34 protein-coding genes and 2 tRNA genes (1 of these 36 only partly in view) are annotated in these 57,671 nt (G+C 30.9%); 21 read left to right on the top strand and 15 right to left on the bottom strand.

The window, feature by feature from the left end; all coding sequences use genetic code 11:
* Nucleotides 1–222 precede the first annotated feature (222 nt).
* The 8 genes from GGR97_RS09195 to recJ all read left to right on the top strand — a co-directional run bounded on the left by GGR97_RS09195 (nt 223) and on the right by recJ (nt 9,567).
* Nucleotides 223–822, top strand: coding sequence for a DUF4956 domain-containing protein (locus tag GGR97_RS09195; protein WP_167898221.1), 600 nt, complete (start codon nt 223–225; stop codon nt 820–822).
* Nucleotides 764–1,507, top strand: coding sequence for a DUF2490 domain-containing protein (locus tag GGR97_RS09190; RefSeq protein WP_167898220.1), 744 nt, complete (start codon nt 764–766; stop codon nt 1,505–1,507). Before GGR97_RS09195 ends, GGR97_RS09190 begins: the two co-directional genes overlap by 59 nt.
* A 6-nt stretch (nt 1,508–1,513) precedes the next feature.
* Nucleotides 1,514–2,884 carry a CotH kinase family protein gene (locus GGR97_RS09185; RefSeq protein WP_167898219.1) on the top strand — a complete coding sequence of 457 codons (1,371 nt, stop codon included), beginning with the start codon at nt 1,514–1,516 and terminating at the stop codon, nt 2,882–2,884.
* Between the two features lie 16 nt (nt 2,885–2,900).
* Nucleotides 2,901–4,829: a leucine-rich repeat domain-containing protein gene (locus GGR97_RS09180; protein WP_167898218.1), complete on the top strand. Its 1,929-nt coding sequence runs from the start codon at nt 2,901–2,903 to the stop codon at nt 4,827–4,829.
* Between the two features lie 212 nt (nt 4,830–5,041).
* On the top strand, nt 5,042–5,641 hold the full coding sequence (locus GGR97_RS09175) for a DUF4956 domain-containing protein (protein ID WP_167898217.1): 600 nt from the start codon (nt 5,042–5,044) through the stop codon (nt 5,639–5,641).
* Between the two features lie 7 nt (nt 5,642–5,648).
* Nucleotides 5,649–6,326, top strand: coding sequence for a DUF2490 domain-containing protein (locus tag GGR97_RS09170; protein WP_167898216.1), 678 nt, complete (start codon nt 5,649–5,651; stop codon nt 6,324–6,326).
* Nucleotides 6,327–6,332: 6 nt separating this feature from the next.
* A complete protein-coding gene (locus GGR97_RS09165) occupies nt 6,333–7,709 on the top strand; it encodes a CotH kinase family protein (protein WP_167898215.1) in 1,377 nt (458 codons plus the stop codon).
* A gap of 139 nt (nt 7,710–7,848) precedes the next feature.
* On the top strand, nt 7,849–9,567 hold the full coding sequence (gene recJ / locus GGR97_RS09160) for a single-stranded-DNA-specific exonuclease RecJ (protein ID WP_167898214.1): 1,719 nt from the start codon (nt 7,849–7,851) through the stop codon (nt 9,565–9,567).
* A 36-nt stretch (nt 9,568–9,603) separates the two neighbouring features.
* Here the strand turns inward: recJ and GGR97_RS09155 are convergent, their stop codons facing one another.
* Complete coding sequence (locus tag GGR97_RS09155; RefSeq protein WP_167898213.1) at nt 9,604–13,266, bottom strand: metallophosphoesterase; 3,663 nt, start codon at nt 13,264–13,266, stop codon at nt 9,604–9,606.
* Nucleotides 13,267–13,337: 71 nt separating this feature from the next.
* On the opposite strand from GGR97_RS09155, the gene GGR97_RS09150 reads away from it, so the two are divergent.
* Nucleotides 13,338–14,555 carry a Pycsar system effector family protein gene (locus GGR97_RS09150; RefSeq protein WP_167898212.1) on the top strand — a complete coding sequence of 406 codons (1,218 nt, stop codon included), beginning with the start codon at nt 13,338–13,340 and terminating at the stop codon, nt 14,553–14,555.
* Here GGR97_RS09150 and GGR97_RS09145 read toward each other — a convergent pair.
* The 8 genes from GGR97_RS09145 to GGR97_RS09110 all read right to left on the bottom strand — a co-directional run bounded on the left by GGR97_RS09145 (nt 14,552) and on the right by GGR97_RS09110 (nt 24,954).
* Nucleotides 14,552–16,858, bottom strand: coding sequence for a GAF domain-containing protein (locus GGR97_RS09145; RefSeq protein WP_167898211.1), 2,307 nt, complete (start codon nt 16,856–16,858; stop codon nt 14,552–14,554). The two genes, GGR97_RS09150 and GGR97_RS09145, sit on opposite strands and share 4 nt — an antisense overlap.
* Before the next feature lie 146 nt (nt 16,859–17,004).
* On the bottom strand, nt 17,005–18,321 hold the full coding sequence (gene der / locus GGR97_RS09140) for a ribosome biogenesis GTPase Der (protein WP_167898210.1): 1,317 nt from the start codon (nt 18,319–18,321) through the stop codon (nt 17,005–17,007).
* 67 nt (nt 18,322–18,388) lie between these two features.
* On the bottom strand, nt 18,389–18,967 hold the full coding sequence (locus tag GGR97_RS09135) for a Crp/Fnr family transcriptional regulator (protein WP_167898209.1): 579 nt from the start codon (nt 18,965–18,967) through the stop codon (nt 18,389–18,391).
* A gap of 116 nt (nt 18,968–19,083) precedes the next feature.
* Nucleotides 19,084–19,668, bottom strand: coding sequence for a Crp/Fnr family transcriptional regulator (locus GGR97_RS09130; protein WP_167898208.1), 585 nt, complete (start codon nt 19,666–19,668; stop codon nt 19,084–19,086).
* Nucleotides 19,669–19,785: 117 nt separating this feature from the next.
* A complete protein-coding gene (locus GGR97_RS09125) occupies nt 19,786–21,036 on the bottom strand; it encodes a glutamate-5-semialdehyde dehydrogenase (protein ID WP_167898207.1) in 1,251 nt (416 codons plus the stop codon).
* A gap of 2 nt (nt 21,037–21,038) precedes the next feature.
* Nucleotides 21,039–22,118: a glutamate 5-kinase gene (gene proB, locus GGR97_RS09120; RefSeq protein WP_167898206.1), complete on the bottom strand. Its 1,080-nt coding sequence runs from the start codon at nt 22,116–22,118 to the stop codon at nt 21,039–21,041.
* Between the two features lie 259 nt (nt 22,119–22,377).
* A complete protein-coding gene (locus tag GGR97_RS09115; RefSeq protein WP_167898205.1) occupies nt 22,378–23,571 on the bottom strand; it encodes a DUF1501 domain-containing protein in 1,194 nt (397 codons plus the stop codon).
* A 12-nt stretch (nt 23,572–23,583) separates the two neighbouring features.
* Nucleotides 23,584–24,954 (bottom strand): DUF1800 domain-containing protein, encoded by a 1,371-nt coding sequence (locus tag GGR97_RS09110; protein ID WP_167898204.1) that lies wholly within the window; start codon nt 24,952–24,954, stop codon nt 23,584–23,586.
* A gap of 275 nt (nt 24,955–25,229) precedes the next feature.
* Here GGR97_RS09110 and GGR97_RS09105 point away from each other — a divergent pair.
* The 4 genes from GGR97_RS09105 to GGR97_RS09090 all read left to right on the top strand — a co-directional run bounded on the left by GGR97_RS09105 (nt 25,230) and on the right by GGR97_RS09090 (nt 32,274).
* Nucleotides 25,230–25,302 (top strand) — tRNA-Met (locus GGR97_RS09105).
* A 325-nt stretch (nt 25,303–25,627) separates the two neighbouring features.
* Nucleotides 25,628–28,717, top strand: a complete 3,090-nt coding sequence (locus GGR97_RS09100) for a SusC/RagA family TonB-linked outer membrane protein (protein ID WP_167184696.1) — start codon at nt 25,628–25,630, stop codon at nt 28,715–28,717.
* A 30-nt stretch (nt 28,718–28,747) separates the two neighbouring features.
* Nucleotides 28,748–30,580 carry a RagB/SusD family nutrient uptake outer membrane protein gene (locus GGR97_RS09095; protein WP_167898203.1) on the top strand — a complete coding sequence of 611 codons (1,833 nt, stop codon included), beginning with the start codon at nt 28,748–28,750 and terminating at the stop codon, nt 30,578–30,580.
* 41 nt (nt 30,581–30,621) lie between these two features.
* The gene (locus GGR97_RS09090; RefSeq protein WP_167898202.1) at nt 30,622–32,274 is read left to right on the top strand and encodes a hypothetical protein; all 1,653 of its coding nucleotides are present in this window, start codon (nt 30,622–30,624) and stop codon (nt 32,272–32,274) included.
* A gap of 493 nt (nt 32,275–32,767) precedes the next feature.
* Here GGR97_RS09090 and GGR97_RS09085 read toward each other — a convergent pair whose 3' ends face one another.
* Nucleotides 32,768–36,991: a hybrid sensor histidine kinase/response regulator transcription factor gene (locus GGR97_RS09085; protein ID WP_167898201.1), complete on the bottom strand. Its 4,224-nt coding sequence runs from the start codon at nt 36,989–36,991 to the stop codon at nt 32,768–32,770.
* A 200-nt stretch (nt 36,992–37,191) separates the two neighbouring features.
* Between GGR97_RS09085 and nrdG the strand changes: the two genes are divergently transcribed.
* Nucleotides 37,192–37,641: an anaerobic ribonucleoside-triphosphate reductase activating protein gene (gene nrdG, locus GGR97_RS09080; RefSeq protein ID WP_167898200.1), complete on the top strand. Its 450-nt coding sequence runs from the start codon at nt 37,192–37,194 to the stop codon at nt 37,639–37,641.
* 4 nt (nt 37,642–37,645) lie between these two features.
* On the top strand, nt 37,646–39,427 hold the full coding sequence (gene nrdD / locus GGR97_RS09075) for an anaerobic ribonucleoside-triphosphate reductase (RefSeq protein WP_167898199.1): 1,782 nt from the start codon (nt 37,646–37,648) through the stop codon (nt 39,425–39,427).
* Between the two features lie 70 nt (nt 39,428–39,497).
* Here nrdD and GGR97_RS09070 read toward each other — a convergent pair whose 3' ends face one another.
* Nucleotides 39,498–39,944, bottom strand: a complete 447-nt coding sequence (locus tag GGR97_RS09070; protein WP_167898198.1) for an RrF2 family transcriptional regulator — start codon at nt 39,942–39,944, stop codon at nt 39,498–39,500.
* Nucleotides 39,945–40,074: 130 nt separating this feature from the next.
* On the opposite strand from GGR97_RS09070, the gene GGR97_RS09065 reads away from it, so the two are divergent.
* Nucleotides 40,075–40,147: transfer RNA gene (locus GGR97_RS09065), tRNA-Met, on the top strand.
* 56 nt (nt 40,148–40,203) lie between these two features.
* On the opposite strand, the gene GGR97_RS09060 is transcribed toward GGR97_RS09065, so the two are convergent.
* The 3 genes from GGR97_RS09060 to GGR97_RS09050 are packed head-to-tail and all read right to left on the bottom strand — an operon-like array spanning nt 40,204 to nt 44,430.
* Entirely contained in the window at nt 40,204–42,876 is a 2,673-nt protein-coding gene (locus tag GGR97_RS09060) for a TonB-dependent receptor (RefSeq protein WP_167898197.1), read from the bottom strand.
* A gap of 48 nt (nt 42,877–42,924) precedes the next feature.
* A complete protein-coding gene (locus GGR97_RS09055; protein ID WP_167898196.1) occupies nt 42,925–43,890 on the bottom strand; it encodes a MauE/DoxX family redox-associated membrane protein in 966 nt (321 codons plus the stop codon).
* Nucleotides 43,891–43,893: 3 nt separating this feature from the next.
* Nucleotides 43,894–44,430, bottom strand: a complete 537-nt coding sequence (locus tag GGR97_RS09050; protein ID WP_167898195.1) for a DUF1599 domain-containing protein — start codon at nt 44,428–44,430, stop codon at nt 43,894–43,896.
* 91 nt (nt 44,431–44,521) lie between these two features.
* Here GGR97_RS09050 and folP point away from each other — a divergent pair, with 91 nt between their 5' ends.
* Nucleotides 44,522–45,358 (top strand): dihydropteroate synthase, encoded by an 837-nt coding sequence (folP, locus tag GGR97_RS09045; RefSeq protein WP_245229483.1) that lies wholly within the window; start codon nt 44,522–44,524, stop codon nt 45,356–45,358.
* On the opposite strand, the gene GGR97_RS09040 is transcribed toward folP, so the two are convergent.
* Entirely contained in the window at nt 45,355–46,920 is a 1,566-nt protein-coding gene (locus GGR97_RS09040; protein WP_167898194.1) for a helix-turn-helix transcriptional regulator, read from the bottom strand. The genes folP and GGR97_RS09040 overlap by 4 nt on opposite strands.
* A 178-nt stretch (nt 46,921–47,098) precedes the next feature.
* Between GGR97_RS09040 and GGR97_RS09035 the strand changes: the two genes are divergently transcribed.
* The 4 genes from GGR97_RS09035 to GGR97_RS09020 form a co-directional block, all read left to right on the top strand.
* Nucleotides 47,099–49,141, top strand: a complete 2,043-nt coding sequence (locus tag GGR97_RS09035) for a glycoside hydrolase family 127 protein (RefSeq protein ID WP_167898193.1) — start codon at nt 47,099–47,101, stop codon at nt 49,139–49,141.
* Between the two features lie 35 nt (nt 49,142–49,176).
* Nucleotides 49,177–52,251, top strand: coding sequence for a T9SS type A sorting domain-containing protein (locus tag GGR97_RS09030; RefSeq protein ID WP_167898192.1), 3,075 nt, complete (start codon nt 49,177–49,179; stop codon nt 52,249–52,251).
* Nucleotides 52,244–55,069 (top strand): PQQ-binding-like beta-propeller repeat protein, encoded by a 2,826-nt coding sequence (locus GGR97_RS09025; RefSeq protein ID WP_167898191.1) that lies wholly within the window; start codon nt 52,244–52,246, stop codon nt 55,067–55,069. The genes GGR97_RS09030 and GGR97_RS09025 overlap by 8 nt, the downstream gene beginning before the upstream one ends.
* Nucleotides 55,070–55,389: 320 nt before the next feature.
* Nucleotides 55,390–57,671: the 5' portion of an ATP-dependent helicase gene (locus GGR97_RS09020; RefSeq protein WP_167898190.1), read on the top strand. The gene runs 58 nt beyond the window's last position; only the first 2,282 of its 2,340 coding nucleotides appear in the window; the start codon lies at nt 55,390–55,392; its stop codon lies beyond the right edge, outside the window.

The following is a 57,671-nucleotide window of genomic DNA, read 5'->3' as shown; positions in this document are numbered from 1 at the left end:
AACAAGACATTTCTATGTAGAAATGTCTTGTTTGTTTTATAGAGGGGTCTTTGTAAACTATAGAAAAATAACAAACCTAACTAGCTGTAATAGGTTTGTAGCTATGGTGTTAGGTAGCGTTAAGTTTAATCTACTGCGTTTTTATAGTAAAATTCCATTTTTTTTTCCTCATTTTTGCATAAAATATAGAAACACACCTATTTACATACCTGAATAAATAATATGGAAATATATAACATGCCTATTTTTGATGATGATTTTTACAAAATGCTTTTTAAATTTTGTATCAATATCAGTTTTCTAACTATTATTATTAGGGGACTTTACTATAAAAAAGCCAAAAACAAAGAATATTTTTTTACCTATTACATGATTAGTGTAATTGTATTCTTTTTGTGTTTTACTCTTAAAAAGTTTGAATTAGACCTAGGTATGGCTCTAGGGCTGTTTGCTATTTTTGGAATTATACGATATAGAACCAACTCTATTGATATTAAGGAAATGACCTATTTATTTGTAGTAATTGGGGTTTCTGTAATTAATTCTTTGGCAAATAAAAAAATGAGTTATCTGGAATTGTTTATGGCTAACTTACTGATTATTTTAGTTTTATGGTTGACGGAGTGGTTTTGGAGTTTAAAACATCAAGTATCTAGAAAAATTACTTACGAAGTTTTAGAAAATTTAAAACCAGAAAATTATCAACTATTAAAGGACGATTTAGAGGAAAAAACAGGTCTAAGTATTGAGAAAATAAAAATTCATGAAGTTAACTTTAGAAGAAAATTTGCAAACATTACCATTTACTACGAAAATAAATAAGGCAATGCTAAACAAGTTTTTATTGATAGGAATGTTTTTAATATCTGTGGTAACCTATGGTCAAGACACACTAGTTGTTAGAGATCTAGAAACATGGTCAAGTATAAATTTAAAATACAAAATCAACAAAAAGTGGTCTGTAGCTTTACAGGGGCAATTAAGGTTAGATACTAATAGTTCAGAGGTAAATCAATACTTTGGACAGTTTGATGTAGAGTATAGCTTTTCTAAACATTTTGAAGTTTCGGGAGCATTACGTTATATAAAAAAGAATGATCATACAGGTAAAATTCAAGGATACGAAGATTACTTAAGATATCATATAGACGGAACCTACAAGCACAAACTAAATAATTTAGATTTAAAATATAGAGTTCGTTATCAAACTAGAAACGAATTAGAGGTTGAAGATGAATCAAAACAAACAATCCGTTTTAAAACAGAAGCTGTTTATAACATAAAAAAATGGAAGTTTGATCCCGAGTTGTCAGGAGAACTATTTCGTTCTGCAGGAGCCAATGTAAATCATCAATTAGAAAGTTATAGAATTACTTTTGGTACTACTTTTAAAGTACACAAGTCTGCTAAAATGAAACTTTTTTATAGATACGATCAGGAAGTAAATACAGATTACCCATTAACAACAAATATTGTTGGGGTTAAATATACTTACAGTCTTAAATAAACAATTATGAATATAAGAATTAAAAATACTCAACCTGTATTATTGGTTTTAATCATAGTACTGTTAGTAGTATCGTGTAGAGAAGTAGAAATTGTTCCTAATAAAGATATTAAGGAGTGGACTATGGAAACTCATACAGATTTAGAGGGAGTTAATTATGATGTTATTTTTCCTGAAAATAAAGTAAATAGAGTTGATATTGTTTTTTCTAAAGAAGAGTATAAAAATATGAGGTCTAATTTGGCAAGTTTAATTACTGCTGCAGAAGGACCCGATGTTTTTTCGGATGAGAAACCTATTTATGCTCCTTGCGATTTTTATTTTAACGGTCATCAATGGTACCATGTAGGAATTAGATATAAAGGAAATTCAAGCTTGTTTGGTGCTTATAATAATGGGAATGGTAAGTTACCTTTAAGACTTAAGTTTGATGTTTTTGAAGATGAATTCTCTGAAATTAAAAACCAACGATTTTATGGTTTTCAAGATTTGTCTTTAGGAAGTAATTACAACGATGCTTCTTATATGAGAGAGAAAACAGCAACAGAATTGTTTAGAGATTTTGGTGTACCCGCAGTACAAACAGCTTTTTATGAAGTATATGTAGATCAGGGTACAGGAGACCCTGTGTATTATGGATTGTATACTTTAGATGAGGTGGTGTTTGATACCATGTTGTCGTCTGTTTTTGGTAGTAATACAGGAAATTGTTACAAACCAGAAGGAAGAGGTTCTATGTTTTCTGCCAATGAATTTAATTTGGAAGATTTTGAGAAAAAAACAAATGAAGAACTAGCCGATTGGTCAGATATTCAAGAATTATACAATGTATTACATTCTCCTTTAAGAACTACCGATGTTGAAACTTGGAAAACCAATTTAGAGAGTGTTTTTGATGTACAAGGTTTTTTAAAATATTTAGCTGTAAACAATACTATACAAAACTGGGATACGTACGGAAATATGAGACATAATTATTTTCTGTATAACGATCCTGCAGATGGATTGATCAAATGGATTGTTTGGGATAATAACGAAGCTTTTTTAAGTGGTTCTGCTCAATTACAAGCTTTGTCTTTAGGTATGGATGAAGTAAGTGATGATTGGGCATTGATTTCGTTTTTAATGGATGTAGATGCTTATGAGGCGGATTACAAAACCTATTTAAAAGATTTTGTAGATAATTATTACAACCCAACAAGAATGAATTCCATATTCGACAATTATTACAATTTAATTTTACCTAGCGTATCGTCAGAAAGTTCAGAATATACAAGTTTGTTTGTGGGTTCTGATGATTTTGATACAGCTATCCAAACCATGAAAAACTTTTGTGTTTCTAGGAATGAAGCTGTAACGTCGTATTTAACTAATTAATAACTAAGCGTAAATTATGAAAATAAAACTACTATTAGTATTGAGTTTATTACTTAATAGTTACCTGTCAAACGCTCAAATATTTACAGTAAATAATATTCAGTATGGTGTTATTAGTACTGGAGAAGTAGAAGTTAGAGATTATGAGGGAAGCGATACAACAATAGAGATTCCTAACACGGTAAATAATGAGGATGATACGTATCAGGTTACAAAAATTAAGAATGGAGCTTTTTATGAAAATTCTTTAATAAGTGTAAGTATTCCAGGTACAGTTAATTTAATAGAATCTGGAGCATTTTCTAGCAATCAACTAACATCATTAACAATTTCAAATGGAGTTCTTAGAATAGAATCCGATGCCTTTTCTAATAATTCTTTAACCAATGTAGCCCTTCCAGAAAGTGTTACGTTTATTGGAAAATCAGCGTTTGCAAATAATTCTTTAACCAGTGTAACAATACCAGATAATGTAATAACTATAGGGGACTATGCTTTTATTAGTAACTCTCTAGAAACACTTGTTTTGGGAGCTAATTTAGAAGATATAGGAGAAGCTGCTTTTAACAACAATTCCATCACTCAAGTAGTTATTCCTAACAAGGTAGTAAGCATAGCAAAAAATGCGTTTTCTAGTAATAATATAGAAAGTGTTACTCTGGGTTCTAGTGTATCTTTTATTGGAGAGGGAGTTTTTTTATACAACTCTATTGTTAATGTAAACTCGTTAAGTACAAGCCCGGCTACTTTGCCATCAGACACATTTGACAACAATTTTGATATCAATTTAACAATACCAGATAATACTTTAGACACCTATACAAATGCAGGTTGGATAGATTTTGGTACAATAAATGGAAAGCCAATTGAACTAGAAGCCTTTGTGGTTGATAATATTGAATACTCTATTGTAAATGTGAGTGATAGATATGTTAAAATAGAAAAATACTTTGGAAACAGTACAGATCTAGTTCTTCCTAATGAAATAATTCACGATGAAATTACATATACGGTAACCGAAATAGGGGCATCTGTATTTAAAAACAAAAATCTATCAAGTGTAGTGTTACCAAGCGGTTTAAATTTAATAGGTTACGATTCTTTTTCTGACAATAATTTAATCAGTATAAATATTCCAGACAACGTTTACACAATAGATTCTTATGCTTTTAAAGGGAATAATTTAACGAATGTTGATATGTCTTTTAAAGTTAATTATATAGGAAACGAAGCTTTTTCGGACAATGCTTTAACAAGTATTGTAATTCCAGATAATGTAGAAGTTATTGCCAATGCAGCTTTTTATAATAATAGCTTAGAAAATGTAACAATTGGGAATGCTGTAGAAACTATTGGTTCTTATGCTTTTCACAGTAACAACCTAACAAATATTGTTATACCTAATAGTGTAACTACCATTTCTAACCTTGCTTTTTACAATAACAATATTCAAACATTAACAATTGGTAGTGCTGTAGAAACTATTGGTATTTCTGCATTTAACAGTAATAATTTAACCAATATTACCATTCCAGAAAATGTAAAAAATATTGACTATTTAGCATTTAACAACAACCCTATAACCACTGTTGTTTCAGAAAGCTCTAATCCTTTTGAATACAATGATTTATTTACAAATAAAAACGAGATAGATTTAAATATACCTGTTGATACTTTTTATGCCTACAATCAATCTTATTGGCAAGGCTTTAAAACAATAACAGAAGGAAGCAAGTTAATAGATACTACAAGTAATCAAATACCAGGTTTGTTGCTAAATTCTAATAACGGATCAATAACAAACAATCTAGAAAAATATGTATCTCTTAGTATATATAATACCAAAGGACAACAGGTTTCTAATCAAAATTTAGATGGAATTTATATTGTAATAGCCAAAGATAATTTAGGGAATACAGTTTTAACAAAAATGTATGTTGAATAAATTATAGATTTTACACATACAATACTTCTTGTTCATCTTTTTTTATGAGCAAATTGATAAACATGTTTTGTTTGTTAATTTGCTCATTTCTTGTTTAATAGGGTGTTTCTGCAAAGTTGTAGTTAATTTATTGTAAAATTTTACTAGGGTATTTAAAGGGTTGTTTGTTTAATATATAGAACAAGTTGCACACAACTAACAAAAGAACCTTAATGGAAATTTACGGAATCCCAATTTTTGATGATGATTTTTACAAAATGCTTTTTAGGTTTTGTATCAACATTAGCTTTTTAACAATTATCATAAGATGCTTGTACTACAAAAGAGCAAGAAATAAAGAGTATTTTTTTACTTATTACATGATTAGTGTAATTGTTTTCTTTTTATGCTTTACCCTAAAGAAGTTTGAACTAGACTTAGGAATGGCTTTAGGGTTATTTGCCATTTTTGGAATTATAAGATACAGAACCAATTCTATAGATATTAAAGAAATGACCTATCTATTTGTGGTTATTGGAGTGTCTGTAATAAACTCGTTAGCGAATAAAAAAATGAGTTATGTAGAAGTGTTTTCTGCAAATTTATTAATCATCCTAGTATTATCACTTACCGAATGGTTTTGGGGCTTAAAACATCAGATATCTAGAAAAATAGTATATGATATACTAGAAAATTTAAAACCTGAAAACGATTTCCTTTTAAAGGCCGACTTAAAAAATAAAACAGGATTTAATATAGATAAAGTAAAAATAGAAGAGGTAGACTACAAAAGAAAACGTGCCAACATGATTATATACTATGAAAATAAATAAAACAACAATGAGGATATTTTTTGCAACAATAATGTTATTAACTTCTGTATGGAGTTATGGACAAGAAACTCTGGTAACTAGAGATTTGGAAACGTGGTCTAGTTTAAATTTAAAATATAAAATCAATAAAAAATGGACTGTGGCATTACAAGGGCAGTTGAGGTTAGAAAATAACAGCTCAGAAGTAAATCAATATTTTGGTCAGTTAGATTTAGAATATTCTCCATTTAAACATTTTGAATTTGGTGGAGCCATCCGTTACATAAAGAATAATGATAATACAGGAAATGTACAAGGTTATGAAAATCATTTTAGATATCACTTAGACGGACAATACAAGCACAAGCTTAGCGATTTTAGTTTTAAATATAGAGTTCGTTATCAAAACAAAAATGAACTCAATATTAACAATGAGGCAAAACAATATTTCCGATTTAAAGCAGCCGTAGATTATAATATTAAAAAATGGAAGCTAGATCCAGAATTATCAGGAGAATTATTCCGTTCTGTTGGAGCAGAATCAGAGAATCAGCTTGATGGGTATAGACTAACATTAGGAACATCTTTTAAAGTGCATAAATCTGCAAAAATGGGAGTTTACTATAGGTTTGATAAAGAGTTAAACACAACGTATCCAAAGGCAACTAACATTATAGGAGTAAAATATACATACAACTTAAACTAAAATTTCATGAAAATAAGACACATAAATATCATCACTCTTGCTATCCTAATTCTAGCAATGGTATCTTGTAGAGAAACTATTGAAATAGAAGAGGTAATTGTAAATCAAGGAGAGGGATTAACAGATTGGAGTTTAGAAACACATACAGATGAATCTGGAATAGACTATTCTGTGGTTTTTCCTCAAGATCAGGTTAATAGAATAGACATTGTTTTAAGTTCTAGTGAATATTCTAGCATGCGATCTAATTTAGCATCATTAGCTTCTCAAAATAGAGGGAATGATTTTACAACAGAAACTCCAGAATACGTTGCTTGCGATTTTTATTTTAATGGAACACAGTGGTACGAAGTAGGAGTAAGATATAAAGGAAATTCTAGCTTGTATTCTGCTTACAATAGTGGGAATGGGAAATTACCTTTGCGATTAAAGTTTGATAAATTTGAAGATGAATATCCCGAAATTAAAGATCAAAGATTTTATGGATTTAAAGATTTGTCGTTAGGGAGTAATTATAATGATAACTCTTTTATGAGAGAAAAATCGGCAACAGATTTGTTTACTGCTTTTGGGGTGCCTGCTGTACAAACTGCGTTTTATGAAGTATATGTAGATCAGGGAACGGGAACTCCTGTTTATTATGGATTGTACACCTTAGATGAAGTGGTTTTTGATACCATGTTAACTTCTGTATTTGGGAGCAATACAGGTAATTGTTACAAACCCGATGGTGATGGAGCACAGTTTGCTTCAAGCGGATTTAGTTTAAGTAATTTTGAGAAAAAAACAAATGAAGCAGCAGCAGATTGGTCTGATATTCAGGAGTTGTATAATGTTTTACATTCTTCTTTACGAACTACCGATGAGGCAACGTGGAAAAGCAACTTAGAAAGTGTTTTTGATGTACAAGGATTCTTAAAATATTTAGCAGTAAATAACACCATTCAAAATTGGGATACATATGGAAATATGAGTCATAACTATTATTTGTATCACGATCCAGCAGATGATTTAATCAAATGGATTGTTTGGGATAATAACGAAGCTTTTAGTAGTGGACAAGGAAATAGAGGAGCCGTTTCTTTGGCTATGAGTGAAGTAAGTTCTAGTTGGCCTTTAATTTCTTATTTAATTAATGTAGATTCTTATAAAGAAGATTATAAAGCCTATTTAAAAGATTTTAACGATAATTATTACATTCCAGCAAGTATGAGTGCTACTTATACTACGTACCAGAATTTAATCTATTCATCTGCAACTAGTGAAAATTCTAATTATACAAGTTTAAGTGGAGGTACAAGCGGATTTACATCCGAAGTAGAAGAACTTAAAGATTTTTGTTCAACAAGAAATTCAGCAGTAAGTTCTTATGTAGCAGATTAATGTAACTTGTTGGTTTAGGAGCAATGGTATTTATTGTTATTTGTAATTAAAGCCCTTAAATAATTTTTATATATGTTGCCCAATTGCACTGTTTTCTATTAAGTTTGTTTTATATCTCTAAATTAGAAACCTAAAAGCTATGCGTTGGATTTCCAAACCCAAACCCAATCAAGAAACTGTTCAAAGTTTATCAAATTCCTTAGGAATAGATAAGGTTTTAGCTGCGTTGTTGATACAACGTGGGGTAGATACTTTTGAAAAAGCAAAGAGTTTTTTTAGACCCAATTTGTTAGAGCTACACAATCCTTTTTTAATGAAAGGGATGGAGCAAGCTGTAACTAGAGTTTTTAAAGCCATAGAAGCAGAAGAAACCATTATGGTTTTTGGAGATTATGATGTAGATGGAACTACAGCCGTAGCGTTAATGTCTTCTTATTTATTAACTTTATATCCAAATGTGGTTACCTATATTCCCGATAGATATGCAGAAGGATATGGAATTTCCTACAAGGGAATTGACTTTGCCGAAGACAACAATATTACTTTAATTATTGCTTTAGACTGTGGAATTAAAGCCATTGATAAAGTTGCTTATGCCAAAGAAAAAAACATAGATTTTATTATTTGCGATCACCACAGACCAGGAGCTACTGTTCCAGATGCTGTAGCGGTTTTAGACCCTAAACAAGTAGATTGTTTTTATCCTTTTGATGAATTGTCTGGGTGTGGAGTAGGATTTAAATTAATTCAGGCCATTGCAGAAACTATAGATCAACCTTTTGAGGAACTAATGCCTTATTTAGATTTATTGGCAGTAAGTATAGCTGCAGATATAGTTCCTATGGATGGAGAAAATAGAATTTTAGCTTATCACGGATTAAAAGTCATCAACACAAATCCTAGGTCTGGAATTAAAGCTATTTTGGAACAAATTCAGAAAACAGAATTAACCATTACCGATGTGGTTTTTACCATTGCTCCAAGAATTAATGCAGCGGGTAGAATGAAACAAGGAATTCATGCTGTAGAGTTAATGACAGAGCAAGATATGGCTTTGGCTAAAAAGTTTGCTAAAGAAATAGATCAATACAATGCCGATAGAAAAGAATTAGACAAAAAAATAACAGATGAAGCTTTACAACAAATTAGAGAAAATAATGAAGAGCAAAACAGCACGAGCGTTGTTTTTTGTGAAACTTGGCATAAAGGTGTTATTGGTATTGTGGCTTCAAGACTCATAGAGAATTACTACAAACCTACATTGGTGTTTACCAAAAGCGGAAATAAATTAGCCGCATCGGCACGTTCTGTTAAAGGTTTTGATGTGTACAATGCTTTAGAAGCTTGCTCAGAACATATAGAGCAATTTGGAGGACATAAATATGCTGCCGGATTAACTTTGTTGCCAGAGAACTATAACGCTTTTAAAAACGCTTTTGAGCAAGTGGTTAAAGAAACCTTGTTAGAAGAACAAAAGCATCCTGAAATTACCATTGATGCTGAGGTAGATTTGGTAGATTTAACTCCTAAGTTTTATAGAATATTATCACAATTTGCTCCTTTTGGTCCAGCCAATATGAAACCTGTTTTTAAAGCTAGCGGTTTACGAGATAATGGTTACGGTAAAAGAATTGGTAAAGTAGAAAACGAAAATGATTTACCTGAACATTTACGTTTAAATATTATTTACGGTGCCGATGAAAAAACATACAATGCCATTGGTTTTGGTATGGGGAATCAATTAGAAAAAATTCAAGAAGCCGAAACTTTTGAAGCTACCTTTACTTTGGAAGAAAATAATTGGAACGGTTATACTTCTCTACAATTGATGTTGAAAGATATTAGAGTTAATGACTAGTTGTGTTTTTTAAAAACTACTTAATTATTAGTGTAATTACCAATTTACCCCAACACCAAACGTAAATCTTGGACCTTCTATACTATTAAATAAGTTAAAATTTAACATTGCCAAAGGTGCGCTAAACCATAAAGTAGTTCCGTAAGAAGTATGCCATCTGTCAGATTCTTCGTTAGGGAACCAAACTCTACCATAATCATATCCTAAACTAAGTCCGTAAGTAACAGGTAGAATAGGAGTTTTAACTTGGCTAATGGTATACCTAATGTTTGAGTTTTGTGTAAAAGCACTTTTTCCTGCAAAACGTTCGTTTCTAAAACCTCTTAATCCGTTGTTACCTCCAATAAACGCAGATTGATACAATTGAAAATCTTCCCCAAAATTAAATTGTGAGCGAATTTTACTTGCAACTACCCATTTGTGATTTAAAGAAATAGGTAATACCATTCCTAAATTAGTTTTAAGGTAAGCTAAAGAAGATTCTTTAGAAATATTATAATCCCATCCGGTAGCTATATTAAAATCAAAACCAAAGGTTGTTAGTGCTTTACTGTCGTAATTAGAGTAATTAAAGCTAGTTTTAATTCCTGCAAAATTTTGCTCATCAAATTCAATAGGAAGTGTGTTTAAATATCTTCCTTCCGTTTCTTCAAGTTCATAAACGGTTAGTGGAATACTAATGTTAAAATTAGCTCCTCTTAAATTATTCCATGTAATTCCTGGTTCTATACTTTTTATTTCAGATTTTACTCTGTTGTAGTCTAATCCAAAACTATCATCATTATTAACTGTGGTGTTCCCAAAATTAAAAAAGTTATTGCTAAAATTAGAACTAGTTAATCTTGTTTCTACAAATAAATTCCAATAGTTAGAATAAGTGGCAAATTCACTTTTGTGCTTAAAATCAAAACCAGTAGTTGCTGTAAAGTATTTAAGACTAAAGTGATGTTGATTGGTAAAAGGTTGTCTATTGAATCCGTAACGAGCATAGGTAATGCTTGGTCCAAAATTAAAGCCATCATCGGGGTTATAACCAATAAGTGGTAATACGGTTAAGGTATTGTCTTTTACTTTTCTATATTCATAAGTATTCTTGTCGTACTGATCCACTAAATGTTTTTTAAAACGACCTTCAAAAGTATTCTTAAGCGTTTTAAAATCGTGAACAGTAATGTTTTTTGCATTAGTAACGTTATATGTATCATGATTTTGCCCACCAATTAAACGAATTTTAGGACTCTTTTTGTGAACGTTTTTTACTTGGTAATAATCATCGTCATCTAAACCATATACCCAAATTTCTTTGGTGTTTTTGTTCTTAAACTCTTTAACAAAATGTAAATCTTCTTTTTCTCCATTACTAATGTTAAAAACTTTAATGGTTGTTTTTTCTTTGTTGGCAGTTATTTCAAACCAATCGTCTTTATCACTTCCTTTTACAATGGCAAATTTTTCTAAAATTTTTCTATACTCAGTAGCAATTTCAACTACATGATTTCTTCTGTATTTTAGAACTTCTTTAATTCTATCAACATTTTTGTTTTGAACAGCATTTGGCAATTGATCAAAGGCTTTGTTGATGATTTCATCGGTCAAGTTTTGTTTGATGTATTTGGCCTGTTCTTCCCAAATTTGATATGTGCTTTCTTGTAAAAGAGAAACATCAATAGGGTAGGGTTCATCGTTAAATTTAAATAAATTACGAATGTCTTTGTTATACGTTTGCATCAACTTAATAGGATCTACAAGCGTGGTTAAAGTGGTTAATAAAGCTCCATCATAATTAGAAAAAGCCTGATCTCTATCTCTAGGAATAGGTCTAAAAGTTTTGTGTTTTCCGTTTTTAAAAACTGCCCATCTCCATTGGTCTACGTGTCTATCCCAATCCCCTAAAATCATATCAAACAAACGAGCTGTTACATAATTATGCTCATCAAGTTTGTTGTTTTTGTTATCTCTAAGTTCTGCAAATAAATCATCAGTACTAATAATATCATCAGGAGTACCAAAAGAAGCCAGATTGGTATGTCCATCTTCGGGTCTTTCTTCAATCATGTATAAGGCATCTCCAAACTCATCGTCAAAAGGAATTAACCTTTTTTGTTTGGGAACATAAAATAATTTTGGATTGGTGTGGTATACTTGAACTGCATCGGACAAATCACCAATAATAAATGGAGTGTATGGATGTGCTGATGTATAAAAATCAAATAAAATATTTTCGGTATAGGTATCTTTTAATTGGTTGGTGATATAGTCATTTTTAAAAGCAACCGTTTGTAAAAAACGAACGGCACTCTTTTTTAAGGCACGCATTACATATTGTTTTCCTTGCGGATTTACCAAACGTAAAGATTTAGATTGATGTCCTCCTCCTTTTTTAACCACTTTTAACCCACCATACAAAGTGTCTAACAAAACAGTTTTGGCTTTTATAGGTGTACTGTATTCATTTCTGTAATGATGTCCCCAAACAGCTTTGTAAGTTTTGCTTTTGTCTGTAAGTTCTTTACTATAAATAGCAGCAGTTTTATATGGGGCAATGTTTAGGTTGTCGTAAGGACTTTCTTTTTTTTCTTGTTTGGCTTTAAAAATGGTAGTTTCAAAAAGGGTAGTGTCGTTGTTTTTAAAAGTAACAGAAACTTGTTTTTTAGGATAAATACTAAGTTTTGCATATCCGTTTTTTCCATAGCTAAAGCCTGGTTCCTTACCTAAGTAAGTAGGCGATGTTTTAGAACCTGCTCCACTAACAATTTGTGGAATTCCATCTTTTAACAAGTATTGTAAATTATGATCGTGTCCCGATACAAAAATAAGATTAGGGTGTTCTTTAGCCAACGTAGTAACTCTTTCTGTTAGTTGATGATATCTGTAGGCATTTAAATCTTGTGGACTTAAACCACTAGTTTTTCTAACAGCCTGAAAAACGCTTCCTAAACCAGGTAAAGGAATATTAACAGGTAATGGAAAAATGTGTTCTTTAAAAGAATTTTGACCTCCATGAGTACCTCTACTTGCCATAGGGTGATGAATGGCTAGCAAAGTAATTTTTTTTTGACTTTTATTGATGAGCCCTTCTAATTCTACAAAAAACTTTTCACGAGTTTTAATTTCGTCACATTTGTCGTTCATTTCAGGATGCTTGTTCCAATCGGTAATAAACCATTGGGAGTCTATTACAATAATATCTACATCTTTGTTTAAATGAACCACTTCTAACGGACAACCGTTTTCTGGTAAAAATGTGTTTTTTCCTAAAGCTTCTTCTATTAATTTTTCTTGTTTTTTAAGACCATCAAGTCCATAATACCAATCGTGATTTCCAGGGATAAAAAAAGTTTTTCCTTTGTAATCTTTTATGATGTCTAATTGTGCATTTAATCTAGAAATTCCGTCTTGTTGTTTTTTTCCATCTTTAGGAGAAATTCCTTTAGGGTATACGTTGTCTCCTAAAAAAATAAGGCTACTATTACTAGATTCTTTAGCAAGTTCTTTTGCTAAACCTTGTAAGGTTTTATTACTGTTGGGACTATTACCTGCATCGCCTATTAAATAAATATTACTTAACTCTTTTGATGATGTTTTGTTGGCATTCCAATCTTTAAATTGTTCAGATATTTGTTTCTCATAAGTGGCACAACTCATCAAAAATAAAAGAGAAAGGAAGGGATAGAATTTTTTAAAAGAAATTAATTTCATTTTATTTGATGTAATGGTAAACTAAAAGTAAACTTATTTTTAATAAATTTGGTAAAAAGCAATCAAAAAACATGGACTCATCTATTATAGAATCTGCAGAATTATATGTTGTTAGTTATTTAAAACACAATTTACCTACAGGCACTATATATCATAGCATATCGCATACACAAGATGTCGTAGATGCGGTTAAAACCTTAACAAAAGAAGAACAAATTTCTGACGAAGATAGTGAATGTGTATTGATTGCAGCATGGTTTCACGATGTTGGTTATACTCGCGGTGGTGAAAATCATGAAGAAGCTAGTATAAATGAGGTAATTCCTTTTTTAAAAGATCACAATTTTCCTCAAGAAAAAATTGAGAAAGTTGTGAATTGCATTTTGGCTACAAAAATGCCTCAAGAACCTAAAAACGATATTGAAAGAATAATATGTGATGCAGATTTGTTTCATGTAGCAACTACTTCTTTTGAGACTGATAGTAAATTATTAAGAGCAGAGTGGGAGTTGTTGGAGGGAAAAACAATGACCGATGTAGAATGGTATCAATGCAACTCGGAGTTTTTAAGAGCTCATAAATTTTATACAGACTTTGCTTTTAGAAATTGGAGTGCCATGAAAGCATCTAATTTAGCCGCAAATGAAAAGAAATTAAAAAATGCCATTCAGAAAGAAGATGAGGCTTTGTTAAAGAGAGAAAAAAAGAAAGCTAAATCTGTAGAAAAAGAAAATAAACCTAGTACAAAGGCTGATAAAACCATTGAAACCATGTACAGGGTTACGCTTAGGAACCATATTAAACTGAGTGATATTGCAGATGCAAAAGCCAATATTTTATTAAGTGTAAATGCTATTATTTTGTCTTTAGCCCTGTCTAATTTATTTCCAAAATTAGATAAAGCAGACAATCATTACTTAATAGTTCCTACGTTAATATTTTTGTTAACTGCTGTAACTTCTATGATTTTTGCTATAATTTCTACAAGACCCAAAGTAACATCTGGAACATTTACACAAGAAGATATTGATAATAAAAAAGTGAATTTGTTATTCTTTGGAAACTTTTACAAAATGCCCTTAGAGGTTTTTGATAAAGGAATTTTTACTTTAATGGATGATAGAGAATATTTGTACAAATCCCTAAATAAAGATTTGTACTTTTTAGGGATTGTGTTGGCTAGAAAATATAGATTGTTAAGAGTAACATATACTATTTTTATGGTTGGTATTATAGCTTCTGTTATTGCTTTTGGAATTGCTTTTTACAATTTAGAGTTAGGAATTTAGTGACTGCTAATTTTAGCAATCTCCATTAACTTCTGAAAAGATAATTCATCTTTATTTTTCTTATTGTAATTAATAGTAATTCTTAAGGCTTTTAAACCAGATACTCCTTGTAAATCTTCAACGTCTAAAAACTCAGTATTTCCGGTAAAGTATTCTTGCTCTTTTAAGTATGCTATATATTTTAAATATTCGGCTAAATCGTGCTCGTGTGTATACACAATGGCAATTTTACCAGGCTGTGTTAAGCGTTCTTTAGTTCCTTTTATGTATGATTTATCAATTCTTTTTTTGATAATTTCATATCGCATATTGTAAGCTCCGTCTACATCAAATTTTTTCTCATCCATTCTAAACTTAATGTCTAACGGTACGGAGTGTACTAAAATAAGAGATGTAACTTGTAAACTAATATCGCTGTGCTGAATATCTATTTCTTTAGCAATGTATTCCAATTCACATTGTTGCTGTAACTGCCAAAGTCTTAAGTTTTGTATGTAAATAGAATGAAACTCTTTAGTATTAGTAATAGCTTCTCCTATGTACATGTTGTAATCTAGTCCATCGGTTTTAAAACGCTCATAATAATGAGGGAAAAATGCCTGTGCTTCTTTTTGAGCCTTATCTAAATGTTTGGCAAGATTAGTATTTAAATGAGTAATAAAATCTTCGTAGGCTTTACGTTTCTTATAAACAATCTTTAAATTAGGATCTATATCATTTTCATAACTTGTGATGATATCAATAAATTCAGGATTTGTTTTTTTAAGATGTTCTAAGATTGGATAAATATCGTTTTTTAACAGTGCTGTAACTTGTAATTCGTCTGTAGTTTTAATTCCATCTGTAATGGAGTTTAACGTTTTGTTTAAACGATAGATAATCTCTTTGTAAATACTAAGTTTTTCTTTTTCATATACCTTTCCAAATAACACAATTGTTTTATCCAATTGGTAAGATAAATCTTCTTGAATAGCATTGTTTCTTGCTTCAGAAGAACCTTTAACATCACACTGCCCATATAGTGGATACACATTTTTAAAAGAAATGTTTTTTAACTTAGAGTTTGGTGTATTGTTATAAATATACTCATCTGCAGCATTGTAAAATTTCCATTTTACACTTGGATGAATAGTGGTGTAGTTTTCTTGAATTACAGATTCTAATAAATTATGACGTTCATCAACAGATCTTTCTAAAGCAGTACTCAATACGGGTAAAATGTCTTTTAATTTATTAGCGTTTATAGAGTTTAGCTCATACTTGTTAGGGGATGCTAGTTCTAAAATGGCTAAAAAGTCACTATTTACCTCTATAGGTACTAAAATAATACTTTGCAGATTATGTTCTGATACTGTTTTATAAAAACCATTATCTGTAGCTGTTCCTTCTTTAAAATAAGCTTCTAAATCTGGAATTGCTGTAATTAAAGACGAATTAAATACTCTATTTATAATACCATTACAGAAATGATTTTCTGGGCTACAGCAAATGTCTTTAGTAATTAAACTATGCTCTTTGTTGTGTTTTATATAGTTTATATGGCTTTCTTTCTTTTTGCTATAAATAGAAATACCTAGTTTTAAATTAGGGAGATTAAATAGTTTTTTTATTTGATCTTCTAATTCAACAATACTATCAATGTTTCTTTTTATAAAGGTGTTTTTTATTTTAGAAATGGTTTCGTCTTGAGTAACATCAAAAAGATTGATCATTCCAAAACCTTTAAAAATATATGAGTTAGGAGGGAATTTCTCTTTCCAAACGTCAATGTTTTCAAAGTTGTTTAATAAATGATGTATATCTTCTTCTGATAATTCAGGAGCAGTATCTGTTTTAATAATAGAAGCAAAATCAGCATTGTACAAAGCTCTGTAACTTTTTACAGTGTTGGTTTTTGTATCTGGAATGTCGTAAAAAAATGGACGTTTAAAATCTATATGACGATTGTAATGAAAAGCTAAAATATAGATACATGTCATAATGTACATGTTTTCGTTATCAAAGTTTCTGATATCAAAAACAAAATTATCACCAGCATTATCTATAATAGACTTAAATCTTTTAGACAGCATAAAAGAAGTCATGTCAAAAGGAATAGAAGCTGCTTTTATTTCATTGCTTTGTAGTAAATCCGGAAACAAAATAGAAAGTAATTTTTGTATTTGTTTCTCATAGGTATGTAATAAAGAAAAGTCCGTAAAGCCCTCTCTTAACACAGGGTATTCATTCATTTCTTGTAACAACTTGTTGGCTGTGTCAAAAAATATATGATCTGCGTTAGTGGTTATTTCTTCAAGATACATATAAATTTTTTCAAAACTTATATGTATCTTGATAGGTAACTCTTTATTGCTTATTGGACTTTTTAATATGTACATAGTTTAACTTGTATAATCCATTGCGAAGATACAAATTATTGGTCGTTATGGCCTTATGTACCTAACACTAGTTATTTTTGTCTAAAGTAAATGGTAATTGGAACTCCTTTAAAGTCATAAATCTCTCTCATTTTGTTTTCTAAGAAACGCTTATAAGGATCTCTAATATATTGCGGTAAGTTGGCAAAGAAAGCAAACTGTGGAGTTGGTGTTGGCAACTGCATACAGTATTTAACTTTAATATATTTTCCTTTTACTGCAGGAGGTGGGTAGTTTTGAATTACCTGTAACATAGTTTCGTTTAGTTTGCTTGTAGCAATTTTATTGCTTCTGCTCTTGTGAACATCTACAGCAGTTTCTAAAGCTTTTAATAAACGTTGTTTAGTAATGGTAGAAGTAAATATAATAGGCACATCTGTAAAAGGAGCTATTTCTTTACGAATCATTTCCTCACATTTTTTCATGGTATTTGTTTCTTTGTCTAACAAATCCCATTTGTTTACTAAAATAACAATACCCTTACGGTTTTTTTGAGCTAACCAAAATATGTTTTGATCTTGTCCTTCAAATCCACGTGTAGCATCAATCATTAAAATAGCAACATCACAATGTTCAATAGCTCTAACAGCTCTCATTACTGAGTAAAACTCAATATCTTCTTTTACTTTAGATTTTTTACGGATTCCCGCAGTATCTACTAATTTAAAATCAAAACCAAATTTATTATAAGCAGTATCTATAGTATCTCTTGTAGTACCAGCAATATCTGTTACAATATTTCTGTCTTTTCCTACTAATGCATTAATAAAAGATGATTTTCCTGCATTAGGTCTTCCTACTACAGCAAACTTTGGTAGTTCATCATCTGGATTAACAGCTTCATCTTCTTCTGGTTCTGGCATTTTTTGAACTATAGCATCTAAAAGTTCTCCAGTACCACCACCATTTATAGATGATATGGTGTAGTATTCTCCTAAACCTAAGTTGTAAAACTCATAAGCATCCGCATCACGCATAGCGTTATCAACTTTGTTGATTGCTAAAAAGATAGGTTTTTTGCTTTTTCTTAACAAGTTAGAAACCGCTTGGTCTAAAGGTGTAATTCCTGCAGTAACGTCTACCACAAAAATAATAATATCACACTCTTCTAGTGCTAATACCACTTGTTTTCTAATTTCTCCTTCAAAAATATCGTCAGAACCTTCAACGTATCCTCCAGTGTCTATTAAAGAAAACTCTTTTCCATTCCAATCACTTTTTCCATAGTGACGGTCCCTAGTAACACCGCTTGTATTATCAACAATAGCTTCTCTACGTTGAACTAATCTATTAAATAAAGTAGATTTACCAACATTTGGTCTTCCTACAATGGCTACAATACTATTCATAAAATGAAAATTTTGTGCAAAGATACGTAAAATGTATGGTTATAAGTCTAAAGGATTTTAAAGAGGTTTAATCTTTAAATTTTTTCTTGACTCTACTTAAAGATTCGGCCTTTACTCCTAGGTAACTTGCAATGTGATATAATGGTATTCTGTCTAAGATCATAGGCTTGTTTTTGATTAAATCATCATAAAGTTCCTCTATGGTCATTGTTTTTTTAATTTCTTCTTTCTCTAAAAGTTTAGCATAGCTAGACAAATAGAAGTTTAAAGTAGATTTTGTAAAAACAGGACATTGGGTAAATATTATGTCAAAAGCTTCTTGACTAATAGTTATTACATCAGTTCTTTCTAGTGCTTGTGCAGTAGTTGTAGAGGGTAAACGATTAATAATTTGGTGATATTCTCCAATCCACCAATCATCAAATGCAAAGAAACGATTGTATTCTTTGTTGTTTTTATCTTTAATAAACACTCTTACACAACCTTTTACAATATAAAAGGCGGATGTTTTTGTGTCATTCTTTTTAAAAAGAAATTCTTTCTTTTTAAAAGTAAGCGGTTTTATTAACATAGAGATAGTGTCTATTTCTTCTTGGGGTAGAGTGACACCTCTTTTCTCGTAGTATTCAATTATTTTAATAAGCATTACATTTTATTTTGGGGTTTAGTAATACTTTTTCATAGAAAGCAGTGCAAAGTTACTAAATTGTAATCAATAAATAATACGTCAAGGTTTGTTTCCTTGAATTTGTTAACATTCATTTAACTTTTGATTAAATTCATGTGCTTTCTTATTCTACTTAAAGATTCGGGTTTAATGTTTAAGTAGGATGCAATGTGAAAAAGTGGAATTCTTTTATCTATACCAGGGTGGTTTGCTAAAAGAGATTCATAGTTTTCTTGTGCTGTTAAACTTCTCTTCTTTTTTTCGTTTTTAGCTAGAGAATATTTCTCTGCTGCCGATATTTCGTGTAATACACATGAGGCAATGGGACATTTTTTGATTAAAATGTCGCAATCTTTTTTGGTAAAAGTTAATAAGTTAGAGTCTTCTATGGCTTGTACACTACAAAGTGCAGGTTTTTCATGTAATAATTCGTAAAGATCTACCATCCACCAATCTTCATAAGCAAACCTTCTAATGTAGTCTACACCTTTGGCATCGGTATAGTATTCTCTTAGAATTCCATCAAGAACAAAAGCTCCGTGTTTAGGTGTTTTTCCTTCAACGTATAAAAATTCACCTTTTTTAACAGTTATAGGTTTTACTAAGTTAATTAGTATTTCTATTTCAGCTTGGGGTATTTCATGAGTTTTAGATAAAAAATCTATAATTCTAATTGACATAATGACTTTTTTGGGGAGGTTGAAATAAAAAAATAGTTATCTAGTGATAAATCAACCAGATAACTATTCAAAGATAATATTTTTATATGATATTATACTATTGCCTATATACAAATGTTAAGAACGGGTTTGACCGTTTCCTTTTACTACCCATTTATAAGAAGTAATTTCTTCTAAAGCCATAGGTCCTCTTGCGTGTAATTTTTGAGTACTAATTCCAATTTCTGCACCTAATCCAAATTGAGCTCCATCTGTATAAGCTGTAGAAGCGTTTGCATAAACAGCAGCAGCATCTACTACATTTAAATATTTGGCAATAGTGTCTGCGTTTTCAGAAATAATAGCTTCACTATGTTTAGAACTGTATTTTGCAATATGGTCTAAAGCCTCATCCATAGTAGCAACTGTTTTAATAGCCATTTTGTTGGCTAAAAACTCTGTTCCAAAATGAGAATCATCTGCTTTGTTTAATAATTCTTTAGGGTAGCTTGTTAATTGTTTAAATGCTTTTTCATCGGCATAAACAACTGTGTTTTTAGTAGCTAGCTCAGAGGTTAATTGATTTAAATTTTCTAATTGAGATTCGTGAATTAACAAACAGTCTAAAGCGTTACATACACTTACTCTTCTTGTTTTTGCATTGGCAATAATTGCGGTTCCTTTAGCTAGATCTCCGTCTTTATCAAAATAAGTATGTACAATACCAGCACCTGTTTCAATTACAGGAACTTTTGCGTTTTCTCTTACATAGTTAATTAATCCTTGACTACCTCTAGGAATAATAATATCTACATACTCTACCGCGTTTAACATTTCTGTAGTAGCACTTCTATCTGCAGGTAATAAAGTAACAACGTTTGTGTCTACGTTGTGCGCTTCTAAAACTTCTTTAATAATGTTAACAATAGCAATGTTAGAAAATTCAGCATCAGATCCTCCTTTAAGAATACATGCGTTTTTGGTTTTAAAACATAAAGAAAACACATCAAAAGATACATTTGGACGAGCTTCGTAAATAACTCCAATTACACCAATGGGTACTCTAATCTTAGAAATGTCTAATCCATTTTCTAAAACTTTGTTCTCCATTACTTTTCCAACGGGACTATCTAAGTTGGCTACATTTTTAATGTCTCCTGCAATACCTCTTATTCTTTCTGGATCTAACAACAAACGATCGTATTTTGGATCGTCTATATTCATACGATCTAAATCTTTTTGATTCGCTTCTAAAATAGCAGGTGTGTTGGCAACTGCTTTAGAGGCAACTTCTACTAAAATTTTATTAATAGTATCGTTAGATAGTTCTATTAAAGATCTACTTGCGTTTCTTGAATTTTTAAATGTTAGTTCTAATTTAAGTTCCATGTTTACTTTATTGTTAAGTAATTATAGTGTACTAATGCAGGTTGGTTGTGTTGTTTTTGCATCACAAGGGCTTTCTCTACACTATAAGAAGCCTTTCCATAACCTATTTCATTACCGTCTAAATCTAGAATGGTAACAATGTCTCCTTTTTTAAATGCTCCTTCAATTTTTTCAACTCCAACAGGTAGTAAACTGTTAGCCTGATTGTTTAATAAAGCTGTATGGGCACCTTTGTTAATAAAAATTTTTCCTTTAGAAAAAGTTCCAGAATTGGTGATCCATTTTTTTACAGCCGTTTTGTTTTTGTCAAAATGAGCTTTAAAAAAGGTTCCTGCTTCTCTTTGTAAGAGTTGAGCAGTAATATTGGGAGTTGTACCGTTTCCTATAGATACGTTTACACCCAATGCTGCAATTTTAATTGCGGTATTTACTTTGGTAAGCATTCCGCCTCTACCAAATTCAGATTTTTCTTCGCTAATAGCGTTTTCTAAATCTATCTCTTCATTATCAAAATCACGAATTAATTTTGCTTCTGGGTTAGATGGATGGTCTGTAAAAATACCATCTACATTGCTTAAAATTAATAGTTCATCTGCTTGAATCATACTGGCTACCAAACCAGAAATTTCATCATTATCTGTAAACATTAATTCGGTTACAGAAACCACATCGTTCTCATTAATAATAGGTGTAATGTTACACTTTAACAATGCCTCTATACAATTGGTCATGTTTAAATAGTGTTCTCTTGTACTAAAAGATTCTTTAGTAATTAATACCTGAGAGCATATTAATTGATGACTTGCAAAATATTGATTGTACAAATTCATCAAAGCTATTTGACCTACCGATGCTAGCACCTGTCTTTTGCTAACAGCATCTAAAGAACTGGGGACTTCAATCTTAGATCTTCCGGCAGCAACGGCTCCAGACGATACTAATACAACTTGATGTCCTTCCTTTTTAAGGAAAGCAACTTGCTCCACAATGTGCTTTATACGATCTTCATTAGGTGCTCCTGATGACAACGTAAGTACATTAGAACCTATTTTGATTAAAATCTTTTTAGATGTTGTTTTCATTAATGATTGCTTCTAGCTTTTAAAAGCTAAATATGGTAGCACAAAAGTCGTTAAATTTTAAGGACTTTACAAGTTGATAGATATCAATAAAATAAGGAATGATGATTAAAAATAAACGATAAAATTAAAAGGAGCGTAAGAATGTTATAATATAAGTGTGTAAACTAAAAATAGAATGATTTTATAGTCTTTAAATAAGACTGTAAGATAATTTACGTGAAAACAAAAAAGACTAACATTACAGTTAGTCTTTTTAAGGTTATATAAAATTGAGGTTTTCAAAAGATTTTCCTAGTATTTTTTTAGGATCGGCTTCTAACCATTTTTCTAAAACGGTGGAGTAAACTTGTCTAAAATCAACATCATACTTTACGTCTCCGTTTTTGTCTAAATCAGCAAGGTTAGGAGTGTTATTATAAATTCCTGGTTTTTTTAGATTTTCGGTTAATAGAAATAAATTATTTGCCGCTCCGTGGTCTGTTCCCATTCCGGCATTTTCCTCTACTCGTCTTCCAAATTCAGAAAACACCATAATTAATGTGTCTTTAAAAGTATCGTTCGCTTTTAAATCGTTCACAAAGTTTTCTAAACCGTTAGATAGTACAGTCATTAATCTTTTGTGCTTGTTGTTTTGCCCTACATGTGTGTCAAATCCTCCCATAGAAACATAGTAAACTTTAGTTTCTAAATGTGAATTGATAAAAGTAGCGGTAGTAGCCAATTGCTTTTCAAAAGAATTACTGTTGTATTTAGTACCTGATTTATAGGTTTTTGATTTTTGATAAATATAAGATGCCGATGATTCTGCTTGAATCATTTGTTTGTATAAGTAGCCTAAATTCTCTTCGTTTAAATGTTCGTCTAAATGATGTTTGTTTAATACTTTTTTAAAAAAAGGATCGTTAGAGTTTCTGTACAATAGTTTAGCATCAAAAGCAGCAATTCCACTCTTGTCTTTTCCTTTTAAGGCTAAAGACAGTTTATTGTCAACATCAATAGCCATGTGTGAGTCTAGTTTGTTAACATCAATATAGTCTCCAATCCATCCTGTAGATTTATATTCGTTTGCATCTGTGGCTGTTTGCCAAATATCAGCAGATCTAAAATGAGATCTTACAGGGTTTGGATAACCTACATTGTTTATAATGCTTAAATAGCCTTTATCGTATAAATTTTTAAGGGGAGACATGTATGAAGGAATTCCCATTTCTCCATTTAATCTTAATAAATCGTTTTTAGAAATGGCAATTTTGGGCCTTTTTTTATAATAAATATCGTTAGTATAAGGTACAATGGTGTTTAATCCATCGTTTCCACCAGATAATTGAATAACAACTAGTTTTTTGTGGCCTAGTTTGTTTTTAGGAATTTTTTCAAAAGCTTGTAAAAAACTGGGTACAAATAACATTCCACTAGCTAAGGAACTATTAATGATAAAATCTCTTCTTTTCATGATAAATTCGTTTTAGCACATTTGATATTCTGGAATAGACATAATAGCAATGCAGAAATCTTTTGTGGAGTTGTTAATTAGTGGATTTATAATTTCTTGAGTTTGTTTGTTTAGTTTGGTGCCCAAGAGTGCATCTTGCCAATCTTTATTTTTGGTGCCTATGGTTTTGTGATCAAAAGCTTGCCAGTCTAGCGTAGTAAAAATAAAATAAGCTTTGTTCTTTTTTCGTTTATTGATTGTTTCAAAATCATCTTCAAAAGCAGATTCTGGTTCTAGTTCAATTTGTTTTTGTTGTGCAATAGATGATGCTAGTTTTAAACGCAACATAATGGTATTGGCATCAATCCATTGTTTGTCTCCAGGCCATCCTGCAACATTAGGTGGGTACAATAGCTTTTGTCCTAAATTAAACTGTAGATATTGAAAATAGCGCTCTCTTTTAAATTCATAAGGAATTACGTTGTGAATACTAACCAATAGTTCTACAGGTGATTTTATTTTAACGCCAATATTTTCATCATCATAAAACCAATCAGCAGTAAGTACAAATTTCATTAAATCTGCTATTTCGTAATTTTTACGAAATACTTTAGCCATTTTTTTTATGTGTTTTTGGTTGGGTTTAGGGTTTACAAATTCTTTATATATTTTTTCAGATATAAATAAAGAACATTGTTCTTGTTCTAAAATTATATTTATAATGTCAGTACCATCAAAATCCCCAGTTTTTCCTAAAAACGTTTTAGATTCAAAATCGTGAAATTTAGATTTAAAAGTAAAGCCATTTTTACTAGAAAACCATCCTGTAAAAGCCCTTGCAGATTCTTTAATATCTTTTTCTGTATAATTTCCAACTCCCAAAGTAAACAACTCCATTAGTTCTCTGGCATAATTCTCATTGGGGTGTTCTTTTTTATTTTGTTGATTGTTTAAGTAGCGAATCATCATTGGGTTTTTAGATATGGCTACAACAAAATCTTTAAAATTACCTAAAGCGTGTTTTTCAATTACGCTTAAATATTCAATGGTTTGTATAGTAGAGTTACTAGAACATACAAAATGATTTGCCCAAAACAATCTCATTTTATCATGTAGTAATGTTTTAGAAGTATATAGTTGATCAAACCATTTTACGTTTAGGTCATTTAGTAAACGACGATTTTCTTTCTGTTGTAGTTTTCGTCTTTCGTTTTTATCTTCTATTGATAAACCTACTTTCTCTATACTAGAAACGTCAACTTTAATAGACTTCCTCTTTTTAGATTTTTTAAAAAGAAGTTTTACGTTTTCTTCGGTACTTAATTTGTTTAATTTTTGAACCTCCTTGGGTAGTATTCCAAATCCTACACGATTGTATAAATGTATTAAGTGATGGTTTTTCATGAGAGAGGTTTTAGGGATTGTGTTATGTATGACTTGTTTTGTTGTGATAAGTTTAAAGCAGAAATGTTTTTTTTGGGGAATGTATATGTTTTTTTGAGTTTAGATGTCTAGTTTTTTGTCTAGACACCTTTTTGTTTAGTGGGTGTAGTAAGTAAATAAATAATTTTTAATTATCTGTAAGGTAGAGTGTTGGGAGTTTTATGTGGTTTTTATGCATTTTATTCTGTAGAATCCTTGTGCAAAGTCCTTATATGTGCTATATTTGCACTCGAAATCGCGGGATAGAGCAGTAGGTAGCTCGTCGGGCTCATAACCCGAAGGTCACTGGTTCGAGTCCAGTTCCCGCTACAAAGAAACCCTCAGCATATATGTTGAGGGTTTTTCTTTTTTCTATAATATAGACTTCTATGTTTCCTTTGTAGCTAGTATTACATTTCTGTAATAACATTTACTACATCTTATTTTAATTTAATATTAAAAATACTGTAACTTATTAAAATATTTTTTTGTTGTAAAACAGAGAATTATTTTGAATAATATATGTGTAAAGCCCTGTTTTGTTGAGTATTTAATATAGTATTCTACATTTGGTGCGTTGATTTGTTAATGTGTTGCCCTTCTCAGGATAGAAATTATTCAACTTTGTAATCATAATATAAATTAACTTAAACTTATGAAATTCAAATTATTTGACAACTTAAAAACTAAGAGCGTACTGTTTGTACTCCTTAGTGTTTTTAGTTTCAGTTTTATGCATGCACAATCGAAGAAAGTTTCTGGAAACGTTAGTTCGATTGATGGGCCTGCAATTGGAGCGACTGTTAGTGTAAAGAGTACAGGTAGATTAACCGTAACAGATTTTGATGGGAATTTTGAAATTGATGTTAAAAATAATGATGTTTTAGTGGTAGATTATATGGGGTACACTAAAAAGGAAGTTCCTGTAAAAGGGAAAACCATTGTTAAGATTGAGTTAAAGCAAGATGCTGCTCAGTTAGAAGAAGTGGTTGTAGTTGGGTATGGTACTCAAAAGAAGAAAGAGGTTACTGGTGCTGTTGCAAATGTAAAAGCTGAGGTAATTGAAAGAACGGCAACGGCAGATTTAGGTTCTGCTATTCAAGGACAAATTGCGGGTGTAAATGTTGTTGCTACTTCTGGTGAACCAGGAGAAGAATCTAATATTCAAATTCGTGGTGTAAATTCTATTTTAGGTAACAACAGGCCTTTGTATGTAGTTGATGGAATTCCTTATGAAGATGATCCTAAATTGAGTATGAATGAAATTGAAAGTATTGATGTGTTAAAAGATGGTGCATCTGCTGCAATTTATGGTACTCGTGGTGCTGCGGGGGTAATTTTAATTACGACCAAAAAGGCAAGAGAAGGACAAATGAATGTAAGGTTGAATAGTTATTTTGGTGTTCAAAAAATCACGTCTAGCACACCTATTTTAGATAGAAACCAAAGATTGTTTGTAGAGCATTTAGAAGGTGAAGCTTTAAAAGGAACTAGATTTGGTAACACTTGGACAGTGATAGAGCGTTCTCCTCATTATTTAACAAACGATACTAACTTATTCGATTTGATTGAGAATGATTATGCAACAATTCAAAATCATAACTTAAGTATTTCTGGAGGAAAAAATGGTTTATCATATAATGTAAACGGTAGTTTTTTTAGTCAAGAAGGGGTGTTGTGGAATTCTCAGTACGATCGTTTTAACTTAAGATCTAATACCTCTTATAAAAAAGGTAAGTGGGATATTAAATCAGGAATCTCTTTTAGAGTAGAAGATAATAAGATTTCTCCTTGGGGATTAATTCAAGATGCAATTAAATACAGTCCATTACAACCAGAATTGGTTACTGATGCAAGTGTTTTAGAAAATCTTGGAGATGATAACGAAGCTCAGAACGTATCTTACTTAGGGCAAAAGTTAAATCAAAAAAATGATAGAGTTAATCATTACTTTGATGTTAATATAAATGCTACCTATAACATTTCTGATAATTTAAAATTCACCACTAGAGGAGCTGTTAGTTATAACAACGGAACCCAAGTTACAGTAAACCCTGAGTTTATTGCTATTAAAGATGATGGTACGAAAATTCAAAATACACAATCAAGTGTAACGAATACAAGTACTTTACAGACTAAGAAAACAATAGATGGTTTCTTAAATTATAAAAAGAGTATTGGTAGTCATAATGTAAACTTTACATTGGCATATTCTGCAGAACAATATGAGTATTCACAATTTTTAGCTCGTAAGTTTGATTTATTTAACAATGAGATTACTGTGTTAAATAATGCTTTACAAGATGAAGCTTATGTAGAGTCGGGAACAAACCAATGGACACAGGACAGAAGAAATACAATTATTGGTAGTTTGGCAAGAGTTCAATATAACTATAAAGGAAAGTATTTAGTTAATGCATTTGTGCGTAGAGATGGATCTTCAAGATTTAGAGCTGAACCTTATGCAATTTTCCCTTCTGTTAGTTTAGGATGGAATGTTCATGACGAATACTTTTGGTCACCAATTAAAAGATATATCTCTCAGTTTAAAGTTAGAGCCAGTAGAGGTACAACAGGGAATAATGGTGCACCAGATTATGCGTTTGCTCCAGTAATTCAGTTAAGTAGAGATTATGTGTTTGGAGGTGATGGTGGAGAAGTTTTATACAATGGGGCAACTCAAGAGACCTTTGCAGATCCTAATTTAAAATGGGAAACTTCTATATCACAAAACCTTGGGGTTGATATGGCTTTTTTATCAAACAAGTTAACAATGAATTTAGACTTGTATAGAACTAACAAAGAAGATATGTTACTTCCAGTATTAGTGCCAACTTCAGCAGGAGGAGGTTCTGCAGATGAAACGGTTGTAAGAAATGTAGGAGATATGACCAATCAGGGTATAGAATTGGCGGTAAACTATAGACATAAAGGTAAGTTCTCTTGGAATACAGGATTAACATTTACCAAAAATGAGAATGAGGTAACAAAAATGGATGAAAGTAATCCTGTTATTTATTTTGATGATAGTACTATTTCAGGTCACTCAAACGATCAAGATTTAACGACATTGGTTAGAGAAGGGTATGAGGCAGGAGCTTTTTTCTTACACGAAACTAATGGAGTTATCCAAACACAAGAACAATTACTTGCTTATCAGCAAATAGATCCTAATGCTTTAATGGGAGATTTAATTTATGTAGATGAAAACGGTGATGGTAAAATTACTATTGATGATAGAACTTATGCAGGAAGTGGAGTTCCTGAATTTGAAATAGGATGGAATTTTAATGCATACTACAAAGGTTTTGATATGGCTATGCAGTGGTATGGTGCTTTTGGAGGTGAAATATTAAATGGTAACAAAGCTTTGGCTTACAAGTCACAAAATCATCAAGATTTATTATATCAATGGTCATCATTTAACACAGATTCAAATATACCAGTATATAGAACAGCTACACACAATAACTACCGTGGACACACTGATTATTGGTTAGAAGATGGAAGTTATTTAAGATTACGTAACATCACTGTAGGATATACAATTCCTAAAAAGAAGACACAAAAAATGGGAGTTAACAAGTTAAGGTTCTATTTAGCAGCTCAAAACTTACTAACGTTAACTAAATATACTGGATATGATCCTGAAGTAGGAGGAAATGGATTGAGTACTAGAGGTATTGATAAAGGTAGATATCCTGTAACAGGGCAGGTAAGAGCTGGTATTCAATTAGAATTTTAATCTATTAAAAAATCTAAAAACATGAAAGTAATGAAAAAAATAATATATATAAAGTTAGCCTTCTTTAGTGTGTTGGCGTTAACTTTTACCAGTTGTCAAGATGATTTTCTTATAGAAGACAATCCTAATCAGCCATCTACAACAACGTTCTGGCAAACAATAGACGATTTAGAATTTGGATTAACAGGAGCTTATAAAGATTTTGCGAGTGCCAATAACATCCGAATGACAGATGACATGTTGCGAAGTGATTTGGCATGGGGTAGTGGTTTTCAAAGACCTACAAACTCTAATGAATACTATTTACAAATTTTTAACGAAGCATCTACGATTCCAAACCAGAAATGGCATCAAAATTACAGCACAATATTTTCTGCAAATCAAGTAATAGATGCTTATGACAGATTAAAAGGAACTTTTAATTCTGAATCTGATGAAGAAAGAGCGGCTTATATTTATGCAGAAGCTAGATTTTTAAGAGGGTATATGTACTTTTTATTATACAATTCTTTTAATGGAGGTGCGGTGCCAATTCATGACAAAGCATATGACACACCAGAAAAAATGGCTCAGCCAATTCAACCAGCAGAAAAAGTAAGAGCATTTTTGGAAGCAGATTTAGAATATGCTTCTAAAAGCCTACCAATTTCTTGGAACGATGGTCATAAAGGTAGGGTAACAGCTGGTGCTGCGGTAGCATTATTAGGGCAGACAGCTATGTATCACGGAGAGTTTACAACAGCTTCTGATTACTTTGATAAAGTAATTAATGATTATGGTTATGCTTTAACAGAAGATATAGGAAGTAACTTTACAACTAGAGATGAGTTGAATGAAGAGTCTATTTTAGAAGTAGTATATTCTATGGACTTTAAAGATAATTTAAATCAGTGGGATGGTAGAGATGTTGCTAATACTGCTTATCATAAAGGATTAACAGGAATAAACGGATGGTGGAATGCAGTTGCTGCTAACTGGTTAATTTTAGAGTATAGAAATGATCCTTTGGATACACAAGATCCAAGAAACTATGTAACTGTAGAGAATAGTGATGGTTCTACTTCAGAAGTAAAAAGATCTTTTAGTTTAAGAACATCTCAATCTGTTGCTTTGGTAGATGAAATGCAAACTCCATATTATGCAAACGCAAATCCGTTAAAAGGAGATTTACCAGGACAAGTAACAATTTTTAATGTTAAAATGACTTGTTTTTTCCGTAAACACACTAACTGGGATTTAGGAGCTGTGAATGAAGATGCTTTATCTCCAGGAAAAGTTCGTTCAGCAATTAATGAAAGATTAATTCGTTTGGGTGAGATTTATTTACAATACGCAGAGTGTCAAATTGAATTAGGAAATATTGATGAAGCTTTAAAGTATATCAATAAAGTAAGAAGAAGAGCAGGTGTTGTATTGTTAGGACCTAATGGTTCTGGAGAGTATCCAAGTAATGACCATGATGATATTGTGTACGATGCTGCTTCTTTAATGGAACATTTAAGGTTTAAAGAATATCCTTTAGAATTGGCATGTGAAGGTGACGGGGATAGAAATATTGATTTAAGAAGATGGGCAGAGTATGGTACTTATGCAATTCCAAATTTAAAGAAAACAAGATTTGAAGAGTTGGCTGCTAAGAGATATAAAGCTAATGATTATGAGGTAACCATGGCTGATGGAGCAAAGGTTACAAGGTGGGGTTCTATTGTAGAGGAACTACCAGTTGGAGACCCAGAAATAGACCCTAACTGGAATGAATTTCAGGAAGCAGCTATAAATTATAACGAAACTAAAGCATACTGGCCAGTTCCTAACTCAGAAATAATTTCTAATGGTAACCTATATAACATCGTTTCAGAATAAAACTTCTTCCGTAATAAAATATTGAACTAAAATTTTTATAAATGAAAAATAAAATAAAATTAACATTAATAGCGCTTTCCACATTTATAGTGGGATGTACTACTGGGGGATACGATTCTCCAGATGATTTTTCGGATGTAGGTTTTTATACATCTGAAGGAACTTCACAAATATTAGAAAAGAATATATATGACTATATGACATTTGCTGATTTGTCATTAGGTGAAGTTAAGCATGCTTGGACAATACAAACAGGAAATGCCTTTTTAAAAGGACCTATTGAGCGTGTGCCTAATAATTTAGAGTCTTTAATTATTAATGATGGAGATACAGTTTCTAACGCTAAAACGGTAAGTGTTTTATTTAGAAAGTCTGGATTGCAAAAAGTTAGATTGTATAATGAATTTAGAGATTCAGTCGCTTTTAGAGGACACAGAAATGGGGAGGATTATGAAATGGCATCAGTTCAAGTTGGTAATAAGTGGGTAATTGATACTACTTTTGTAGTAAAGGTTTATGATACTATTATAGCTGAATTAGAAGTAAGACAAGATGGGGCTGTAGTAAATCATAAATCTACAGATACTATTTATGTAGAAGCTGGTGGTTCTTTAAACTTTATAGATAAGACAACCATTGGTGAGCCTACTGGACGTAATTTCTTTGTAAGAAGGCCTACTGTAGAAGGAGATCCAAATAGTGGTCAAAACGTAGCAAATAGTGCAGCTGAAGATGCAACTTTATTATTAAAAAAATTAGGAGTATTTGTTGGAGGAATAACGGCTAACAGAACAGGAGAAACTACTCCTGGAGATTCTGATACGTATATTTTTCCTGCTCCTATTAAAGTAATACCTTCTACACAACCTTTCCAATTAACGGGTAATATTAGAGAGTTAGAAAACGAAACAATTCAAATACCTTTTAATGGAGAATTTGTTGAGTTTACTAATAAAGAAGCATTTTTTGAGGTTAAAGTTAACGGAACAGTATTCCCTATAGAATCAGTTTCTGTAGATGAAACGGATGCAACGTTCATTAATATAAAATTAATAGATCCAATTTATCAAGATGATGATATTACAGTTACTTGGTTAGAAAACAGTGGTATTGAATCTACTGATACTAGAGTACCTGTGGTGTTTACAGATGCAGAAGTAACTTCTTTTGTAGAGAAGTATCTTGTGTCTATAGGACAGTTTGAAAGTTCTATTGGTGTAGACTGGGTAAAAGAGACTCCAAATGAGTCTATAGATGCTATTACAGAAGTTTTAATTGTAGATGCACCATCTAGCGCAACTCCTTCAACGGTGACTCCATCAGGAAAAGTAATAAATCTAGCTATTAACAGAGATAAAACTGGTACGCAAGCTAACAATGTAAGAGCTGATACAAAAGACCTAAGTATTCTTTTAAGAGAGGGTAAGGATTACGAAATAACATTTAAATATTTGGTAAGATCAGGTAGTTTAAACATTTTATTCCGTTTTGATAATGCAGGTGGAGCAAATCAACTTGTGTTCAATCCACAAGCTGGAACCGCTGCTAATGTTGATGTATGGAAAGAAGGTTCTGTAAAATTCAAGGCCTTAAAAGCTCACCAAGGTAAATTTGGTATCTTGTCAGCTTGGGGGAATTATTCAGACTTCTATGTTGATGATATTGTTATCATGTCTAATGAAACTAGACCATAGTTAAACTGCTAACTATTAATATTAAACTCCACTTAATTTTTAAGTGGAGTTTTTTATTGGATTTTACTAAAGTATATAGTACAATTAAAAATTAATAGACCATATATATTACTATAAAAACAATGAAATATTGATGGTCAGTTTTTTAATAAACGCTAGTGTTTAAAGAGATGTTTAATCTAGTTTTATAAGAGTATCTATAGGTTGTTGTTTAATTGTAAGAAAATCAATTTATAAGGCTTTAAGTGGTGTTTTTATTTCTAGCAGATGAGTTATTAAAAGGAGCATACATGTATAGTTGTAATTCAAAGTTATTACTCGTAAAGTACAAATGTTTTAGGATGTTATTAATAAAAAACATATAGGTGAATTAAAACTACTTTATAAAGAGAGTGTTTTAAGAGTTAGGTAGATAGGTATTTATCGTATAAAAAGAGAGGAGTGTATTTCTAATTAGAAATGCACTCCTCCTTTTTTTTGGTTTATAGATTAACTACAATAAATCATCAACAGAAATATTATCACTATTACCTTTTTTCTTGTTTAAATAATCACTTGGCTTGGCTCCAAATTGTTTTTTAAAGCACTTAGAAAAATAAGAAGCTGTACTAAAGCCTGTTTTGTACATTACTTCTTTTACGGGTAAATCAGTAGAATCAAAGAGTTGCATGGCTCTTTTTAAACGGATACTTCTGATGAATTCACTAGAAGATAAACCTGTAATTTCTTTTAATTTTAAATATAAGTTACTTCTACTTTGTCCAATTTCGTTAACCAACATTTCTACACTAAACTCTGTATTAGACATGTGCTTGTCTATAATTTCAATTACTTGTTTTAAGAACCTTTCATCTGCAGAGGTTACGGTTACTTCTGCTGGTTTTAAGTTTACTTCTCTATTAAAACGTTTTCTTAGCAACGCTCTCTTTTTAGTAATGTTTTTAAGTTTCAGATTTAAAACTTCCATGTCAAATGGTTTTCTAATATAATCATCAGCACCATTTTTTAAACCTTGTAATTCAATTTCTTGAGATAATTTGGCTGATAAAATAAGAATAGGAATATGACTAGTAGTTACTGTTGTTTTTAGTTTTTCACACAGTTCCATACCATCCATAATATGCATTACCAAGTCTGTAATAATTACGTTAGGTATAATTTTAATTGCGGTTTCAAAACCTTGTAAACCATTTTCGGCTTCGTAGATTTTATATTCATCTTCTAGAGAGTGTCTAATAAATGTTCTAATATCTTCATTATCATCTACAATTAATAGAATAGGAAGCTCATTAGTACGATTGTTAGATAAGGTCTGATCTGTTACATCATCACTAACATCAATAGCAAAAGATTCCATTTCTGAGGATCTTGTATTATAATCACCGTCTGTATCTTCTTTACAAACAATAGATGGATTGTCTGAATAAGCTTCTTTTTGTGTTGGTAAGGTGATGATAAATTCTGTTCCTTTTCCTTTTTCACTAATTACCTCAATATTTCCTTGGTGTAACTCTACTAAGTTTTTGGTAAATGCCAATCCAATTCCAATTCCTGTAGGATTGTTTTCGTTTTTGTCTTTTTTGGTATAATATCTTTCAAAAATATTTTTCATTTGGTGTTGGGCAATTCCAATACCAGAATCAATTACTTTAATAATTACCTGATCGTTTTCATGTAAAACAAAAACATTAATACTTCCGTCTTTAGGGGTAAACTTATAAGCATTTGATAGTAAGTTATTGATGATTTTTTCAATAGCATCATGATCAAACCAACTGTATATGTTTTGTTCTGGGGTGTGTAAATTAAAGTTAATGTTCTTTTTATGTACCAAAAACTGAAATGGTTCTGCTACTTCTTGTATAAAGTTTACAATGTTACTATTTCTCATAACCAAAGTTGTTTTTCCTTGGTTCATTTTTCTAAAGTCTAGTAATTGATTTACTAGTCTTAATAGATAGTTGGTGTTTTTTTGAATTAGTTTTAGTTGTTCTTCGTGAGTTTCAGGTTTAATTTGCAATCCTTTTTTTTGTAAAAAGTCTAAAGGTCCTTTTATAAGAGTTAGTGGGGTTCTAAACTCATGAGAAATATTTGTGAAAAACTCCAGTTTTAAATTCTGAAGTTCGTCTTGTTTGTTCTTTTCTATTACTTCTAGTTCAGAAAGGTGTTTTTGTTCTGCACGAGCAATTATATTTTTCCAAAAAAGGAAAAGAATTAAAGAAATAAGCAAACAGTACAATACATAGGCTGTAGTTGTTTTCCAAAAAGGTGGAGTAATTATAATCTTTATTTCTTCTTTAGATTCTTCCCATATGCCATCGTTGTTAGATGCTTTTATTCTTAATGTATATTTTCCTGGAGCTAAGTTTGTATAAGTAGCAAACCTTTTTTTAGAGGTTGTATAAATCCATTTTGTATCAAAACCATCTAATCTGTAAGCAAATTTATTCTTTTCTGGAGCAGAATAGTGTAGGGCTGCAAATTCAAAAGAAAAACTATTTTCGTTATGTTTTAATTCTAATAAATCTGTTTCGTGAATCATTTTGTTAAAAAGAACTCTACCGTTAAATTCTTGTCCTCTATGAACGGGTTGATTAGATATAGAGAATTGAGTAATAACAGCTTTGGCTTTATAAGGGTTGTCTATAATTGTTTTAGGATAAAAAACATTGAATCCGTTGATACCTCCAAAAACTAGTTCTCCATTTTTTCTTTTAATAGCTGCCAATTCTTGAAACTCGTTGGCTTGTAAACCATCATTAACATCGTAGTTTTTAAAAATACCTTCTTCGGGCTTAAATCTAGATAATCCTTTGTTTGTAGATATCCACATATTGTTAGCACTGTCTTCTAAAATACCTTTAATTACATTGTTAGCTAATCCATCATCTTCTGAATAATTCGTAAACTCTGCAATATTTTGATTTAAAGGAGTAATTAGCTTGTTAATACCACCTCCTAAAGTTCCTATCCATAGTTCATGATTGCTAGATTCTGTAATTTCTAAGATGTAATTGTGGCTAATAGATGTTTTGTTGTTGGGTACGTTTTTGTAGTTTATAAATTGGGGGTTTTTAGCCGTAATTTGTGATTTAGGTAGTTTAGAAAGACCATCTGCTGTTCCTATCCATAGATTGTTTTGGCTGTCTTCAAATATATTTCTAACAATATTATTAGCTAAACTGTTAGGGTTGGCATCATTAAAAACAAGTTCATCTTTTATAAATCCATCTCCGTTAGGGTTCTTTAACCATCGGTGTAAACCACCATTATATGTACCTATCCATATATTTTGATTGCTATCTTCTAGTATAGCAAATACACTTTCTGGAATATCATCAACACGTTTTATGTCTTCATTTTTAATTTTAGAAAAGTCTTTAATTTTAGTAAGGTCCAATTCAAACAAGCCTGGTGAAGCTTCACATCCAAACAACATTTTATTTTGATGTGATATTTTAGCTATGGCAAAACATTTTCTAAATGCATTTATTTTAAAGAATTTGGTGTAACTACTCTTTTTTTGAGTAATATTTACTCCACCACCTTCTGTACCAATCCATAAGTTTTCATCTTCATCTTCGTAAAAGGCTCTAATGTTATCGTAGCTTAGACTGTTAGGATCTAAATTGTTTTTAACAACTCTAAATCCTTTTTTCATGGTGTCAATTTTATTAATACCCCCCCCTTGTGTACCAACCCAAATAATCCCTGTTTTGTCTATATGGATTGATTTAATAACATTTTTACTAATGCTTTTTTCATCTTTAGGATCGTATAAGTATTGGTAGTTAAATTCAGGATAACTGTTAACATCTTCGTTTTTATAGTATAGCAATCCATGATTACTTCCTACCCATAAATTATTTTGCTGATCTATATTTACAAAACTTACAAAACCACCATATATTTTTTTTAGTTTTTTTACATCGGGTTGAGATCTAAAAACATACAGTCCTTGTCCTGTACCAATAATAAGTTTACCAAATTTATCTTCTACAAGAGTGTCTACAGGACCGTAAGGCAATTCAATTTTATCGTTTACACATTTAAAATAGATTTCTCCCATAGAATCACGAGAAAGCATAAATAATCCTTTAGATGAACCTACCCATATTTGATTTTGACTATCTTGAAGAATTGAATAAATTTTACTTTTATGTAAACTGCTATTAATTCTGTTATTTATTAAATTATAGTGGGTAAAGCTTAAATTATCTACATCATCTTTTAGGTTAGCTACATTTAGTCCGTTGGTAGTTCCTACCCAAAGTCGTTCTTCTTTGTCTATATATAGAGAGTGAATGTAGTCACTAGATAAGCTTTGTGGATTGTTTTTATCATGTCTAAGATGATGAAATTTACCAGTAGATTTGTTAAAATAATCAACACCTTTACCAGTGGTACCAATCCATAAATTATCTTCTTTATCGCTAATTACTCTGTAAATTAAATTACTAGCAATAGAAGAGCTGTCGTTTATATCTGGTTTATAAATGGTAAAATCGTAACCATCAAATTTGTTCAATCCGTCATGTGTACCAAACCACATAAATCCTTTTTTATCTTGGTGTATGCTGTTTACATCACTTTGAGATAGTCCGTTTCTTGTTGTAATATGATCAAAGTAAAACGGGGTTTGTGCCCACGAAAATGTATGAATAATTATAAAAAGTAAAAGCGTAATTATAATATGTTTGTTTGGTTTTTGGTACATAACAGTTGGTTTATTCCTAATTAATCAAATGTAACTAATATTGTTAGAATTTAACTATTTATAAGTTTTCTGATGTATGATTTTCATCATATGTTCTAATCTTTTAGTGTTTATAACTTTCTTAATAAGTTTAAAAATAGGTTTTATGGTTATTCTTAATAAAAAACATATCTTTATAAAAGATAAAAACATCTTTTAATATGAATTACTTTGAGTTTGATGTAACCCTACAAGAAGTACCCGGAGAAATTAGTTTGTGTTTTTCTATTTGTGGTTGTCCTTTAAAATGTGATGGATGCCATTCTCCCTTTTTGTTTAAAAAAGAAAATGGTAAAGAATTAAAAGAAGATACCTATCAAACAATTTTATCTAGATATAGAAACTATGCAACCTGTGTTTTGTTTATGGGAGGAGAGTGGGAAAAAGACGAACTAATTTTAAGGTTACAACAGGCAAGATGTTTAGGATATAAAACTTGTTTGTATACAGGGTTAGAAAATGTAGATATACAATTGTTAAACCATTTGAATTGGGTTAAAACCGGAAAATGGATTCCTGCTAAAGGTGGATTAGATTCGGTACATACCAATCAGGAATTTAGAGAGGTAGATACAGGAAAGAAAATGAATTCACTTTTTCAAAAAAAATAAAATTATGATACGGTTAACAGAAGAACAAATTGCTCAAAAAATTAATTTTATCAATCATTATTTATATTCAGAAAATGCTGCGGATGGTTCTAAAGTAGATGCAAATGCCAATGTAACTTCTAAAAACATTGCCACTATGGAGGCCGAATTAAATAAGGATATTAACATTCAGGTAAATAGAGCGTTGGTAAAAAGTAAAATAGCTTCTTTATTTGGAGTTGATTTGGCCAATGAGTACGAAAGACAAATAGAAAATCACGAAATATATGTGCATGATGAAACTTCTTTAAAGCCCTATTGTGCATCTATTAGTATGTATCCATTTTTGTTAGATGGGTTAACCAAGTTAGGAGGCGAAAGCCAAGCACCTAAGCATTTAGAAAGTTACTGTGGAGAGTTTGTAAACTTAGTGTTTGCAGTAAGTTCTCAGTTTGCAGGAGCTTTAGCAACGGTAGAGTTTCTAATGTATTTTGATCATTTTGCCGCTATAGATTATGGCGAAAATTATTTAGAAACAAATACAGACACCATTCAGAATCACCTACAACATGTAGTGTATGCTGTAAATCAGCCAGCTGCTGCAAGAGGGTATCAGTCTGTGTTTTGGAATATTTCTTTATATGATGAGCATTATTTTACCAGTATGTTTGGTGATTTTGTGTTTCCAGATCTAGAAAAACCGAGTTGGAGCCGATTAAAAAAACTACAAGAGTTTTTTATGACTTGGTTTAACCAAGAAAGAACCAAAGCTATTTTAACGTTTCCTGTTGTAACGGCAGCCATGTTGATAGAAAACGAAAGTCCTAAAGACAAGGAATTTACTAAAATGTGTGCCAAAGAATTAAGCGAGGGGAATTCGTTCTTTATTTATCAATCTGAAAATGCAGATAGTTTGGCATCTTGTTGCCGATTGAGAAATGAAATTACAGATCATACTTTTAGTTACTCCTTGGGAGCAGGTGGTGTAGCTACAGGTTCTATTAATGTGATTACTTTAAATATGAATCGATTGATTCAGCAAGGAAAAGACATTAGAAAAGAGGTGAGAAAAATTCATAAATATCAAGTGGCTTATAGAAAATTGATGGATGATTATAACGAAGCAAATATGTTGCCAGTGTATAATTCGGGATTTATTTCTTTAGACAAACAATTTTTAACAATTGGAGTTAATGGAATGGTAGAGGCTGCCGAAAGTTTAGGCATAAAAGCGCACAATACCTTAGCTTATAAGACTTTTATTAATAATTATTTACAAGCCATTTTTGATGAAAATAAAAAAGCCAAAGAGGAATGGGGCTATTTGTTTAATACAGAATTTGTACCAGCAGAAAATTTGGGTGTTAAAAATGCCAAATGGGACAAAGAAGAAGGTTTTGATGTAAATAGAGATTGTTATAATTCTTATTTTTATGCAGTTGATAATGAGGAGTTAAATGCTTTAGATAAAATTATGTTGCATGGGAAAGAATACATTCAGTATTTAGACGGAGGTTCTGCTTTGCATTTAAACTTAGAAGAAACCTTAACACAAGAAGGTTTTGTAAAATTAATTGGGGCTACAGCAAAAGCAGGATGTAATTATTTTTGTTTTAATATAAAATTAACGGTTTGTAATGACTGTAATCATATAGATAAAAGAACATTGTATGCTTGTTCTAGTTGTGGGTCTAGTAATGTAGATCATGCTACTAGAGTAATAGGGTATCTTAAAAAAGTTTCAAATTTTAGTTCGGGTAGGCAAAAGGAACATGCTTTGCGTTACTACCATAAAGAAAAAGCGTAGTTGTTATACGTAAGTTGTTTTAGTTGTTGTTAAGTGTGTTTCCAATTGTTCAGAATTGGAAACACACTTTTTATTTTTCTAAAAGTTTTAAAGACAATAAAGTTCCATCAGTTTCAATTTCATCTCTTAATTCTCCAATCGTTTTTTGTTTAAAATCTACTAAAATCTGATTCTTAAAAGGTTTTACAATGTGATGAACCGGACAAGGATATTTATCGCTACAAACGCTTAACCCTAAAAAACATTCATCAAATTTATCTGTACCATCAATATTAACAACAACATCCCATAGTCTTATATTTAAGTCTTGTTCAGACAAATAAAATCCACCTCCAGGTCCTTTTGTAGAAGAAACTAACTTGTGTGTACTAAGTTGTTGTAACAATTTGGCTAAAAAAGGTTGAGGGGTTTGTAACTCCTCGGCTATTTTTTTAATTCCTATCTTTTTATCTTTATTAGAATGAATAGCTAGGAATAATATAGCTCTAATAGCATATTTACAAGCCTTGGAAAGCATAATGTTAAAATTGAGTGTTTAGCCAAAGGTAAGAATATCAGATGTTAAGTAATAATTAAAAACATATTAAATATTTTATGAAATAATTGTTGTGAGAATTATATATATGCCTTATATTTGCAATCCAAATCGCGGGATAGAGCAGTAGGTAGCTCGTCGGGCTCATAACCCGAAGGTCACTGGTTCGAGTCCAGTTCCCGCTACTAAAAAAGCCTCAGTTTTTAACTGAGGCTTTTTCTTTTAAGACTATTTTCTATAGTTAATTCTGAAATATATATTTAAAACTTAACATTGCATATTGTTGTAATACATCATATGTATAAGTAGAGTTTCTACTCTCAGACAAACTTCTTGTGGTATTGTTGTACTGATTTAAAATATTAAATACCGTTAATTTTAATTTTGCTTTGTTGGGTACAATACTGTAGTTAGCAGTAACGTTCCATACTAAAGATTCTCTACCGTAATCTTTTTCAAATTTTGGATTCAAGTTGTATTGAATTTGATTAAAAATAGTAAATCTTTTAGGGGCAAATGTGGTAATGTTTAAACCAAAGGTATGCTGTGTATTGGCTTGATCTGTTACATCTTTGTTATCATAGTCTGTGTGGTCTAAAAACAGTCTGTAGTACGGAGAAATCTCAAACAAATCATTATAGTTAAGCTCTGTGTATAAAGCTGGAGAAAATCTGTAGTACAAACTTTGGAAGGCTACATTGTTAATAAAGTGAGAGTTGTTTCCAACAGAACTATACCACTTTAACTTAAAGTTGTAAAATAAGGGAGATTTTTTATAGTCTTTAGAAATACTTCCGTTAACCGTAAACATATTATTATTACTATTATTGATGTAAGTTCTAGTAGTAATCAATTCGTCATCTATACTAGATTTGTTGATGATTTTATTTTGAACTGTTGTATAACTAAACCTGTTAAAGAAATAAATTTTACTCTTTCTGTTGTAAAAACGAATGTTTAAACTCAATAAATGCTCTAATTCTCTATCTAAGTCTGGGTTACCAATGGTAATTCTTGTAGGGTTTGTGTTGTCTGTAATGGTTAGTAATTCATTATATCTTGGAATAATGCTTTTGGTTCTGTAGTTGGCATTAAAAATTAATCCGTTTTTAGTCTTATAACGTGCTTTTGATGAGAATAGGAAATCTTTAAAGTCACGAACCAATCCAATATCTCTATTAAATTCTACATTATCTAATTCAGTAGTTAAATGACTAACCTTAAAATTGTAATAAAAGTTGTTTTTTCTGTAAATATAAGCAAGTTGGTGTTCTAGTTTATGAACATTAATTTCTTGATCGTAACTTAAGCTAGTATTTAATAAAGTACTATTGTTGGTATCGTCTATATCTAAAACGTCTTGAACTGTTTCTTGTTTTTCGTTTCTATTTTCTATTTCGTATTCTATTACATGGTTACTCCCCAGTCTTTGTCCGTATTTAAAACTATTTCCTATTCTAGTGTCTTGTCTGTTGTAATCTGTAGATTGATTCCTTAGAACAGTTCTAGCATTGCTACCAAAAAAATTAGTTTCGGATTGATTTACGTTGCTGTTTTTGGTAGAGTTTGCTGTAGTAAAAATTTTATAAATAGCGTAAGAATTTAATTTTTCAAACTTATAAATTGCACTAATAGATGAGTTTATATACAGGTTTTTCTGTTGTTGATGTAATTGAGAATTATTGTTGTTTATAATTTCGTTAGTTTCATCCTTTGTTTCGCTATCATTCTGTCTAGTGTATTCTCTATCTTTAGAATAAAATTTTGCATTGGTAATTAATCTAAGTTTATCAAAAAGAGAATTGGTTAATTTTAAGTTTCCTGTGTGTGCTTTTTGATTGATGTTTTGATCTGTGTTTACAACGCTGTAATTTGTTTTTGTAGGTAACAGTATGGTATTGTCTGCTCTTGTTCCTCTTACATCTTGTTTATCAGAATATAGGTAGTCTAAGTTTATTTTATCTCCTCCAATAAATTTATCAGAATAGTTAGTACCAATATTTGTTTCTGTTTTAATACTTTTTGATTTGTCTAAAGTATTAGCATCATCTTCATCTCCGTAACTAAAATTATTTTTGTTAACGTTGTTGCTAAAGGCCAAAATAGTTAATAACGATTTTTTATACATTCGGTTAACTACTCCGTTGGCTTCGTATCTATTGTTGGTACCATATCCACCAGTAACATTTCCAAAAATATTTCCATTTTCTTTTTCTTTTAAGGTAATATTTATGGTTTTAGTGTCTTCACTGTTTATGCTTCCGGTAAAGTTTTCTTCATCACTTTTGGTGTTGGTAATTTCAATTTTATCAATTACATCTTTAGATAAAATTTTCATGGCAACTTTAGGGTTGTTGCTAAAAAAAGGTTCTCCGTTTACTAATATTTTGGTAACATCTACACCGTTTACTTGTATGCTTCCGTCTTCATTATCTATAGAAACTCCAGGTAGTTTTTTTAATAAATCTTCGGCAACAGCATCTTCTTTAGTTTTAAAAGAATTGGCATTGTACTGAATAGTGTCTTGTTTTATTAAAACAGGAGGAGTGGCTGTAATAACCACTTCGTTTAAACTTTCGGCAGATTCGTGTAGTCTTATTTCTCCAACACTTACAGTGCTGGTTGCAGAAATTTTGTTTTTATAAGTAGTGTATCCTATGTAGGTAATTACCAAAGAAATTTCGGTTTCTTTTTTTAAATCACCTTCTATTTCAAACTTTCCTTCTTCATCGGTAAATCCGTAACCAAGTAGTCTGTTGTTTTTGGTAGCTTCTATCTGAACCGTAGCAAATTCAATGGGTTCTTTGGTAACTTCATCTATAATTGTTCCTTTTACTTCTATTTCTTGTGCATAAAAAAAAGCGCTCCATAGCATTATCAAAATGTACAGAAACCTTCCAGAAAAATAAGTCATGTTTGTTTTAAATTTAAACTAAGACTTAAAAAGTTGTGAATAGTTTAATTAGAACTGAAATTTATCGCTATTCTTCCAATGGAATTTAGAAACAACGTTTGCGTTTTCAAGAATTAAAATTCCCGGGTTGGCTCTCATCATAGTTTTTAAGGTAGTTCCATCGCAAAAAAGTATATCAAAAGGAGGGGTCTTATCTTTTTTTGTTTTAGCTACCAAGTCCGATCCACTGCTAGAAAGTGCGTACACTAAGTATCCTTTAGCTGTTGCTTTCTCAGAGAATTCTTTTAAGGTTTCCCAAGCTTCTTTGTCTGTTTGATCTAATTTATTCATTACAATTAAAGCTACTTTTGGAGCGTTTAAAATGCTTTCTGTTAAATCATCAGTTTCCGATTCTAAGTAAAAATCATGAACGGGAGGAATTTCTCCATCGTCTTTATATTTCATTCCTTCTTTAATGTTTTTACCTACAGCATAGGCTCTAAAATCAATTAAAGGCAAAGAACTAAGCGCTTGGTAAATAATGTAAAAAGAAGCAAACCAGGCAACAAATAAAATCCATTTGTTAATAGTTTTGCTAAGAATAGGTTTTATGTGTTTTTGCTGAATAAGCATCCAAAGAATCAATCCAATAAAAATTACATTTTTGTAAAATGTTTCCCACGGACTTAGTGTAATTGCATCACCAAAGCAACCACAATCTGTTACTTTATCATAAAAGGCAGAGTACCATGTTAAAAATAAAAAGAAGATGGTAATTCCAAACAAACTCCATAAAGTTGCTTTGATTTTATAGCCTAATAACAAGGCAACTCCTAATAACAATTCTATTAAAATTAAGAGAATAGCAAAAGGTAATGCGTAGGGAATTAAAAACTCTAGGTTTAAAACATCAGCTCCAAAATATTCTTCAAATTTATACGTAGATCCTAAGGGGTCTACCAATTTTACAAACCCCGAAAAAATAAACAATGCTCCTGTAAATACTCTAAATAATTGGGTGATGATTTTTAACATAGCTTAAAGAGTTAAGTGAATCATGGCAAAAACAGAATAGTTAATCATGTCTTGGTAATTGGCATCAATTCCTTCAGAAACTAAAGTTTTTCCTTTGTTGTCTTCTATTTGTTTTACGCGTAGTAATTTTTGTAAAATTAAATCGGTTAAAGAACTAACTCGCATATCTCTCCAAGCTTCACCATAATCGTGATTTTTGTTTAACATTAATTCTTTCGTAATTTTTATATGCTTTTCATACAATTCTACAGCTTCTTGCGTGTTTAAATCTGGCTGATCTGCAATTCCTTTTTCTATTTGTATTAATGCCATAATACAATAGTTAATAATTCCTATAAATTCAGATACTTCTCCTTCATCAACTTTTCTTACATCATTTTCTTGCAGTTGTCTAATACGTTGTGCTTTGATAAAAATTTGATCGGTTAAACTTGGCAATCGTAAAATTCGCCAAGCACTACCGTAATCACTCATTTTTTTAGAAAATAAGCTTTGGCAATCGTTAATAATTTTATCGTATTGTTCTGACGTATGAGACATAATGTGTGTTTTTTCTGTAATTTCGATATCGGAAACGAATTTAATAAACAATTATGAGTTTCTGTTCATCTGTAAAACAAAAGTGTCTTTAATGCAAACTACCATCAATTGTAACGGAAAATTAATCGATTTGTCTACTCCCAAAGTTATGGGGATTTTAAATATTACTCCAGATTCATTTTTTGATGGAGGAAAATATAAGGATGAAAAATCCATACTGGCACAAGTAGAAAGAATGTTAAAAGATGGTGCTACTTTTATAGATGTAGGTGCTTATTCTTCTAGACCAGGTGCCAAGCATATTTCTGAAGAAGAGGAATTGAGTAGAATTGTGCCTGTGGTAGATTTGTTAGTCGCTAATTTTCCTGAAATTTTAATTTCTATAGATACGTTTAGAAGTAATGTTGCTAAGGCTTGTATAAAAGCGGGAGCTTGCTTAATTAATGATATTTCTGGAGGAGATTTAGATGCTGATATGTTTATTACTGTTGCAAAATTACAAGTACCTTATATTATTATGCACATGCAGGGGAATCCTCAAACAATGCAGGCTGCTCCAGCGTATAAAAATGTGGTAACAGAAGTTTTTTATGAATTATCTAAAAAGGTGAATAAACTAAATGAATTGCATGTGCACGATATAATTTTAGATGTTGGCTTTGGTTTTGGAAAAAGTACAGAGCATAATTACGAATTGCTAAAAAACTTAGCTTATTTTCAGGAAATGAAATTACCTGTGTTAACAGGAGTTTCTAGAAAATCTATGTTGTACAAACCTTTAGAAATTTCTCCGCAAGAGGCATTAAATGCAACGTCTATAGCAAACACGATAGCATTACAAAAAGGCACACAAATTTTACGTGTACATGATGTGAAAGAAGCTGTTGAAGTAGTAAAGTTTTGGAGTTTATTAAATAGGTGTGCTTAAATAGTATTCATAAATTCTGTAAGATTGATTTCTTTAGAAAGTTTCAATTTTTTTCTAAGTCTATGTCTGGCAACATTTACACTACCGTGTGAAATGCCAAGTAGATATGACATTTCTTTTCCCGAAAAATTTAATTTAATAAGAGCACATAATTTTAAATCGGCAGAGGTTAAGTGAGGAATTTTTTTCTGTAATTTTTCATAAAATCCTATGTTTTGTTCTTTAAACCTATTGTTAAAAGCTTCCCATAATGTAGAAGAGTTTTTGTGAATTCTTTTTAGAAATAGTTTTGAATGGGTGTTGTTGTAGTTTTCTTTTAAAAAAGTAGAGAACTCTGTAAGCATTCTTTCTTTTTCTATTAATTGAAGCGTGTTGTAGGTAAGTTCTTTATTCTTGATTTGAATTAGTTTTTCAGAATCTTTTTCAATCTTTTCATGTTTTAAAGATTTAACTCTATAAAACACAATAGTAATAATTATTAACAAAATTAAAACAACAAAGAGCATTAACACTTTTAATTGTAATAGTTTGTTTTTAATAGTTGTAACTTCAAGTTGTTTTTTATTTAATTCTTTTTTTTGATTTTCTAAATTGTTTTTAAATTGATTTTTAATAGAAATAAAGCTACTGTTTTTTTGATTCCTTGGATTCCAATATGTATGTCCTAGCGCATTAGATTTTGCTTCGTAACTATATGCTTTAGCATATTGATTTAGTTCTGCTAAAAGGAGCGCATACTTTTTGTATATAAAGTATTGATAAAAAGTGTTTTCTCCAGTGTAATCTTTAAGGGTTACCGCTTTGTTATAAAACTTATTAGCTAGAAATTTGTTTGCTGATAAATGATGTATGTTTGCAATTCTTCCGTAAACTATAAATAAAAAGTTTTTAAATACTTTGTCTTGATTAGGAAGGTTTTCTAATGTGTTTGCGCTGTTGTATAATAGTTTTAGAGCTTTGCTATAGTTTAAATTCCATTGAAAAACACTAGCTCTTTTTTCGTTTAATAAAGCATTGTATTTTTTTGAAAGATGATTCTGGTTTAGAATTGTATCGCAATAAGATACATATTTTTCTAATCCAATTGGATCTTTTTTTAATTGAGATAACAGTACAAGATTATAGTTAGATTGATAAAGATCTTTAATTCCTAATTTGTTTTTTTTGTACAGAGAGGTAAATATTTTGTGAGCTGCAGTTAAGTGTTTTTCGGCTTCTTTTTCTTGTTTATACATGTATAATAAAACTCCAAACTCTTCATTAGATTTGGCTATTAGCAAATCAGACTTTAATTTTTTAGAAATATAAAGGGCTTCACCTGCGTTTATAAATGCCTGCTCATAATTAATCTTAGAACGTTCATAAGCACTTATAGAGATTAATGTTTTGGTTAATAAAATAGAATCTTTTTCAAGAATAGCCTTTTTTTTAAGGTCCAAAAGGGTCTTCTTTATTTCAAGAGTGGCTATGTTTTTATTAATAATTCCTTCGTAAAAAGGAGATTTTAACTGTTGACTTTGTAAGCTGTCTGTAAATAAAATGTTAATTAATAAAAATAACATTTTTATTGTTAAGTTATTGTTTTTTAGGTTTTTATGATTTGTTTTTTTTGTCAAAGTTAAGTTTTTTAATTTTTTAACATAGCTAATGTTAATCAAATGTAATTGTGTTTTTTGTTTTGTTGGGGCCTAAAAAGATAGCTTTGGTTTAAAATTACATTAATTATAACAATCAATAAATATGAAATTTATAAATATTAGTTTCTTTTGCGTGCTTTTAGTTGTTTTAACAACTAAAACAACTACAGCACAAAAGTTGCATTTAAACTCTAACAAAGGAATTATTAACAATATTAATAGTCCTAATATGAAATTTAAAAGTATTGATATTGGAGATTGTAAATGGACAGAGGGTTTTTGGGCAGATAAATACAAAAATGCAGAGGAGGTAATGGTTCCTCATATGGAAGAAATTTTAACCGGAGATGTAGGATTTGCTTTAGATAATTTTAAAATAGCAGCAGGGTTAAAAAAAGGAAAACATCAAGGAATGCATTGGCATGATGGTGATTTTTATAAGTGGATGGAGGCAGCTATGTATGTTTACGCAAATAATAAAGATGCTAAAATTTTAGAAAGATTAGAATCATATATAGAAATTATAGGAAAGGCTCAAGAAGAATCGGGGTACTTACATACAGAAATTAGTATTGATGATAACCTAGAACCCTATCAAGAAAGACGTTTTCATGAAATGTATAATAGTGGTCATTTATATATTGCAGCAAGTATATATTATAGAATTACAGGAAAAACTAATTTTTTAAAAATAGCCATTAAAAACGCCGACAATTTGTATAAGATATTTAGTCCTCAACCAGAAGAATTAGCGCGTTTTGGTTTCAATCAAGTTCAAATTACGGGATTGGTAGAGCTTTACAGAACTACTAATGAGAAAAAGTATTTAGAATTGGCCCAATTATTTATTGATATGAGAGGGAAATCTAAAGTAAAACCACATAAAACCGTTCGTTTTAATATGATTGGAGATATGACCCAAGAACGAACACCCTTTAGAGAAGAAAAAGAAGCTGTAGGGCATGCTGTTTTAGGACTGTATATGTATACTGGAGCTGCTGATGTTTATGCAGAAACGGGTGAAAAAGCACTGATTAATACTTTGGATAGAATATGGGGAAACATTGTTGAGAAAAAGATGTTTATTACGGGTGCTTGTGGTCAGGCACATGATGGTGGATCTTCTCATAGAGATTTTGTACACGAAGCGTTTACATTAGATTACCAAATGCACAATTCAAATTCATACAACGAAACTTGTGCAAACCTATGTAATGCAATGTTTAATTATAGAATGTTAAGTATTAAAGGTGAGTCTAAATATGCTGATATTATAGAAACTGTAATGTACAATAGTGCATTATCTGGTATTGATATTAAAGGAGAAAATTATTTTTATACCAACCCGTTAAGAAGAAGTTTCGATCAGCATTTAGGAGGTACAGATTATAAAACAAGACAGCCTTATATCCCATGTTTTTGTTGCCCTCCTAACTTGGTAAGAACTATAGCAAAGCTATCAGCATGGGCGTACAACTTAAGTTCTAATGGTGTGGTAGTTAATTTATTTGGAGGAAATAAACTAGACACTAGGTTGTTAGATGGTACTAAATTAAAATTATTTCAAACAACTAATTATCCATGGGAAGGTAATGTATCTATAAAAATAGAGAAATGTAAAAAAACAGCATTTGATATATTTATTAGAGTGCCTCAATGGGCAAATGGAACTAAAATTTTAGTAAATGGTAAAGAAATTTCTCAAACTATTTCTGTAGGATCATATGCCGTACTTAATAGAAAGTGGAAAAAAGGTGATGTAATTTCTTTAGACTTACCTATGAATGTAAAATTATACACAGGACATAGGAGAATAGAAGAAACAAGAAACCAAGTAGCTATAAAAAGAGGTCCAGTGGTATACTGTGTAGAAACGGCAGATTTACCTGCTAAAACAGATGTATTAGATGTTTATATACCTTCAAAAATTAAACTAGAATCTGTCTATGAATCTAGCCTTTTAGGAGGAGTTACCACTTTAAATGGAAATGTAAAATTAAAAAGAAGTACTCGTGAAAATATAATGTATCCTAATATAGAGGGAACAACATGGGAAACATATAAAGCTAAATTTATTCCTTATTATTCTTGGAGTAATAGAGGTGAAGGAGAAATGACTGTGTTTATGTCTCTAATTTGGGAATAATATTTAAATAAATGTAATTGTTAATGCTTAAAAAAATGAAGCAATGTTCTAGAAGCAGATTTGTGTTAGTTGTAGTTTTGTTAGTTGGTGTGTTAGGGTATTCACAAGGTTTAACATCTTTAAACGTAGGTAGTACCGTAACAAAAGTAAGAGTTGCAAAATTTAAAAGTTCAACAAGAATAATAGCTAGTAATTATAATGGAAATATAATTGCTTTAAATTATGTGGGAAATGTTTTATGGGAAACAGTACTGTCTGAAGGAGTTATGAATCATGAAATATGGGTTGATGATTTGGACAATGATGGTTATGATGAAATTTTAGCAGCAAATGCAAACGGAACATTGTATTGTTTGAATTATGAAGGAGCAATATTGTGGGAGTTTAAACAAAATAATTCACCATTAATTTCTGTTTGTGTAATTCACAAAGTAGGAGGTGTAAATCCATATATTGCATGTGGAGGTAATGATTTAAGCATCTATTATGTTTCTAAAGATGGAGATTTAATAAAAGAAATACCTTCTTCATCCTATCTAACAACAATACGACCTAATAGTACTTGGGTAGATGATGGTACTTTGCCTTATAACGTACACAGCGTTAACTTTTTAAGACCTATTCCTCAATCAGATGGTTCAGATCATTTATTATTACATGGAATTGTAGCTAATACAGATGCTAATGGAGAGTTTTTTGAATTTGAGCCAGATGCTGTTACTCCGTTAAATAATGCTAAGAAGGTTAGATGGGGTCCCATAGGTGATTTAAGAGTAAGAAAAGTTAATGGCAATAATGTGTTATTAATGGGATTTTCGGGTATAAAAAAAATAGAGCATTTAGGACTGATGGATCTAAATACAAAATCAATCAACTCTATTAATTTAGACGATATTATCCCAAAGCTTTTAACAGGTTACAGAGTTACCCAAACAGATTTGATAGAAATTTCTGGGCAAGAAATGTATTTTGTCTTAATGGGAGAAAGAATATACTTAATTCCGACCTCCCTTAATTTAGCAACAACTCAAGTTTTAATAGGATCTTTTTCGTTTAATGATATGGTTTATGATAAAGAAAATCATAAAATCATACTAGGAAGTATTCAAAGCGGAGGCAATCAAATTCATATTATCGATTTACAAAGTGCTAATTGGAAATCAGAATTTGAAGCTTTTCAACCAGGAGGAACAATTGCGTCCATTATAGAGAATTCAAATAATATATCTAGTTTATTAAAAACGTACCAAAAACCAAGCTGGGAGAGAAATCCTTTAGATATTTTAATGATGTCTGAGGCCGCGGATAAAAAATTAAGTGCTGAGGCTTTGGTTATCAAGAAAAAGTATTCCAACTTAAAATTTATGGGATATAAATGGATGACTAGTGTATATGATTGGGATAGATCTGGTCTTGAAAGTGAAACTTTAAGAAATCAAAGAGATTCAAGAAAAAATTATAGTTTAACAGAATCAGAAGTTGTAGATCAATTAAGTTCAGGGTACAATGCTGAGGGCTTAGCTACTTGGGGAGGACATGGAGTTGATCCGTTTATGTTTGGACCTGCAGAAACTATTAAAAAAGTAGTTGATAGAGGATCAGGAAAAAGATCAGTATGGATTTGGCCAGAACTAACTATTTTACACAAAGAAACTTTTGGTGAAGTTTTAGAAAAATTATTTTATCCTTTAGGTGAATATGCAAATGCAGGTAATAACTTAAAATTATTTTTAAGACCTAAACATGTGTTTTGGCAATCTGTAATTTACAAAAAAGAATGGTCTAGATTTTTATCTGGAGAATTTGCTAATGTTTTGGTTCCTGCTTTAGAAGAAACGTTAGATCAAACACAAGATTTAAGTTTGGCTGGTAGGTTAGGATTATGGGCTAGTGGGGTTTGTAATGAGTGGGGAACCAGAGCTGTTAGAGATAATGCATCTTATATGAGGAATAGACAGTTTTCTCATCAAAATTTACCCAATCATTTTCTTAGAAATTCTATTTTTCATACTGCTTATGGAGCTAGGTATATTAATAATTTTGCTTTAACTTCAGATTATTCGGAGTACATGACATTGTTATGGGAATTGTTAGGCTCTGGAGCTCTGTATATTCCTAAAGTTGATGAAATAGTAAGTTTTTCTCCGGTACATTTAAGCATGCTAGAACCAGAAGAAATTTATTTAAGAGAAGGAAATAGCATGGATGCAACAGTTCGTTACAACAATAGTTTTCATCCAAATAATCCTTTTGTGTTTAATAGATTAAGTTCAGATTGGTCTGGTGCACAAGTACCAGGGTGGGATTTTTCTAGTTATGCATCTGGAGTAAAAGATAGAAGATCTAATTTTTTAGCTCCTTATCCTAACGGAATGGTATTAATTACACCTCCTCAAAAAGGTGTTTATGTACAAGAAAATAAGGTAAGAGAAGCTTTAGAAAATAGGTTACACCCTTTTTACAAAGGAAGGTTAAAAGAATTTTACACAGATGGTAGATATTACTACTCTGCTGATGGAACAGAAAAATACAATGCAAAACAATACGCAAGTGTTATAGAAACAGAAATTAAACAAGCAGCAAAAGAGTTGCCAATAAATGTATCGGGAAATGTTGCATGGGTAGTTGCCCAAACAAATGAGAACCACTTTAGATTAACATTAATAGATAAAGGATATTTAAACCCCAAAGATAGAATAGCTGAGATAACATTTAATAATGTAACACCTGTAAAAATAAAAGATCTTGTTACGGGGGAGAACATTAAAGTTGGAGCTATGTCAACATCAATAAATGTAAGTGCAGGGATGTTTAGGTTTATTGATATAGAATTTAAAGAATGGAATTCTTCATTATCGTCAAAAGAAGTGATGAATAATAATACAAATACTATATACCCTGTTCCTACCAAAGATTATATTATAATAAACAAACCAGAAAAAGTTGAAGATTATATTACAATAACAGATGTACTAGGAAATACCGTAATAAAAAAATACATAAAAAAAGAAAAAAATAAAACCTATCGTTTAAATGTGAGCAATTTAAATTCAGGTATTTATTTTTTACAATTAAAAGGAAGTTTTCATAAAATAATAAAAAATGATTAATAGAATACTATATGGTATGTATTTATGGATTGCACTAATCTCAAGTGTTTTTGCAAAAGATAAACAGCCTTCAATAAAAGGAATTGAAACAGGTGTTACCATAACAAAAGTAGTACTTGGGGCAAATAAAAAAGAAAACTTAATTATAGCAAGTTCTTATAATGGAGCTATTTTAGCTATAGATGAGTCAAAAGGTGTTGTTTGGAAAAATGAACTTTCTGATGGAATTATGAATCACGAAATCATAACGAGTGATTTGAATGATGATGGTTATGATGAAATTTTAGCCGTTAATGCCAACGGAACACTTTATTGCTTAGATATTAAAGGAAACATACTTTGGCAATTTAAACAAAATAATGCTCCCTTAATTTCGCTATGTGTTATTCATAAAGCAGGAGGTGTAGATCCTTACATTGTTTGTGGAGGTAATGATAGAAATATTTATTACGTTTCTAAAGATGGAAAACTATTAACAACAATTGCATCTACAAGTTATAAGACAACAGTAAAGCCTAATAAAAAATGGACAGATGATGGAACTTTACCTAAGAATACACATACAGTAAATTTTTTAAGAGCATTGCCTCAAAAAGATGGTTCAGATATTTTATTGTTAGATGGTATTGTTTCTAATACAGATACTAAAAGAGAACTTTTTCAGTTCAAGCCAATGCAAATAAAACCATTTAAATCTAAAATGATTGCATGGGGACCTGTAGGAGATTCTAGGGTTAGAAATATAAAGGGATTTAATAACAACATGTTGTTGTTTGGTTTTTCGGGTATCAAGCCAAATTATCATTTTGCTTTGTATAATCCGGTAACCCAAAAAAATAAATCATATGGTTTAAGTCAGTTAAAACCTAAAATTAATTTTGGTTATAGAGTTACACAAACAGAACCTGTTGTTATAAATAACACAGAGTTGTTTTTTGTATTGTTAGGAGAAAGGGTTTATTTAATTCCGAGTTCTTTAAATATAAAAAAAGCAGAAATAATTGAAGGAATATTTTCTTACAATGATATGTGTTATAATGCTAAAGAAAATAAAATAATCTTAGCAAGTGTTCAAAGTGGAGGAAGTCAAATTCATATTATTGATTTAAATAATAAAAAATGGAAGAAAAGTTTTAAAACTTATGTACCTAAAGGGAATATAACTTCTATTTTAAAAGAATCAACTATTCTAACAAAGCAGCTAAGTAAATTTAAAAAGCCAACATGGGAAAAAAAGCAAGAAAGCTTAACGATGATGTCTCCGCCTAAAGATAAAGTTTTATCTCCATCTGGATTAGCCAAAAAGAATAAGTACGATAATTTAATTTTTATGGGGTATCATTTTATGAAAGAATCTCATGAGTGGGATAGATCTGCAATAGAAAGTGAAACTTTAAGAACTCAAAGAGATGGACGAAAAAAATATATTTTATCTGAAAGTGAAGTTGTTGATAAAATTTCTAAGTCGTATAATAAGAATGGCTTAGCAACTTGGGGTGGACACGGTGTAGACCCCTTTATGTATGGCTTGGAAACAATTAAAAAAGTTATAGATAAAGGAAATGGTAAAATGTCTGTTTGGATATGGCCAGAGCTAACTATTCTACATAAAAAAACTTTTGGAGAAGCATTAGATAAGTTATTTTACCCTTTAGCAGATTATGCAGGAAAGCACAATTCAAAATTATTTTTAAGAACTAAGCACGTGTTTTGGCAATCTTATATCTATAAAAAAGAATGGTCTAGATTTTTGTCGGGAGAGTTTGCAAGTGCTTTTATTCCTGCGTTAGAAGAAACTCTAGATCAAACACAAGATTTAAGTTTGGCTGGTAGGTTAGGTTTATGGACTAGTGGTGTTTGCAATAGCTGGGGAACAAGAGCGGTTAGAGATAATGCTTCTTATATGAGAAATAGACAGTTTTCTCATCAAAATTTACCAAATCATTTTTTAAGAAACTCTATTTACCATATTTCTTACGGAGCAGATTTTGTAAATAATTTTAGTATAAAATCTAAATATAGTGAGTACATGACGATGTTATGGGATTTAGTTGGAACAGGTGCTTTGTACGTACCTAAAGCTAATGAAATATTAAGTTTTTCATCAGTTCATTTAAGTATGTTAGAGCCTGATGAAGTTTATTTAAGAGAAGGAAATAGTATGAATGCTACCATTCGTTACGATAAAAATTTTCATCCCAAAAATCCTTTTGTGTTTAATAGATTAAGTGCAGAGTGGTCTGGAGCAGAAGTTCCTACATGGGATTTTTCTAAGTATGCTTCCGGAGTAAAAGATAGAAGATCTAATTTTTTAGCACCTTATCCAAACGGAATGGTTTTAATTACTCCTCCACAAAATGGAGTATTTGTACAAAAAAATGCTGTTAGAGGAAAGTTAAAAGACAGGCTACACCCTTTTTATAAAGAAAAATTAAAGGAGTTTTATACAGATGGTAGATATTATTACTCTGCAGATGGTAAACAAAAATATAACGCGGATGAGTATTACAAGGTAATAGAAAATGAAATTAAAAAAGCTTCTTCTTTATTACCTGTAACAGTTTCTGGTGATGTAGCATGGGTTGTTGCACAAACATCTCCAAAACATCTAAGACTAACTGTTATTGATAAAGGCTATGTAAATCCTAAAAACAGAGTAGCCAAAGTTCAGTTTAACGGTGTTAAAGTTAAAAAGATAACGAATTTATTAAGTAAAAAATCTATAAAAGTTTCTAAGGATGGGATTAGTAAAATTATGGTGTCAGCAGGGATGTTTAAGTTTATAGATATTGAATTAGAAGAAGAGTTTATAAAGTAAAATATTATTTAGTTTGTAAAATTAAGTTCTTATAAATAATAAAAGCTGAGGGTGTTATTCCATCGGCTTTTTTGTTTTTATAAGCTGTGTTAGTGATTGAGCGGTTTGTTTGAGCTCTTTTGTTTTTGGAGATAACTAACTTGTTAAGTTTTTACTCCAAAAATAAAAAGCGAGTAGCAAAAGCACGACCCGATAGGGAAACACCCATGTAATAGCCTACATAAAAGAGAAGGTTTTTAGACAAGATTGATTTATTTTTGAAGTGCAAAAAGACTCAATACTTTTTCCTATTTTTAGCCTACTTAAAAAAGAATAGCCAAGTGTCAGATTATTTAGAAGGATTAAACCCGCCACAACGTGCAGCCGTTGAGCAAATGGAAGGGCCAATGATTATTATTGCAGGTGCAGGATCTGGAAAAACAAGAGTATTAACTTATAGAATTGCCCATTTGTTAAAAAATGGAGTAGATGCTTTTCAGATATTATCGCTAACGTTTACCAACAAAGCAGCTCGAGAAATGAAAGAGCGTATTGGTGCTGTGGTAGGGCAGAGCGAAGCAAAAAACTTATGGATGGGAACTTTTCACTCCGTATTTGCTAGAATTTTACGTTCTGAAGCTGATAAATTAGGATATCCATCAAGTTTTACTATTTACGACTCTCAAGATACCGTTCGATTAATGAATTCTATCATTAGAGAATTGGGATTAAATAAAGAGCAGTACAAAACAAAAGCTATTTTAGGTAGAATTTCTCAGTTTAAAAATAACTTAATCACGGTTAAGGCATATAGAAATAATCCTGAATTGATTGAAGCAGATACCATGGCTATGCGACCTAAAATGGGAGCTATTTACAAAGCTTATGTAGATAGATGTTTTAAGGCAGGAGCTATGGATTTTGATGATTTGTTGTTGCGTACCAATGAATTATTGGTTCGTTTTCCAGAGGTATTGTCAAAATACCAAGATAGATTTAGATATGTAATGGTAGATGAGTATCAAGATACCAACCATTCTCAATATTTAATAGTTCGTGCTTTGGCAGATCGTTTTCAAAACATTTGTGTGGTAGGAGATGATTCCCAATCTATTTATGCGTTCCGTGGAGCTAACATTAATAACATCTTAAATTTTCAAAAAGATTATCCAGATGTAAAAACGTTTAAGTTAGAGCAAAACTATAGATCTACCAGTAATATTGTAGAAGCTGCCAATAGTTTAATAGAAAAAAACAAAACACGTTTAGATAAAACCATTTTTACGGCAAATGAAGCAGGAGGTAAAATAAAAATAATGCGTACGCTGTCCGATGGGGAAGAAGGTAGGTGGGTGGCCAATTCAATTTTTGAAAATGCCATGAATCAGCAAATGACCTACGATAAATTTGCCATTTTATACAGAACCAATGCACAATCTCGTGCTATGGAAGATGCTTTGCGTAAAAAAGGAATTAAGTATAAAATATACGGAGGATTGTCTTTTTATCAACGTAAAGAAATTAAAGATTTACTAGGGTATTTAAGAGTATTAATCAATCCAAATGATGAAGAGGCTCTAAAAAGAATTATCAATTATCCGGCAAGAGGAATTGGTGCAACTACTATTGATAAGTTGACCATTGCAGCCAATCATTACGGAAAGTCTATTTTTGAGGTAATTAAAGATTTAGGAAGTACTGATATTAAAATTCAAGGAGCTACTAAAAATAAATTAACAAATTTTGCCAACTTAATAGAGAGTTTCCAAATATCTGCGCAAGCTAACAATGCTTTTGAGGTTGCCGATGAGGTAGTAAAAAGAATTGGGTTGATTAAAGATTTACAAGCTGATGGAACTCCAGAGGCAGTAAGTAAAGTAGAAAACGTTCAGGAATTATTAAATGGTATTAAAGACTTTATAGAAGAACGTAAAGAACAAGATTTAGATACTAGTTTAACCGCCTTTTTAGAAGATGTTGCTTTGGCTACGTCGCAAGATACTAAAGATGATGATGAGCCAATGGTCTCTTTAATGACCATTCACTTAGCCAAAGGATTAGAGTTTCCGGAGGTATATATTGTAGGAATGGAAGAAACGTTGTTTCCATCAGCCATGAGTATCAATACTCGTAGTGAATTGGAAGAAGAAAGACGTTTGTTTTATGTAGCCATTACCAGAGCAGAAACGCAATGTTATTTAAGCTTTGCTCATACTCGTTATCGTTGGGGAAAATTAATGGATTGTGAACCAAGTAGATTCTTAGAAGAAATAGATTCAAAATACATAGAACATTTAGCTCCGCAAAGAGATAAGGTTGTTGCCAATCGTTTTGTAGATAGTAATTTGTTTGAAGATGATATTCCTAGAGATAAAATACGTTTTCGTAAACCTGTAACAAGATCTATTCGTAACCAAGAAAAGCCAGCAGAAAAGAAAACACCGTTTAAGCAACCGCAAAACTTAAAACGTGTAACACCTAATTTGGCTCAAAAATTGGGAGCACCTAAGTCCAATCAAAAATTAGAGGTGGGGAACAAAGTAAACCACGCTAAATTTGGAAATGGAGAAGTTATACAGGTAGAAGGAACAGGAGTAAACGTAAAAGCAGAGGTAAAATTTGA

The organism is Wenyingzhuangia aestuarii (assembly GCF_011927765.1).
In the GTDB taxonomy this organism is placed as follows: Bacteria; Bacteroidota; Bacteroidia; order Flavobacteriales; family Flavobacteriaceae; genus Wenyingzhuangia; species Wenyingzhuangia aestuarii.
This window is presented reverse-complemented; position numbering and strand designations above follow the sequence as displayed.

Coding starts and splice junctions, on each gene's coding strand:
- GGR97_RS09050 (WP_167898195.1), bottom strand. CDS start 44,430: ATGTCTCATACGTCAGAACAATACGATAAAATTATTAACGATTGCCAA.
- GGR97_RS09185 (WP_167898219.1), top strand. CDS start 1,514: ATGAATATAAGAATTAAAAATACTCAACCTGTATTATTGGTTTTAATC.
- nrdD (WP_167898199.1), top strand. CDS start 37,646: ATGATACGGTTAACAGAAGAACAAATTGCTCAAAAAATTAATTTTATC.
- GGR97_RS09030 (WP_167898192.1), top strand. CDS start 49,177: ATGAAGCAATGTTCTAGAAGCAGATTTGTGTTAGTTGTAGTTTTGTTA.
- der (WP_167898210.1), bottom strand. CDS start 18,321: ATGAATAGTATTGTAGCCATTGTAGGAAGACCAAATGTTGGTAAATCT.
- GGR97_RS09110 (WP_167898204.1), bottom strand. CDS start 24,954: ATGAAAAACCATCACTTAATACATTTATACAATCGTGTAGGATTTGGA.
- proB (WP_167898206.1), bottom strand. CDS start 22,118: ATGAAAACAACATCTAAAAAGATTTTAATCAAAATAGGTTCTAATGTA.
- GGR97_RS09025 (WP_167898191.1), top strand. CDS start 52,244: ATGATTAATAGAATACTATATGGTATGTATTTATGGATTGCACTAATC.
- GGR97_RS09035 (WP_167898193.1), top strand. CDS start 47,099: ATGAAATTTATAAATATTAGTTTCTTTTGCGTGCTTTTAGTTGTTTTA.
- GGR97_RS09190 (WP_167898220.1), top strand. CDS start 764: ATGAAGTTAACTTTAGAAGAAAATTTGCAAACATTACCATTTACTACG.
- GGR97_RS09145 (WP_167898211.1), bottom strand. CDS start 16,858: ATGTATCTTGAAGAAATAACCACTAACGCAGATCATATATTTTTTGAC.
- GGR97_RS09070 (WP_167898198.1), bottom strand. CDS start 39,944: ATGCTTTCCAAGGCTTGTAAATATGCTATTAGAGCTATATTATTCCTA.
- GGR97_RS09170 (WP_167898216.1), top strand. CDS start 5,649: ATGAGGATATTTTTTGCAACAATAATGTTATTAACTTCTGTATGGAGT.
- recJ (WP_167898214.1), top strand. CDS start 7,849: ATGCGTTGGATTTCCAAACCCAAACCCAATCAAGAAACTGTTCAAAGT.
- GGR97_RS09155 (WP_167898213.1), bottom strand. CDS start 13,266: ATGAAATTAATTTCTTTTAAAAAATTCTATCCCTTCCTTTCTCTTTTA.
- folP (WP_245229483.1), top strand. CDS start 44,522: ATGCAAACTACCATCAATTGTAACGGAAAATTAATCGATTTGTCTACT.
- GGR97_RS09060 (WP_167898197.1), bottom strand. CDS start 42,876: ATGACTTATTTTTCTGGAAGGTTTCTGTACATTTTGATAATGCTATGG.
- GGR97_RS09125 (WP_167898207.1), bottom strand. CDS start 21,036: ATGGAACTTAAATTAGAACTAACATTTAAAAATTCAAGAAACGCAAGT.
- GGR97_RS09115 (WP_167898205.1), bottom strand. CDS start 23,571: ATGAAAAGAAGAGATTTTATCATTAATAGTTCCTTAGCTAGTGGAATG.
- GGR97_RS09175 (WP_167898217.1), top strand. CDS start 5,042: ATGGAAATTTACGGAATCCCAATTTTTGATGATGATTTTTACAAAATG.
- GGR97_RS09130 (WP_167898208.1), bottom strand. CDS start 19,668: ATGTCAATTAGAATTATAGATTTTTTATCTAAAACTCATGAAATACCC.
- GGR97_RS09040 (WP_167898194.1), bottom strand. CDS start 46,920: ATGTTATTTTTATTAATTAACATTTTATTTACAGACAGCTTACAAAGT.
- GGR97_RS09055 (WP_167898196.1), bottom strand. CDS start 43,890: ATGTTAAAAATCATCACCCAATTATTTAGAGTATTTACAGGAGCATTG.
- GGR97_RS09135 (WP_167898209.1), bottom strand. CDS start 18,967: ATGCTTATTAAAATAATTGAATACTACGAGAAAAGAGGTGTCACTCTA.
- GGR97_RS09095 (WP_167898203.1), top strand. CDS start 28,748: ATGAAAAAAATAATATATATAAAGTTAGCCTTCTTTAGTGTGTTGGCG.
- GGR97_RS09100 (WP_167184696.1), top strand. CDS start 25,628: ATGAAATTCAAATTATTTGACAACTTAAAAACTAAGAGCGTACTGTTT.
- GGR97_RS09085 (WP_167898201.1), bottom strand. CDS start 36,991: ATGTACCAAAAACCAAACAAACATATTATAATTACGCTTTTACTTTTT.
- GGR97_RS09180 (WP_167898218.1), top strand. CDS start 2,901: ATGAAAATAAAACTACTATTAGTATTGAGTTTATTACTTAATAGTTAC.
- GGR97_RS09150 (WP_167898212.1), top strand. CDS start 13,338: ATGGACTCATCTATTATAGAATCTGCAGAATTATATGTTGTTAGTTAT.
- nrdG (WP_167898200.1), top strand. CDS start 37,192: ATGAATTACTTTGAGTTTGATGTAACCCTACAAGAAGTACCCGGAGAA.
- GGR97_RS09165 (WP_167898215.1), top strand. CDS start 6,333: ATGAAAATAAGACACATAAATATCATCACTCTTGCTATCCTAATTCTA.
- GGR97_RS09195 (WP_167898221.1), top strand. CDS start 223: ATGGAAATATATAACATGCCTATTTTTGATGATGATTTTTACAAAATG.
- GGR97_RS09090 (WP_167898202.1), top strand. CDS start 30,622: ATGAAAAATAAAATAAAATTAACATTAATAGCGCTTTCCACATTTATA.